Genomic DNA, 57671 nt, shown 5'->3' with positions numbered 1-57671 from the left:
ATTTGCCATCAGCCCATCTCACTGGCCACCAGTCGCACGCCGAGGCCGATCAGTACCGCACCCGTCAACCAGTCGAACCAATGTCCCATCCGGCCAAACCCTGCCCGCACGCGCTCACGGCTGAACAACCAGGCCAGCAGACAGAACCACGCGCCGGTGGCGAATGCCAGATAGAGCCCATACCCAGCCTGAACGGCGAGCGGGGTATGGGGGTCGATAACCACAGTGAACAAGGATAGAAAGAACAGCGTCGCCTTGGGATTCAGGCCATTGGTGACAAAACCGATGGTAAAGGCACGCCTGCGCGACAGCGGCTCGCCCGGCCCGGTCACCGAAATATCGCCGACCTTCGCCGGGCGCGTACGCAGCGCCTGAAACCCGAGGTAAAACAGATAGCCCGCCGCCAACCACTTGAAGAGGTTGAACAGCAGGATCGACTGCGAGACGATCAGGCCTATCCCGAGCAGCGAATAGCTTACGTGCAGCCCAATACCGCAGCCCACACCGAGGGCCGTCCAGCTGCCGCTACGCTGGCCACGGGTTACGCTTTCACGCACCACCACCGCAAAATCCGGCCCGGGGCTGGCCACGGCAAGCAAATGCACCAGGGCCACAGTGGGAAATTCCATCCAGTACATGCATTGACTCCATCATTCGAACATCAGCTGCTGATTAATTCAGGTACGACCCCATGAGCAACCGCCGCGCCGTATTCCTCGACCTCGCCCCGCTCGATCAGGGCGATCTTGATCTGAGCCCATTGCAATCGTCCGTCGATGAGCTGATCTGCCATACCCGGACCGACGAGACGCAGATCATCGAGCGTCTGCAGGGCGCACAGGTCGCCATCGTCAACAAACTCGCGCTGGGCGATGCCGTCTTCAGCGCCTGCCCGGAGCTGAAGCTGATCCTGGTGGCCGCCACCGGCCTCAACAATATCGACCTCGCCGCCGCCCGGCAGCATGGCATCGCCGTCTGCAACTGCCAGGCCTATGGTACCGCCACCGTCGCCCAGCACACTCTGATGCTGCTGCTGGCTCTGGCCACGCGCCTGCCGGACTACCAGGGCGCGGTAGCCCGTGGTCGCTGGCAGGAAAGTAGGCAATTCTGCCTGCTGGACTTCCCCATCGTCGAGCTGGCCGGCAAGACGCTCGGCATTCTCGGTCATGGCGAGCTGGGCAGCGCAGTGGCCAGGCTGGCCGAATCCTTCGGCATGCAGGTGCTGACCGGCAACCTGCCTGGCCGCCCGCCTCGCCCCGAACGCCTCGCGCTGGACGAACTGCTGCCGCAGGTCGATGCGCTGACCCTGCACTGCCCGCTGACCGAACAGACACAAAACCTGATCGGCGCCCGCGAGCTGCAGCTGATGAAACCTTCGGCATTCATCATCAACACCGCACGCGGCGGCCTGATCGACGAACAGGCGCTGGCCGACACCTTGCGCCAGGGCCATCTGGGCGGCGCGGCCACCGACGTGCTGACCAGCGAGCCACCGAGCTACGACAATCCATTGCTGGCCGCCGACGTGCCGCGCCTGATCGTCACCCCGCACAGCGCCTGGGGCAGCCGTGAAGCCCGGCAGCGTATCGTCGGCCAGATGAGCGAGAACGCCGGGGCGTTCTTTGCCGGTGCGCCCAAGCGTCTGGTCAACTGACGACGCTTCTACAGTCCACCACAAGGCTGCTAAGCTCACCGGCTTTTCCCGGAGTCTTCATGGATCCCCGAAGCGAAGTACTGCTGCGCCAGGCCGAACTCTTCACTGGCGACCTGCTGCTTGCCGGGCTGCCGGCGGACGATCTGCTCGGCCAGCTCTCCGGAGCCAGCGGCTGGAGCTGGCACGCCGGCGATCATCAGGCGCTGCAGGCCCGCTTCGCCGGGCGCTGCGCATTCGCCGTGCAGCCCCCGGCAGACAGCTTCGATACGGCGGTGCTGTTCCTGCCCAAGTCCCGCGAACTGACCGATTACCTTCTTAACGCGCTGGCCTCCAGGCTCGCCGGGCGCCTGCTGTATCTGGTCGGCGAGAAGCGCGCCGGCATCGAGCGCGCGGCAAAACAGCTGGCGCCGTTCGGCAAAGCACGCAAACTCGACAGCGCGCGGCATTGCCAGCTCTGGCAGGTTCGGGTGGAGCACAGCCCGCAACCCCCCGAACTCTCGACACTGGCCCAGCGTTTCAGCCTGGAACTGGCGGATGGCCCGCTGCAGGTCATCAGCCTGCCCGGCGTGTTCAGCCATGGCCGGCTCGACCGCGGCACGCAGCTGCTGCTGGAGCATCTCGACGGCTTGCCGAGCGGTCGCCTGCTGGATTTCGGCTGCGGCGCCGGCATCATCGGCGCATCACTGAAACGTCGTTACCCGGACAGCGAGGTACATCTGCTGGATGTCGATGCCTTCGCCGCCGAGAGCAGCCGCATGACCCTCGCCGCCAACGGACTGGAAGCTACCGTCATCAGCGGCGACGGCATCGATGCCGCCCCCCATGAATGCGCCGCGATCATCAGCAACCCGCCCTTCCATCAGGGTGTACACACCCATTACGCCGCCAGCGAAAACCTGCTGCAGCGCGCCGCCAGCCATCTGCGCCCCGGCGGCGAGCTGCGCTTGGTGGCCAACGCCTTCCTCAAGTACCCACCGCTGATCGAAGCGCACCTGGGCCGTTGCGAAACCCTGGCCAGCGCCGACGGCTTTCGCATCTATCGCGCACAACGCAGCGGCTGAGCGACTTGCACAACGCGCTGCGCTTGTGCAAACTCGCGTCCGTCCTGGGGGAGTAGTCTCCGGCGAGCGCCCTGCTCGCCTGGCATGCGTCAACATACTTGGTCCACAGACCATGGCGCATGCGACCTGCGCGGCCTGCCTCGGCAGCCGATGCCCGGTTTGACAAGACCCATGACACGTAACTCTGACCCTGGGCGGGCGGATGTTGCGTGTCATGGTGATTTCGTCGACCCGCCCTCAAGGAACCTGCTTGGAATCGTTCTACATCTCCACCCTGATCGTCGCGCTCGCCGAAATCGGTGACAAGACCCAGTTGCTCGCCCTGCTGCTGGCGGCACGCTATCGGCGTCCAGCGCCCATCATCTGGGGCATCCTCATCGCCACCCTGATCAACCATGCGCTGGCCGGCGCCGTGGGCAACTGGGTTTCCACGCTGGTTTCACCCGCCGTCCTCAGCTGGATTCTCGCCGCCTCCTTCGCCGCGGTCGCCCTGTGGACGCTGGTGCCGGACAAGCTGGAGGATGAGGAAGCCGCACGCGGTCGCTACTTCGGCCCCTTCATGGCCACGCTGGTCGCGTTTTTTCTGGCGGAGATGGGCGACAAGACCCAAGTGGCGACGGTGATGCTCGCCGCGCAGTACCCGGACTTCCTCATGGTCATCGTCGGCACCACGCTGGGCATGCTGATCGCCAACGTACCCGTGGTGCTGGCCGGCAACTTCGCCGCCGACCGCCTGCCACTGACGCTGATCCGCCGGATTGCGGCCATCGGCTTCGCCGCCCTGGCCCTGTATGCCACCTACCAGGCACTGAGTCTGAACGGCATGCTTCCAGTCTGATACGCAGCGCAACTTGCCAGCTTCCCAGTGCTGCTAGAGTGCCGGCGTACCGCGCTTCTGGCGGCCAAACGGGGGAGCAGGCTGCATGTCACCAGAGGAACGCAAACGTCGGGTTCGCCAGCACATCGACCTGAGCTGGGGCAAGGGTCGCCTGGCGCTGGCCGAGCAGCTGCAGAGCCGCTACTTCAGCTACAAGAGTTCGTTCATCGCGCAACCGGTCAACAGCGCAGGATTCGGCCTGATCGTGCGGGAAATCCGCCTGGCCATGGCGGATATTGAAGTGGTGGTGGACGAATGCCTCAGTGAAGGCAACCGAGTGGTCACCTCCAGCACACTGTTCGGCACCCTGACGAAGCCGGTGTTCGGCTATCCACCGAGCGGCAAGATACTCACTGTGGCGGTCATGTCGCTGTGGACCCTCAACCCCAACGGCGATATCGAGGAAATCAACAGCCTGTTCGATCTGGAAAGCGCCCGGCAACAACTAGGCAGCGACAACCCTCTGCCGATCATCCTGCCACCGATCTAAGCCAGTGGCAGCTCGCCTTCGACCGTAGTTAACGCTTGCGATTCTGCTCGTACAGCGGCATCACCTTGGGGATATTGCTCTGCAAGGCCTGCGTGCGACTGCTCGAAGACGGGTGCGTGCTGAGGAACTCCGGCGGCGCCGAACCACCGGCGGCGCCCATCTTCTGCCACAGGCTGACCGCCGCGTTGGGGTTGTAGCCAGCGCGTGCGGCCAGTTCCAGGCCGATCAGGTCGGCTTCGTTTTCGTTGCTGCGGCTGTTGGGCAGCGTCATCAGGTATTCAACGCCCATGTTGGCCAGTTGCAGGCTGCCATCGCCGACGCCAAAGGCCGAGCCCAGCTGCGTCGCCATCTGCACGCCATAGGCCTTGGACATCGCCTCGCGCCCATGCTCGCGCAGCGCATGGGCGATTTCATGGCCCATCACCGCGGCGATTTCATCATCGGTCAACTTCAACTGTTCGATCAGGCCGCTGTAAAAGATGATCTTGCCGCCCGGCCCGCAGTTGGCATTCAGCTCCGGACTATTGATCACGTTGACTTCCCAGTCCCACTGGGCGGCGTCCGGGCGGAACGCCGGCACCTCGGCGATCAGGCGCCGGGCGATGCCATCGACGCGCTTGCCGAGCGCGCTGTTCTTCGCCAGGACACCCTTCTGCGACGCTTCGCTCAGGGTTTGCTGGTAGGACTGCGCATACATCTGGTTGACCTGCTCGGTGGACAGCATGCTGAACATGTACTGCTTGCGCTCGACGCCGACGGCACCGCCACTGGTGGTGTTGACGGCCTGGCAACCGACGAGCAGGGAAGCGGCCAGGGCCAGGGTGAAAGAATGCGGCTTTGACATGTCGCGTCTCCGGTGAGTTCTGCGCCGTATGCTAGAGCGAGCCCTCTTGCCGAGCAACAGCGGCGCACGCAACGCTCATCGGGGCGCACTACAGTCCTGCCCCGCATGGCCGATATCAATGGACCAGAATAAAAATTCGGGAAGCTGCCATGTTCAAATCGATCCAGACCTCCTTTGCCGCCTTCGCCGGCGCCGGCATTCTTGCGGTAACGGCGGCCTTGCTGCTCTACGTCATGTGGAGTGGTACGCAGACCCAGCAGATGGTGGAATCGCGCACGCGCACGCTGATCGAGGGCATGGTGGAGCAGCGCGTCAGTGCGCTTGCCCAGCATCAGGTCAGCCGCATTCAGGCGCAGCTGCAACTGCCGCTGCTGATCGCAACGAACGTGGCGCGGGTCAATGCGCTGTCAGGCAAGACCGGCGAAGACGGCATGCCGATGGCCAACCTCACCCGTGAAGAGCTGATCAACCTGGGCCGGGAAACGCTGGAACAGAATCCGACGCTCAACAGCCTGTATATCGCCTGGGAGCCCAACGGCGTCGATGCCAACGACATCATGTACGGTGGCGATACGCCCGGCATGCTCAATGGCCGCTTCGCCAGCTGGCTGTACCGCGACGGCAGCGGCAGCCTGAAACTCGACACCCTTGGCGACATCGAAGACACCACGCTGCTACCGACCGGCGTGCGCGCCGGCGAGTACTACCTGTGCCCGCGCGAAACCCTCAAACCCTGCGTGGGCAACCCGGCGCCCTATGAAATGAACGGCAAGATGGCGCTGCTTTCCTCGTTCAGCGCACCGATCATCATCGACGGCAAATTCCAGGGTATCGTTGGCGCCGACCTCGAGATCGATTTCATCCAGCAGCTCCTGACCCAGGTGAACAGCCAGCTCTACAACGGAGCCGGCGAGATTGCCCTGATCACCACTAACGGTCGCCTGGCCGCCTATACCGGCGACGTTTCCCAGCTGGGCGCTTCGGCCAGCGCGGTTCTCGATGGGGACAGTTTCTCCCGCCTGCAGCAACTGCCTCTGGATACGCCTTCGCTGCAGATGAACAAGGCCCAGCAGCAGGTCGAAGTGTCCTTGCCGTTCACCTTTCCAGGCACCGACGCGCGCTGGACGATCAGGCTCGAGCTGCCGCTCGCCGTGGTGATGCAGGACCTCGACCAGCTGCTGGCCGAACTCGATGCCGAGCACCAGAGCGGCCTGCTGACCATGCTGGCGATCGGGCTTGGCATCGCCCTGCTCGGTATCCTCGCCATCTGGCTGGCCAGCGCCGGCATCACCCGCCCCCTGCGCCGCATGGTGTCGATGCTCGACGACATCGCCCAGGGCGAGGGCGACCTGACCCAGCGTTTGAATGTCGACAGCAAGAACGAGCTGGGCCAGATCGCACGCGGCTTCAATGCTTTCCTGGCGCGCCTGCAAGGCATGATCGGCGAGGTGGTCGGCTCCGTGCAGAAAGTCAGCGATGCCTCGGAAGAAACCGCCGATATCGCCAATCGCACCGATCAGGGCGTACAGCGCCAGCTCGCCGAGATCGAACTGGTAGCCACCGCCGTGCATGAGATGACCGCCACCGCCCAGGATGTCGCGCGCAATGCCACTCAGGCAGCCGAAGCCGCGAACAGCGCCGACCACGCCGCCAATCAGGGCAAGCGGATCGTCGCAGCCACCGGTGCGTCCATCGCCGAACTGGCCGACGAGATCGGTCGTGCGGTGAAGGTGGTGCAGACCCTGGCGCGGGACAGCGAAAATATCGATGCGATTCTGATCACCATTCGCAGCATCGCCGAGCAAACCAACCTGCTGGCCCTCAACGCCGCCATCGAAGCTGCACGAGCCGGCGAACAGGGCCGCGGCTTCGCCGTGGTCGCTGACGAGGTGCGCAACCTGGCGCAGAAGACCCAACAGGCCACCGGCGAAATCCAGAGCATGATCCAGCAACTGCAAAGCGGTACCCGAGACGCAGTAGACGTCATGGAAAGCAGCCAGAGCCGCACCCTGGACAGCGTCGCACAGGCTGACGAGGCGGCACAGGCGCTGGAAACCATCACCCAGGCGGTGTCGCAGATCAACGACATGAACAATCAGATCGCCAGCGCCGCCGAAGAGCAGAGCGCGGTAGCCGAAGACATCAATCGCAACGTGGTCAGTATCGGCCAGGTCGCCCACGAAGTCGCCGGTGGCGCCGAGGAAGCCAGCCAGGCCAGCGCCGGCCTGACCCGCCTGGCCGAGCAGCAGCGGCGGTTGATCAATCAGTTCAAGGTCTGACAGGCCGTTGAAAACCACCTGCCACCTCGCCTGGCCGAACAAGTTCGGCCCTACGCAAAGAGAGGCCCCGGCGCGGTAAGCACCGCCCTGCTCCGCCTGTAGGGTCGAATTTATTCGACCGCGAATCCGCAGCGAACGGCAAAGCCGAACAAGTTCGGCCCTACGAAGAGCAGGCTACGGCGCGGTAAAAAGGTATCAGGCAATGCAGGAGCACACGGCTAGTTCGCCGGCGTCAGGCACTCCGGCGCATCCAGCTTCGGGTCGTTGACGAAGGTCGCCAGTGGCCGTTCACGCAGTACCGGTTGCGGCGCGGCGAGCAAAGCCTGCAAGGCATCGAGGGGCGTCTCGGGATCGAGCCAGGCACGCATGCCCGCCTCGTCGAGCATCACGGGCCGGCGCTGATTCGCCGCCGGCAGGGTCACCACTGCCGCACTGAGGTAGGTGTGGCCCTGTACCGGATAGGCTTCCCAGACCGCCGCGAAATACACCAGCGAGGCTTCGCCCGTCATCCAGTAGGGGCGCTTGCGCGCCGTGCCGCGCCATTCATAGAAGCCATTGGCCGGCAATACACCACGGCGCAGGCGGAAGGCGTCACGGAACATCGGTTGCTCGGCCAGGGTTTCCGCTCGCGCCTGAGCCGGCGTGCGGGTGAAGTCGCTCAGCCAGGCGGGCGTCAGCCCCCAGCGCACACGATCGAGCTGCACATCCCCTCCCTCGCTCCGGCGCAACAACAGTACCGAAGCGCCAGGCGCCAGGCTCCAGTGCGGCGACTGATCGGCGGGAAAACCGGGTAGCGCGGCAAAGGCCGGACTCCAGCGAAACAGGGCATAACGGCCACACATGGACGGGGACTCACAGAACTGAAAAGCGAGGGCACCGCCCGCATCTGGCAGCGGTGGCTAACAGAGAAGCTCGCCCGGATAACTCTCAGGCTCATCAGCGGGCAGCAGCTCGGCGTCATTGTACTCGGCGATCAGCTGTCGCGCGCGCTCGGCCTGTTCATCGCCGACCATCAGGCCGAGCAGCCCGGCAGCCGGCAGCTCCCCAACCGCACCGATCAGATGACGCCCGGTCAGGAATGCCTCGACCCCCTCGCCGGCCAGCATGCCGATCAGCATTTCGGCCTCCAGCAGGTCCCGCGCTTCGTATATGCGTTGCATCGCAGCTTCCTTCTCGCAAACGACTGACAACTGTTCCCGTTCCGCACGGACCCAATCACGGCTGGAGCCTGCGGATTCATTACTAGCCACACGGTAATTGTGGCCCAGTTTCGCTTTCAGCGTCTCCCGCGTGACTTGTCGTTATAATCGCCGTCCAGTTACGACCCCGAAACAATTGGGGTTATTCAGTGGTTTCCCTTACAGAGAGCATGATGGACGAATTCGAAGCCATCCGACCCTATACCGACGCCGAAGTCCCTGCCGTGATGGCGCGGCTGTTCGCCGACCGGGAGTTCCTCGACATTCTGGCGCGTTTTCGCTTTCCGCGACTGGCCGGCCCTCTGGGCTGGCTGCTCAAACCGCTTATCGCGCAACGCCTGCGGAGCGAGTTTGCCACCATTCACTCGGTCGATACGCTGCAGGCCCGGATCGAAATGTACCTGGACCGCACCATCGAACGTGCCACCGACGGCATCACCTATTCCGGCCTGAACAGCCTGCAGCACGGCTGCGCCTATCTGTTCATGGCCAACCATCGCGATATCGTGATGGACCCCGCCTTCGTCAATTACGCGGTGTTCCAGGCGAAGCTGCGCACGCCGCGTATCGCCATTGGCGACAATCTCCTGCAGCGGCCTTTCGTCAGCGACCTGATGCGGCTGAACAAGAGTTTTATCGTGCGTCGCTCGATCACCGGTCGGCGCGAGAAACTCGCGGCCTATCAGCTGCTGTCGGCCTATATCAACCACTCGATTCGCACCGATGGCGAGTCGATCTGGATCGCCCAGGCCGAAGGCCGGGCCAAGGATGGCGACGACCGCACCGACACCGCAATCCTGAAAATGCTGCACATGAGCCGCAAGGACGAGCCCTTCGCCGAGGTCCTGTCCGCCCTGCGGCCCACGCCGGTGTCGATCAGCTATGAATACGACCCCTGCGACCTGGCCAAGGCCCGCGAGCTGTATATCCGCGACACCACCGGCAGCTACACCAAGGCGCCCGGCGAAGATGACGCCAGCATCGCCCTGGGCATCACCGGCTACAAGGGCCGCGTGCATATCGGCTTCGGCACGCCCATCAGCGAAGTCCCGGAAGACGCCAGGCAGCTGGCCGCCGAGATCGACCGGCAGATCCTCTGCGATTATCGCCTGTTCCCGGTGCATTACCTGGCCTACCGGATCTGGGACGACTGCGACCCCGAGCTGGCGATCCCCAGTCTCGCCGAGCTGTTCAGCAACGAGGAAATCGCCCGTGCCGAAGCCGAGTGGAAGCGCCGCCTGAGCGCCTGCCCGAGTGAGCATCAACCCTACCTGATCCAGCAGTACGCCACGCCCGTGCGCAACCAGTATCGCCTCAAGGCCGGCCTGCCGCTGTAGCAGCCCACGGCAAACCCTCTGCTGGCCATAGCCCCGTTTCGCCGCTACAGCGAAACGGGCGAATCCGCTCGCACGCCTGACTGAAAGCCGGCAATTGACCGGCTATTTGTGCCATTTATGCCGATAGTCCCTGGGCTATTCATTGACTTGCAATCCTTTTCGGCTTAACCCTCGTCTCGCTTCAAACGTCCGAAATAGAGCACGCGCCGGTATGGGCAACCAGGCGAACTGCCCGGCACGAGCGAAGCGATGAGCGTGCGGTAGCGCTCGAGGGATTCAGCCACTCAGGATCAACAGGACCAAACAATGAATAAGAATATTAGGAAAAAGGGGGCACTCTCACTCACCCTGCTGGCAAGCGCCATGCTGACCAGTGGGACCATGGCCGCGGTATCCGAAACGGAAGCGGCAAGGCTGGGCGACAGCCTGACACCCATCGGCGCGGAACAAGCCGGCAACGCCGCCGGCACCATCCCCGCCTGGACCGGCGGGCTGGCGACCGACGCCGCGCCGATCAGTACCGACGGTTTCGTCAGCGATCCCTATCCGAGCGACACAGCCAAATTCACCATCACCGCGCAGAATTACGTGCAGTATCAGGAGAACCTGAGCCCCGGCCAGATCGCCATGCTCACGCGCTATCCCGAGACCTATCGGCTGCCGGTCTTCGAAACCCGGCGCAGCGCCGCCATGCCGCAGCGCATCTACGACGCGGCACAGCGCAACGCCACCCGGACCGCGCTGGTACGCGGCGGTAACGGCCTGGAAAACCTCGATACGGCCATCGCCTTTCCCATCCCGCAGGATGGCCTGGAAACGATCTGGAACCATATCACCCGCTACCGTGGCGGCTCGGCCCGCCGCGTCGTGGCGCAGGCGACCCCCCAGGTCAACGGCAACTACAGCCTGGTGAAGTTCGTCGACGAGGTCGTCTATACCGAAAGTCTGAGCGATTACAGCCCGGACAAGCACGGCAACGTGCTGTTCTACTTCAAGCAGCAGGTCACCGAACCCTCCCGCCTGGCGGGCAACGTGCTGCTGGTGCATGAAACCTTGGACCAGGTGCAGGAACCGCGCATGGCCTGGATCTACAACGCCGGCCAGCGCCGTGTGCGGCGCGCCCCGCAGGTGGCCTATGACGGGCCAGGCACCGCCGCCGACGGCCTGCGCACCTCCGACAACCTGGATATGTTCAACGGCGCGCCGGATCGCTACGAGTGGAAACTGGTGGGCAAGAAGGAGTTGTACATTCCCTACAACGCCTACCGCCTGGACTCACCGCAGCTCAAGTATGGCGACATCATCAAGGCCGGCCATATCAACCAGGACCTGACCCGTTACGAACTGCACCGCGTATGGGAAGTCGAGGCCACGCTGAAAAGCGGCGAGCGGCATATCTATGCCAAGCGCAACTTCTTTATCGACGAGGACACCTGGCAGGCCTCGATCATCGACCACTACGATGGCCGCAATTCGCTATGGCGGGTAGCCGAGGCGCATAGCGCCTACTACTACAACGAGCAGGTGCCGCTGTATGCCATGGAAACCCTCTACGATCTGATCTCAGGCCGCTATCTGGTCATGGGCATGAAGAACGAAGAAAAGAACCCCTACCGCTACAACTACGAAACCAGCTCGCATCAGTACACACCGGCGGCATTGCGCAATTCCGGGGTGCGCTGAATCCCGATCGATATCCACCCGTTCACCAGAAAAAAGAAACCCGCATCAGATGCGGGTTTCTTTTTTACGGCCTGCCTGGGCTGCCAGCTACTGCGAAAGCACCTGACCGATATTCTGGTCCTTGAACACCCTGGTCAGGGCATCGCTCAATACGTCGCTGACCAGCTTGGTATTGGTCTGCTCGTTGGGCGCCATGCCGAAGCGCTGGTTGAGCGTCGCACCATAACGACCGGTATAGCGCCGCCCGGCGTTCTGCACCTCGATGCGGAAGGTAGCGCCGATGGTCGCCTCGGTCACGTAGAGCCCTTCCTTGGGTGACTGGTACTTCAGCTCGGCCAGGGTCAGGGTCAGCTGCGGTGCGTTGTAGGCGTTGGCCGACGGGGTGAATCCGAGCAGGCGAACGGCTGCCTCGGCCTCGGCCTGCAGCTTGGGCAGGATTTTTTCCTTCGGCACGCTGACGGCGCTGGTTTCGGGATACAGGCCACCGCGCGTGCCGAGGGTCGGCGAAGGACGGCCATCGACGATCCGCACCGCGACCGGCTGGCCCTGGCCGACGGGATTGATGGTGCCGGTGAGTTTCGGGGTCGGATCGAGCTGTTGCGGGCTGTGCGCACAACCGGCGAGCGCCAGCGCGGACACAGTGAAAAGGCTGAACAACAGACGTTGCAGCATGCCGTTTTCTCCAGATTGGGTGAGCGATGGCGTGCAGTATAACCAGCACTGCAAGCGCCCGACAGCAATGCGCGCAAGCCTCGCCGCGATAAGCTCCGCCGTTCATCAAGCGGTCATGAAAAGCTGCGATAAAAGCGGCAAACGCATTCGGAGCCCGCTTTATGCTCATGTCTCTCGCCGCGCTTCGCCGCCCCATGCGTCGCCACTATGCCTTCGTCGATGACGAGGATCGCTGCCGTATGCTGCTGACCGCCGCCAGCAGGCCGCATGGTGAGCGCTGGGTGGAGGTTCGCGAAATACGCCTCGACTGGATCGGCAAACCCATACCGTCCTCAGGTGTTGCGCATACTGAAGTACAGCCCAACACATGAAAAAGCCGCCCTGCTCATGCTGAACAGGGCGGCTTTGGACTTAGCGCGCAGGCGACCTTAGTCGGCCAGCCCCAGGCGCTTGTCGATCATCGCGACCACTTCACGGTAGGCGACGGCATCGCTTTCGAGCACATTTTCACGAGCCGGGAATATCTCACCGAGCTTCGTGGTCCACGCCTCGCTTCCGAGCTGCTCGGGGAAGCAGCGCTGGATCAGGTCGAGCATGATCGAAACGGTCACCGAGGCACCCGGCGACGCGCCCAGCAGCGCGGCGATGGAACCGTCCGCAGCCGATACCAGTTCGGTCCCGAACTGCAGAACGCCACCTTTTTTCGGGTCTTTCTTGATGATCTGCACACGCTGGCCCGCCACTTCCAGGCGCCAGTCCTCGGCCTTGAGCTGCGGATAGAAACCGCGCAAGGTGTCCAGACGATCTTCCATGGACTGCCGCACTTCCTTGATCAGGTAACGGGTCAGGTCCATGTTGTCACGCGCAACGGCCAGCATCGGCTTGAGGTTGCTCGGGCGGATCGACATCGGCAGGTCGAGCGGCGAGCCATATTTCAGGAACTTGGTGGTAAAGCCTGCATAAGGCCCGAACAGCAGCGACTTCTTGCCGTCCACCACGCGCGTATCCAGGTGCGGCACGGACATCGGCGGTGCGCCGACGGCAGCCAGGCTGTAGACCTTGGCCTGATGCTGGCTGACGATTTCCGGGTTGTCGCAACGCAGCCACTGACCACTGACCGGAAAGCCACCGTAACCCTTGCCTTCCTCGATGCCGGACATCTGCAGCAACGGCAGCGCCGCACCGCCCGCACCAAGGAAGACGAAACCGGCATCGATTTCACGGCTGCTGCCATCCTGGCTGTTCTTGATCTCTACACGCCAACCCTTGCCGTTGCGCGCAAGTCCGGTGACCTTCTGCAGATAGGACATCTTCACGCCCGGCTTGGTCGCCAGGTAGTCCAGCATCTGACGGGTCAGCTTGCCGAAATTGACATCGGTGCCGTTCATTGCGCGGGTCGCGGCGATGGGCTCGTCAGCCGGGCGACCGGGCATCATCAGCGGCATCCATTCCTGCATGGTGGCGCGGTCTTCACTGTAGACCATGTCCTCGAAAGCATGGTGCTGCTTCAGCGCCTCGAAACGACGCTTGAGGTAGTCGATGTTCTTTTCGCCACGCACGAAGCTCAGATGCGGCACTACATTGAGGAAGTCCCTGGGGCTGCCGAAACCTTCACGATCACTCAGGTAGGCCCAGAACTGCTTCGAGACCTCGAACTGGGTATTGATGGTGACGGCCTTCTTGATATCGATCGAGCCATCCTTGCTGTCCGGCGTGTAGTTCAGCTCACACAGTCCCGCATGGCCGGTGCCGGCGTTGTTCCAGGGGTTCGAGCTCTCGACGGCTCCGGACTCCTGCAGTTCGACAATCTCAAGACGTATGTTGGGATCGAGTTCCTTGAGCAGTACTGCCAGAGTGGCACTCATGATACCGGCGCCCACCAGTACCATATCTACCGCTTCGCTATCGTGTTGCGCCATTAACGCGTTCTCCAGAAACACAGCATTAAACTGTCACGACCGCAGTACGCAATCGCGTAAAACCACCAGCCAGACGGTCGAAAACGGAGGAAGTCTTCATACCGCTGTCCGGGCTTGTGCCCGAAAACAGTCCGCCACAAAAGGGAACTGTCCGCTTTCAGGAGAACGGCTTTTGGCCTACTCCCTCCCGCACCGCATTTTCCGGAGCAAGGCGACAGACCTGGGCTCTACGGGAAACGCGCGGCGGGAAAATCATGTGTGGCTGCCAGCCGCTCAGCCCTTGTCCTGTGCTGCCGCAAGCAATTGCGGCGGAATCTTGCCCGGCTCAGCCGCGAGCGGCCCGGATCACTTCGATATAAGGCGCTGCCTGACGCTGATCGCCAATCAGGGCGACGATATCCCGACCCTCGGCATCCTGCGCCTGCAGGTCATATCCCGCTTCGGTGAAAAAGCCGATGAAGCGCTCGAAATCATCGATGCGCAAACCGCGATAGGCCTTGATCAGCTTGTGCAGCGACGGCGGCGTATCGTCGGCCGGCTCGGGCTCGAGAAACAGCTTGATCGACTCGTCGGTAATCTCTTCACCCAACACCTTCTGCTTGTCTTTGCGCATCTTCACTCCAGTCGACGAGCCTCACGGGGGCGGCAGTTTACTCCTGGAGACCTGCTCACTCAACGCACCAGAGGCCGTTGCGACCAAGGTCGTACAGGGTCGCAAGCGGATTTGCAGGTGCGCTTTACTCTCGACATATACTCGACCTTTGCGCACATGGAGTGTCCTGGATGACTTTTCCGCCCCTGTTCGCCGCTTGGCGTCAAGCCTTGCGTTCGGGCTACAACGGTCGTGCCTTGCGTGGCGACATCAGTGCTGGCCTGACGGTCGGTATCATCGCCATACCGCTGGCGATGGCGCTGGCCATCGCAGTGGGCGCCCCGCCGCAACATGGCCTGTATACCGTACTGGTTGCGGCTCCGCTGATCGCCCTGACTGGCGGCTCACGCTTCAACGTGTCAGGCCCGACGGCGGCCTTCGTGGTCATCCTCCTGCCGATCACCCAGCAATTCGGCCTCGGCGGGCTGCTGCTGTGCACCATGCTCGCCGGTCTGATCCTGATCGCCATGGGCCTGCTGCGCGCCGGCAGGCTGATCGCCTTCGTGCCTTACCCGGTGATTCTCGGGTTCACTGCGGGCATCGGCATCGTCATCGCTACCCTGCAGCTCAAGGACGTGTTCGGCCTGAGCGTCACCGAACAACCGCAGCATTACCTCGAACAGATCGGCTTGCTGGTCAGCGCCCTGCCCAGCGCGCAGCCGGGCGACGCCCTGGTCGCGGCACTCTGCCTGGCGGTCCTGATCCTCTGGCCACGCTGGGTGCCCAAGGTGCCCGGACATCTGGCTGCGCTCACGGTCGGTGCCCTGGCCGGACTCGCCCTGGAAGCCTCGGGGCTGCCGGTGGCCACGCTGGGCGAGCGCTTCAGCTACAGCGTCGATGGCGTGAGCCACCCCGGCATTCCGCCGTTTCTTCCGGACTTCGCCTGGCCCTGGACACTGCCCGGCCCCGATGGACAGCCGCTGGTACTGAGCTTCGAGCTGTTCCATCAGTTGCTGGCACCGGCATTCGCCATCGCCATGCTCGGCGCCATCGAGTCGCTGCTGTGCGCGGTGGTCGCCGACGGCATGACCGGCAGCAGCCACGACCCCAATGCCGAGCTGCTCGGTCAGGGCCTGGGCAATCTGGTGGCGCCGCTGTTCGGTGGCATCACCGCCACGGCCGCCATCGCCCGCAGTGCCGCCAACGTGCGCGCCGGCGCTTTCTCGCCACTGGCGGCGATCATCCATGCCGGCGTGGTGCTGGTGGCTATTCTCTGGCTGGCGCCCCTGTTCAGCCACCTGCCGATGGCGGCTCTGGCGGCGCTGCTGCTGATGGTGGCCTGGAACATGAGTGAAGTCCCTCATGTGCTGAAGACGCTGCGTATCGCGCCACGCAGCGACGTCCTGGTGCTGCTCACCTGCCTGGTGCTGACGGTGCTGTTCGACATGGTCCTGGCCGTGGGCGTGGGTCTATTGCTGGCAGCGGGCCTGTTCATCAAGCGCATGAGCGACCTGACCGACACCACCAGCCTGCGCGATAGCCAGAAGCGCCTGTTCGCTGACCTGCCCGCGCATGTCGCCGCCTACACCATTCGCGGGCCGCTGTTCTTCGGCGCAGCCGAGAAGGCCCTGGGTGTGTTGCGCCGCTTCAACCCGGACGTGAAAGTGGTGATCGTCGACATCAGTGGCGTACCGATGCTGGACATGACGGCCCTGGCGGCCCTGGAAAACGTGCTACTGGATTACCGCAAGCAGGGAATCACGCTGATCCTGGCAGGCAGCAGCCCAAGCGTGCGCCTCAAACTGCGCCGCGCCGGCATTCATCGCCTGCCGGGGCGCCTGCATTACGTACCCGATCTGGCCCATGCCAAGCTGAAGGCTCAGCACCTGCTGCAGGAGAGCGAGCCGATTCATTGATCGACAAGGCAACCGGCGCAACCATGGATGTTGCGCCAGCCCTCAAGACGGCAATTTGCCCTCTATCAAAGAAAACCCTTCCCGCGAATAAAGGTTTTATCCCTGCAGAATGAGAAAATCCCTGCAGTCCACATGAAAAGTACGGACAAGTACCCGCCAGCGCAATGCAGGAATTCGTTCAGGCGTAACCCGAATATCCCGACATGCATTTTTGCCCGATAACCCTCCAGGGTTCGGTGTGCGGCGCCATAGACTCAGACCCTCAGGGCCTATTTCATGCGGCTCAACACACCTGTCACGCAACGCAACATTCCCGTAGACCCTGCCGCCAACATTCTTTCCACGACCAATGCCAAAGGTCATATCACCCATATCAATGACGAGTTCATTCGCATCAGTGGCTTCGCCAGCGAAGAACTGATCGGACAGCCGCACAACATCGTTCGCCATCCCGACATGCCGCGCGCGGCCTACGAACAGATGTGGCAACGGTTGAAATCCGGCAAGAGCTGGCTGGGTGCGGTCAAGAACCGCTGCAAGAACGGCGATCATTACTGGGTGCGCGCCTACGCCATCCCGATTATCGATGACAACGGCAACATCGTTGAGCTGCAGTCGATACGCTCGAACCTCGACCCCGGCGTGCAGAAGCGCACCGAAGAGATTTACGCAAACCTGAGCAAGACCCAGCCCGCCAAGGGAGCTGTCCCCCTGCCCCGCCCACGTCGCACTCCCGCATACCACACGTCAGTGGCACTGACGACAATCCTGCTGCTCGCACTCTGCAGCATCAGCCAGTCGTTCACGGCTTCCCTTCTGCAGGCCGCCGGCGTCTGGCTGCTGTTCAGCCTGCTCGCATACAGTGCCGTCTGGTACATGACAAAGCCCCTGAGAAAAACCGTCAAGCGCGCCAGAACGCTGGTTGACGACCCCCTGACCGAAAAGATCTTTACTGGCAGAACGGACGACATCGGCAGTATCGAACTTGCCATGATCTCCCAGCAGGCAGAGCTGGACGCAGTGCTCAAACGTTTTTCGGACCTGGTTGCAGCCTTGGACCAAGGCGTGAACATTGCCAGCGACAACAGCCACAAGGCGGCTGAAAGCGTAGGCCGGCAGTCCATGGCAACCGATACCATTGCCGCGGCAACCGAGGAAATGTCGGCCACCGCCAGTGAAGTCGCGAGCCAGGCCAATGCCATGCTGAGCCAGGTACAACAGGCGACTCAGCGGGTATTCGAGGGCCAGAGGCTGGCACACGACACCCGCGCCAGCATGGATCAACTGTCTTCCGAGCTGCACAAGGCAAGCACCGCCATTGCTCAACTGAGCGATGCCAGCAAGGGCGTTGCCAGCTCACTGGCCGTCATTGGAGAAATTACCGAGCAGACCAACCTGCTGGCGCTCAACGCCTCGATCGAGGCCGCCCGTGCCGGAGAAGCAGGTCGCGGATTCGCAGTGGTAGCCGATGAAGTGCGCAACCTGGCCAAGCGTACCCTGGCCTCGACCGAACAGATCGGCCAGACACTCAACGCCTTCAGCCAGACGGTCTCCGAGAGTTCCCAGGCCATGGCGCGCTGCGATGGCCTGGCCTTGACCGCCGTCAGCAACGCAAGCCTTTCGGATCAGACCCTGGCCGCAACGGTCGACTCCTTCGAGCAGATCACCCAGGCCTGCAGCCGGACCTCGGGCGTCGTCGAGCAGCAATATATGGCAGCCACGGAAATCTCGGAAAAGCTCAGCTGGATCAACCAGTCGGCCAATGAAACGAGTGCTCTCAGTAGCGCAGCCAAACATGCCGTCACTGATTTGAATACGCAAATACAGCAGGTGCGCGCCCTGATCGGCAGGCTGCAAAGAACGTGAAAACCACGCAAAACGACCGCATCGCAACGACTGAACAGAGGCAGACGACGCCCTTGCGACCCTAATCGCGGCCGCGGTCAGCCGTACTTGCGCAGGTTGGCCATCATCTCCTGCAACGCCTGCATGTTGTCGGCTGGATGCGTGGCATCGTCGAAGCTGCAGATATCCTCCCAGCGCGCGGCGACCTCTTCGGCATCGAAGCCCGCCGCCGGGTCGAAGCCCGCGCCGCGGCTGCGCTCCCAGCGCACCTTGGCCATCCAGCCGCCACCCACCTCGAACAGGCCGGCGGTTTCCTGGCAACGCTCGCTGGCCAGGTACACCACCAGCGGGCTGACCAGCTCGGGCTTGAGCTGCTCGAAGATCTGCGGCGGAATCAGCCCTTCGGTCATCCGCGTGGCGCCGGTGGGAGCAATGGCGTTGACCAGGATATTGTTCTTGCGGCCTTCCAGCGCAAGGGTACGGGTCAGGCCATAGAGGCCGAGCTTGGCCATGCCGTAGTTGGATTGACCGAAGTTGCCGTAGATGCCGGAGGTGGACGAGGTGAAGATCACCCGGCCATAGCCCTGTTCGCGCATGTATGGCCATGCGGCCCGCGTGACCTTGTAGGCACCCTCGACATGCACCCGGTAGACCGCGTCCCAGTCGGCGTCTTCCATCTTGTGGAAGGACTTGTCGCGGAGGATACCGGCATTGTTGACCACCATGTCGAGGCGCCCGAAGCTGTCCAGCGCCTGCTGCACGATCTTCCCGCCATCGGTGACCGAATCGTGACTGGCGACCGCGCTACCGCCGGCCTGGCGGATTTCCTCCACGACCTGGTCGGCTGCCGAGCGATTGGCGCCTTCGCCCTGAGCGCTGCCGCCCAGATCATTGACCACGACGCGCGCGCCATGGCGGGCGAACAGCAGCGCATGGGCACGCCCGAGGCCGCCCCCGGCGCCCGTGACTATGACCACCTTGTCGTCGAAGCGGATGCTCTCACTCATCTGGCTCTCCATTGGAATGTGGGATGTCTTTTGACGTCGGGCAGGCAGTGTCCGACGCGGCCCAGCGGCTGGCAATCACGCGCACGCCGGATGAATGCCCAGGCATTAGGCTGCGGGATGATGAACCACGCAAAACGCCTGAATATCAATGAATTACAACGCCGGGCGACGGTTGATCAATAAAGCACCAACAGCCGCTACGCCACGCCCGGCGGGCTTTGGGCAAGTCTGCAAAGAGCTTATCCACAAGGCCGTGCACAAGGATCGTGGATAACCTGCGTATACAAGGCTATCGAGGTCATTGACACAAGCGAAGAGCAGCTCATCGTCATTGCGCCTACGCTATTACCACAGCACTGAAGGAGATTCGTCATGCCCAGCTTCCGTTTTTTCGAAAACCTGTTTGCCGACTACGCCCTGGCTGCCTAGTGACGCCTGCACGCATGAAAGGTTGCTGATGCCGAACGCATGGGCATGACAGCAGATTAACAGCGGCTGCACAGGGTAAAAAACGTACACTTGCGCCCAGCCCAGTGGGCACGTGGGTTGCGGAGAGTTCACCCGTTGTTATCCACAAGCTGCTCCACAGCAATCGTGGATAAGTGCCAGAATTCTCTTCGCTCCTGTAAAATCCTTTGTAAATCAAGGATAAAAGACTTGCCATCACATCTCCTGCGTGCCCTGAAGCAGCTTGATCATCGTTTGGATAAAAACTGTACAACCCTCTGAAACGCTGGTCCTGAGTGGGCTCGAACGGTTAGCCCCAAGGTTATCCACAGAACGCCTCACAGATAAGCGGGATAACTTGCAGCTCAGCCGCGGTACGAACTTACCCACCCCTCACCCGCTCCAATTCCTATCCATGCAGGAGTCTTTCCCATGCCCGTACCGCGTCACTCCGGCAAAAATCCGCTTCGCTTGCCCTTTTCAAGCCAGCAGGCAGGTGTTCGATGATGGCTTTTCTGGGGTTGGTGCTGGTTGCCTTCATCTGCTTTGCGCTGGTGTTCTATATCAAGCAGCGGCAATACCGGCACCCGGCGCTGCGCATGCCTTATCAGCTCAGACGACCTGTCCTGCAGGCCGAGGAGCGCGAGCTGCTGGCACTGCTGCAACAGGCCGTGGCCAATGACTACCTGATTCTGTGCAAGATACGTGTCGCCGAGGTGGTCGAAGTGACGGCCATCCCCCGACGAGCGCCCTGGTATCAGGCGACCAACAGAATCTCGGCGGGCTGTTTCGATTTCCTCCTGTGCGACCGGCAGACGCTCGACCCCGTCTGCGCCATCGAGATGGAGCCGGCGAGCGAAGACAATGCCTTTCTCGATGAACTGTGCGAAACCATCGCGCTGCCGCTGGTGCGCCTGCCAGCGGAAAAGGCACGCGCCTACAGCGAGGTGCGCGCCGCCATCGAGCGGGCGACCGCCGCCTGAATTCGCGGGCGGTAACCGCTCCCATGGCCGCCGGGCGCCCTCTCAACCGGCAACACCTTCGAGGTCCGGCATGACGCTGAAACCCTGGCTCACCGCCCTCTTCAACCGGGTTTCGCGCCTGATCAGCCGCTACCCCGGCAGCATCGCGCTGTTCGGCTTCTGCTCGGGCATCGCCAGCTTCGTGCTGGTGGAGCGCCAGGCCGGACTGGCCAAGGTCATCGCCGCCGTGATGCTGTTCAGCTGGCTCTGGCTGATGCTGGAAAACACCCTGCGTCGCGGTCTGGAGCGCCGGTTCGGCTGGAAGGTGCCGCCGCCGCTGCTGCGCTATGTCACCCAGATGGTGCATCAGGAAAGCCTGTTCTTCATCATCCCGTTCTTCTTCGTCACCACCACCTGGAACAGCGGCCAGTCGGTGTTCACGGTGATCCTGGGAATGGCCGCGCTGGTCTCGCTGATCGACCCGCTGTACTACAAATGGCTGGCGCCGAAGCGCTGGCTCTACCTGGCATTCCATGCACTGACACTGTTCGCGGTGCTGCTCACGGCGCTGCCGATCATCTTCCATCTGTCGACCCCGCAGAGCTATCTCTGGGCACTGGGCATCGCCGTCCTGCTGGCCCTGCCGAGCCTGCGCGGGCTGTTTGCGCAGTGGAGCTGGAAAAACCTGATCGCGATTCCATTACTGGCCATCGTTGTTGCAATGGCCGGCTGGCTGGGGCGCACCTGGGTGCCGCCGGCAACCCTGTGGCTGACGGACGTCGCCGTGACCATGAGCATGGACAATGCCTCGCGCAAGCCCGGCAATCGCCTCAATCAAGTGAGCCTGGCCGAGCTGCACGCCGAGGGGCTGTTCGCCTTCACCGCGATCAATGCGCCACGCGGCCTGAAGGAGCGCATCTATCACGAATGGGTGCACAACGGTCGAAGGGTGGACCGCATCCCGCTCGACATCAGCGGCGGACGCAAGGCGGGGTATCGCGCCTGGACCCACAAGCGCAACTTCCCCACTGCCGCCGCAGGCAAGTGGCGCGTGCAGGTCATGACCGAAGCGGGGCAGATGATCGGCATGTTGCGCTTCGAGGTCATCGAGTGAACCGCGCACAGGCAGCAGACTCGAACAGCAGAACAGCAGAACAGCAGCCGTCGCACGGTCGAAAGGAGAAACGCATGGAATGGTGGGAAGTGGTGAGCCGCACCGTTGCATCGGAATTTTCCGACCTTCCCGATCTCGAACACGCCACCCGCGTCTCGGTACGGCTGCTGCTGGCTGCGGCGCTCGGCGGCGTGCTCGGCTACGAGCGCGAGCACAAGGGCAAGGCGGCAGGCCTGCGCACCCACATGCTGGTGGCGCTGGGCGCCGCGCTGTTCGTGCTGGTGCCAATGGAAGCCGGCATGCCGCTCAACGATGTATCGCGGGTCATGCAGGGCATCATTGCCGGTATTGGCTTTCTGGGCGCCGGGACCATACTCAAGGGCAACTCGGCTCAGGACGTGAAAGGCCTGACCACGGCGGCGGGTATCTGGCTGACGGCGGCCATCGGCGTTGCCTGCGGGCTGGGGCACGAGGCTACGGCGGTGCTGACCACCGGCTTTGCGCTGGCGATCTTCGTCCTGATGCCGCGCCTGGAGCAGCATGCGGCCAATACGGTCGAGGATTGCGACCAGCAGGGCCGCGACAGTGAACAGAATCCCTGAATCATCCCTATGCAGGAACACGCCATGCACAACCGTCCCGCCTTGCTGGCGACAGCAGCACTCATGCTCGGCCTTGCCGGCTGCGGCGAAACCGCAAAACTGCCTGTGGGTTCCGGTTACGGGCCGCACCCGATCTTGCCCGAGCCCAACAAGACGCTGATTCCCACCGTCAATATCGCCAAGGCGACCGGCTGGCCCGAGGGCACAAAGCCGCACGCGGCACCCGGCCTGCGCGTCGAGGCATTCGCCGGCGACCTCGACCATCCGCGTTGGCTCCATGTCCTGCCCAATGGCGACGTGCTGGTAGCCGAAAGCGACGCGCCGCCCAAGCCGGAAGGCAACCAGGGCCTGCGCGGCTGGGTCATGAAGAAGGCCATGGCACGTGCCGGTTCCGGCGGCGAAAGCGCCAATCGCATCACCCTGCTGCGCGACAGCGATGGCGACGGAGTAGCGGAACAGCGCACGGTATTGCTTGAAGGCCTGAACTCGCCCTTCGGCATGGCGCTGCTCGACGACTGGCTCTACGTCGCCAACACCGACGCCCTGCTGCGCTTCCCCTATGAGCAAGGCGCCACCCGGATCGACGCGCCGGGCGAGAAGGTGGTCGACCTGCCGGGCGGCCCCATCAATCACCACTGGACCAAGAACGTGATCGCCAGCCGCGACGGCGCGCGGCTGTACGTTACCAGCGGCTCCAACAGCAACGTCGGCGAAAACGGCATGGCCGCCGAGGAGAACCGCGCCGCCATCCTCGAAGTCGATCCGCAGAACAAGACCCTGCGCCTGTTCGCCTCGGGCCTGCGCAACCCCAACGGGCTGGCCTGGCAACCGGACAGTGGCCAGCTGTGGACCACCGTCAACGAGCGCGACGAAATCGGCAGCGATCTGGTGCCCGACTACATGACCTCGGTGCAGGACGGCGGCTTCTATGGCTGGCCCTACAGTTATTTCGGCCAGCACCTCGACAAGCGCGCCAAGCCGCCACGACCGGATCTGGTGGCCAAGGCCATCGTTCCCGATTATGCCCTGGGCGCGCATACCTCCTCGATGGGGCTGGCCTTCTATGAGGGCGAACTGCTGCCGGAGCGTTACCGCAACGGTGCATTCATCGGCCAGCATGGCTCCTGGAACCGCAAGCCGCGCAGTGGCTACAAGGTGGTTTTCGTGCCGTTCAGGGATGGCAGACCGGACGGCGCCCCCGAGGACATCCTCACCGGCTTCGTCAGCGCCGACGAGAAAGCCCTGGGCCGCCCCGTGGGCGTCGCCGTCGACAGCACCGGAGCCCTGCTGGTGGCCGACGACGTCGGCGACATCATCTGGCGTGTAACGCCGCACACTGACTGAAAGACCTCAGAGAATCACTGGCAACCTATGGGTCAGGCGGATTTCCTCGGGTGATATCTCCACGCCGTAGGCCAGCACCTCGACACCCGCCGCCACTGCATCACGCAAGGCGGCGGCATACAGCGGGTCGATCTCGCTGGCCGGGCGCACCGCCTCGATACCGCTCAGGTTCACGCAATACAACTGCACGGCACGCACGCCGTCACGCGCCAGCGCCGCCAGCTCGCGCAGATGGCGCGCGCCACGGCTGGTGACCGCATCGGGGAAGGCCGCCACCGCCGTATCGCCGAAGCCGAGAGTGACGCTCTTGACCTCGACGAAAGCCGGCCCCGCCGGGTAATCCAGGCGAAAGTCCACCCGGCTGTTTTCCGTGCCGTAGGCGACTTCCCGCCTGAGAGTGATAAAACCCGTCAGCTCCTCGATCACCCCGGCCAACAGTGCTTCCTCCACCAGACGATTGGCACGCGCGGTATTCACACAGGCCAGTCGTCCCTGCGGGGTTTCCACCAGTTCCCAAGTGCCCGGCAGCTTGCGCCTGGGGTCACTGCTGCGCTGGAACCAGACACGTGCGCCCTCGCCCATGCAATTGAGCATCGAGCCGGTGTTCGGACAGTGGATGCACAACGACTCACCGTCATCGCTGACGATATCGGCGAGAAAGCGCTTGTAGCGGCGTACCAGTCGTCCCGCTTCCAGCGGGCTGGAAAAGCGCATCAGCCTTGCCAGCTCTGCAGACCGCGAGCAATGCGCTCGACCGCCGCTTCGAGCTGCGGCAAATCCTGGGTATAGGCGAAGCGCACATGATGCGCGGCCTGATACCGACCGAAATCCAGCCCTGGGGTAATGGCGACGAACTGGGTTTCCAGCATGTGCTGGCAGAAGGCGAAGGCATCGCCGCCAAAGGCGCTGATATCGGCATATAGATAGAAGGCGCCTTCGGGCTCCACCACGATGCCGAAGCCCAGCTCGCGCAGGGCCGGGAGCAGGAAGTCGCGACGGCGGGCGAACTCGGCGCGGCGGGCTTCGAGAATCTCCAGCGTGGCCGGCTCGAAACAGGCCAGTGCCGCATGCTGAGCCATGGTCGGCGCGCTGATGTAGAGGTTCTGCGCCAGTTTTTCCAGCTCCGCTACCGCATCGGGCGGCGCAACCAGCCAGCCCAGACGCCAGCCGGTCATGCCGAAATACTTGGAGAAACTGTTGAGTACGAAAGCCTCGTCGTCCACCTCCAGCACGCTGGCGGCGTCCACGCCGTAGGTCAGGCCGTGATAGATCTCGTCCACCACCAGATGCCCACCACGCGCCCTCAGTGCGCTGGATAACCCGGCCAGTTCATCGCGGTTCAGCAGCGTTCCAGTGGGGTTGGCCGGCGATGCGACCAGGGCGCCGACGCTGTCCGCATCCCAGTGCCGGGCGACCAGTTCCGGCGTCAGCTGGTAACGCACTTCCGGCCCCACCGGCACCAGTTGCGCGGCGCCTTCGATCAGCCGCAGGAAGTGCCGGTTGCAGGGATAACCGGGGTCCGCCAGCAGCCAATGCTTGCCCGGATCGACCAGCAGACTGCTGGCGAGCAACAAAGCACCGGAACCGCCGGGAGTAATCAGTACCCGTTCGGGGTCAATAGACAGCTGATAACGCCGCGCATAGAACCCGGCGATGGCTTCACGCAGCTGCGGCAACCCTCGGGCAGCCGTATAGCGGGTGTGGCCGGCGGCCAGCGCAGCCTGGCCCGCCGCAACAATGGGCGCAGCGGTAGTGAAGTCCGGCTCACCGATTTCCAGGTGGATGACATCACGCCCCAGCGCCTGCAGTTCATTGGCACGCGCCAGCAGCGCCATGACATGAAAGGGTTCGATTGCGCGGCTGCGTGCACTGTAAGACGAGGTCATGTGACCTTCCTGATGAGAACAAAAAACCGATTCTACCCAAGGTCCCCCTGACGCCGCAGCCACCGTGATACTCGGGAGTAGCGCACCCCGATACGATCTGGTAAGTTCGCCCGCTTGTAGCCGCAGGGCCGGCACGGGCCGGCAGAGGGATCCATCATCCTGCGCAATGGACATAGCGAGAGGCGTTCATCCATGCCCATTACCAAAACGAAAAACAGCACCCAACTGATTCGCGCCTTCGAGCCATACAAGGAATCCAAAGGTGAGGAATACATGAGCGACAAGATGCGCGCTCATTTCACCGGCATCCTCAACAAGTGGAAACTGGAACTGATGGAGGAAGTCGATCGCACCGTGCATCACATGCAGGACGAGGCGGCCAACTTCCCTGATCCGGCCGACCGCGCCAGCCAGGAAGAAGAGTTCAGCCTGGAACTGCGCGCCCGCGACCGCGAGCGCAAGCTGATCAAGAAGATCGACGAAACCCTGCAGCTGATCGAGGACAACGAATACGGCTGGTGCGATTCCTGTGGCGTCGAGATCGGCATCCGCCGCCTGGAAGCCCGCCCCACCGCCACACTCTGCATCGACTGCAAGACGCTGGCGGAGATCAAGGAAAAGCAGATCGGTTCCTGATCCCGGAACGGGGCGCTACGGCGCCCCGCTTCATTTGTGCATCCTGCCACCTTCCGCCTCGCCGATCAGCACCCGAGCCGGCCCATGTCTTCATCCCCTTCCCTGACATCCGCCTACGTTGGACGCTTCGCGCCGACACCCAGCGGCTATCTGCATTTCGGCTCGCTGGTCGCGGCCCTTGCCTCCTATCTTGACGCCCGCGCCGTCGGTGGCCGCTGGCTGCTGCGCATGGAAGACCTCGACCCGCCACGGGAGATGCCCGGTGCGCAGGCCGCCATTGTCGAAAGCCTGCAGCGCTACGGCTTCGAGTGGGATGGCCAGATGCAGCGCCAGAGCGCGCGCCATGACGCCTACGAACAGGTCATCGAACGCCTGCTGCGCGAAGGCCTGGCCTACCCCTGCCAATGCTCGCGCAAACAGCTCGAAGCCTGGCCGGGCGCCTACCCCGGTTTCTGTCGCGACGCCAACCAGCCGCTGGAAAACGCCGCGATCCGCCTGCGTGTGCCAAATCTGGAATACCGCTTCAGCGACCGCGTCCAGGGCGAATTCGGCCAGCACCTGGGGCGCGACGTCGGTGATTTCGTGATCCGTCGCCGCGACGGCCTGTTCGCCTATCAGCTGGCCGTGGTGCTGGATGACGCCTGGCAGGGCGTGACCGACGTGGTGCGCGGCGCCGACCTGCTCGACTCGACCCCGCGCCAGCTCTATCTGCAGGAACTGCTCGGGCTGCCGCAGCCGCGTTACCTGCACGTGCCGCTGATCATCCAGCCGGACGGGCACAAACTGGGCAAGAGCTACCGCTCCCCGCCGCTGCGCCCGGACGAAGCCGTACCGCTGCTGCTGCGCGCCTTGCGCGCCCTCGGCCAACCCACCGCCCCCGAGCTGAAAGATGCCCTGCCCGGTGAACTCCTGGCCTGGGCCATCCCGCGCTGGGATGCCGAGCGCATCCCGCGCACACTGACGCTGGCCGAGGCGCAGTTGCGCTGAAGCTGCTGGAAGCGAATCCTGTCCGCTTGTCGGGTCGATGAAGCATGACCCGACCTACAGCTGGAAGCGAATCCAGTGTGGGTCTTGGCCAAGCGTTATCCAGGCGCGGGCGGCAACATTCATCCAGCAGTCAACGAGAGGCTGGACGTGTGCTTCATGGACCTCAGCGACTCAGCGCCCGCAGCACATCCGCAAGCTTCTTGACGGCGATTTCCAGCTCCGCCGGCGCATGGGCGGCAAACCCCATGAGAAAACCGCCCCTGTGCTCGTGCGAGGCATGCAGCGCCGTCAGCCCGAGCAGGTCGATGCCGGCACGGCGCGCGCTATCCACGGCTTCACGCTCGGCAATGTCACGGATGAAGACGCAGGGCATCTGCATCCCGCCTGCCGGAACCCGTGCTTCCACGAAATCGGCAAGGTGTGTGCGCACCAGATGTGCCAGCACATCGCGTCGCTCGGCGTAAACGGCGCGCATGCTGCGCACATGCGCACCGAAATGCCCGCCCTCGATGAAGCGTGCCAGCGTCAGTTGCGGAATCGGCGCGCTGTGCCCGTCCAGCAGGGTGCGCGCCACGGTCATCGGCGCCACGAGCGGTGAGGGCAAGATCATGTAGCCAATGCGCAGGCCGGGAAACAGCGACTTGGTGAAAGTGCCGATGTAGATCGTCCGCTCGTGCGGGTCCAGCCCCTGCACGCATGCCGTGGGCTTGCCGGCGTAGTGGAACTCGCTGTCGTAGTCGTCCTCGATGATCCAGGCCTGGTGCTGCCGCGCCCATTCGATGACGGCCAGACGCCTGTCCAGCGCCAGCGTTGCCCCGGTCGGGAACTGGTGCGAAGGGGTGAGAAATACCGCCTTGGCCGGTTGTATGGCATCACGCAGATGTTCCACGCGCATGCCGTCGGCATCCAGCGGCACGGGCACACACGCCAGGCCAGCCGCATCGAACGCCTTGCGCGCACCGTGGTAGACGGGGTCTTCGATGAATATCCGCTCACCGGCATCGAGCAGCACGGTGGCGCACAGGGTCAGGGCCTGCTGGGAACTGGTCAGCACCAGTACGCGCTCGGGCGTGGCGTGCGCGCCGCGTTCGAGATTGACGTAGTCCGAGATGGCCCGGCGCAGCGGCTCCATGCCCTGCGGCGGGCTGTGCAACAGCGCCAGGGTGCCGTATTCCTTCAATACCTGCCGCTCCAGCCGCTCCCAGGTCTGCAGGGGAAAACCGCGCGTTTCCGGTACGCCAGGAACAAAGGGGCGCGGCGTCAGGAAGTCGCGCACGCCACCGCCCTGGAATATCGCGCTGCCGCGTTGGCTGAGACGCAAGGCCTCCCTGGAAACCCTCGCGCGCGCTGCCACCCCGCGCCCAGGCAGGCGTTGCACCCGTTGCGACACGAAGCTGCCGCTGCCTACGCGCCGCTCGATGAAGCCTTCCAGGTGCAACTGGCCATACGCCGACTCGACGGTGTCGCGCGAAACACCCAGCGATTTCGCCAGCGTGCGCGTGGCGGGCAACGGCTTACCGACATCGAGCGCGCCGTCGAGAATCAGTTGCCGGATGGCCCGCTGGATACGCGCATGCAGGGGCAAGGCGGCATGGGCGGGGTCACCGAGCCAGGCTTTGACGGATTCAAGTTGGGCGTATCTGAACAATTGGTCTGTATCCCTTGAAAAAAGTGGCGGGGAATATCCGGCCATTTTAGCGCTATAAAACAGCTGCTCAAGCCGGTCAATCACAGCGTCTTCAGGAGTCGTATTCGAGCCATGCCAACTGCCAAGCCAACCTCGTCCGTTCGTTTGAACGATCTTCCCCACCCCGTCGTGGCCGGTCTGGTTTCGGTCATCGTCAACTACGGCGGCACCTTCATCCTGGTGTTCCAAGCGGCCCAGGTGGCCGGCCTCAGTCCGGAGCTGACGGCTTCGTGGGTGTGGTCGATTTCGATCGGCGTGGGAGTGACGGGAATCCTCCTCAGTTGGTTTTCACGCGAACCGATCATTACGGCCTGGTCCACACCGGCCGCCGCGTTCCTCGTCACCGCGCTGGCCACTACCTCCTATGCCGAAGCGGTCGGTGCCTACCTGATTTGCGCCGCCGCCTTCGTCGTACTCGGTCTGTCGGGCTGGTTCGAGAGACTGATCAGGCTGATTCCACCTGGCGTAGCGGCCGGGCTGCTGGCAGGCATCCTGCTGCAATTCGGGATCAGGGCCTTTGGCGGCATGAGCATCGACCCGCTGCTGGCCGGGTTGCTGATCGTCACCTATGTGGTGCTCAAGCGCTTTACGGCGCGCTATGCCGTGGTGGGCATCCTGGTGCTGGGGCTGGCTTTCCTGCTCATGCAGGAGCGTGTCGATCTGACCGGGCTGGAGTTGAAGCTGGCGGCCCCCGTCTTCACCCTGCCGGTGTTCTCGCTCAACGCCTTGCTGAGCGTGGCGCTGCCGCTGTTCCTGATCACGCTGACCGGCCAGTACATGCCCGGCATGCTGGTGCTGCGGGGAGATGGTTTCAGGACCAGCGCCAACCCCATCGTCACCGTCACGGGCCTCGGTTCGCTGCTGATGGCGCCTTTCGGCTCGCACGCCTTCAACATCGCCGCAATCACGGCTGCCATCTGTACAGGCCGGGAGGCGCACGAAAACCCGGACAAGCGCTGGATCGCCGGTATCGCCGCAGGCGTCTTCTACATCCTCGTCGGCATATTCGGCGTGACGCTGGCCGCCGTATTCATGGCCTTCCCGGCCACCTTCATCACCACGCTGGCGGGCCTGGCCCTGCTCGGCACCATTGGCGGCAGCCTCGCCAGCGCCATGGCCGACGCCAGGACGCGCGAAGCCTCGCTGATCACCTTTCTGGCCGCTGCCGCCAACATCACGATGTTCGGCATCGGAGGCGCGTTCTGGGGGCTGCTGATCGGCCTGCTGGCCCATGCCGTACTCAACGGGCGTCTGCCACGGCGGGCGCGGGCACCGCTGCAGACCATTCAGCCGGGCACCGAGGCGGCAGCGGGTAAGGGACCCCCCAACTGATGCCCCTCGTAGCGAGACGAAACGCCTGCCTGCTCCATCCATCTGACTCGAGGACCGATCCATGCAACACGCCACTTCCCACCTGATGCGGGCCTATGCCCGCCAGCCCGTTTCCTTCGTGCGTGGCAGCGGCGCACGCCTCTGGGACGAGCAAGGCGTGGAGTACCTGGATGCCATTGCCGGCGTCGCAGTCACCAGCCTGGGACACGCCCATCCGGAAATCGCCGCGGTCATCGCCGAACAGGCCGGGCTGCTGCTGCATACTTCCAACGTCTTTCGCATCGACTGGCAGGAGCGACTGGGCGAACGCCTGTGCGCACTGACAGACATGCAGAAGGCCTTTTTCTGCAACTCGGGCGCGGAGGCCAACGAAACCGCCCTCAAGCTGGCAAGGCTGCACGGCCATCGCAAAAAGCTGACCCAGCCGCAAATCCTGGTGATGGAGAACGGCTTTCATGGCCGCAGCTTTGCGACACTCGCGGCCACCGGCAACCCCGCGAATCAGCGCGGGTTCGAGCCATTGATGCCAGGCTTCCTGCGTGTGCCCTACAACGACATCGACGCGGTGCGCAGAATGGCCGAGCAGTCGCCCAACATCGTTGCCGTTCTGATCGAACCTGTGCAAGGAGAAGGCGGTATTCGTGTCGCCAGCGCCGACTACCTGCGGGAACTGCGCGCCCTGTGCGACCAGCACGACTGGCTGTTGATGCTCGACGAGATCCAGGCCGGAATGGGCCGTACCGGCGCCTGGTTCGGCTATCAGCACGCGGGCATCGCGCCCGATGTCCTGACGCTGGCCAAGGCCTTGGGCAACGGCTTTCCCATCGGCGCCTGCCTGGCGCGCGGCCAGGCCGCCAACCTGTTCTCGCCCGGCCAGCACGGCTCGACTTTCGGCGGCAATCCGCTGGCCTGCCGGGTGGCCTGTTCAGTGCTCGACATCATGGCGCGCGACAACCTGCCGGCACGAGCCGCCGTACTCGGAGACCGCCTGCTTGCCGGCTTGCAGAAGACGCTTAGCGATCACCCGGATGTCATCGCCATCCGTGGCCAGGGCCTGATGGCGGGAATCGAGCTGAACAGGCCTTGCCAGGAGCTGGTCGTTCGCGCCCTGGCAGAACAGCGCCTGCTCATCACGGTAACCCGCGACACCATCATCCGCTTGCTGCCGCCGCTGATCTGCGACGAAGCGCAGATCGACGAGATCGTGACGCGCCTCTCTCGCCTCCTGACCTTTACAGCTACAGCGGAGAGATCGCCCAGCGCCAATTGCGATCACGTCCAGAAAACCTGCGAAGTACCGGCCTGATCTTTTTGAACTTAAGGAAAGTCTTCATATGTCTATCAGGGTCAGCGCACGGCTGGAGCCAGAGCCTCGCGACTACCCAAAACGCGCGTAAGCTCGTCTACCGTTGTGAGCCCTTCACGCAAGAGGCGTGCACCCGTTTCCCAGAGGGGTACATGGTTGCTCGCCGTGAGCAGCCCGAGCAACTGAGCGCGACGCCCGCCATCCTCGACCCAGCGTGCCAACGGTGCGTCCACGATCAGCATTTCGTAGACAGGTAACCGGCCATAAAAGCCAGTCTGACGACAGTGCTCGCAACCCTCGCCTCGAAAGTGCTGAACGCCCCTCAGCAGAGCTTCGAGGCCTGAAGGCATATTTTCAGGCGCAGCTATTGGCACCTTGCAGTGCGAACAAAGGCAACGCGCCAAGCGCTGATTGATGCAGCCGATCAGTGTTTCGGCCAACGCCTGGGGCGCGATCCCCAGCGCCATAAGACGACCGACCACGCCCGACACGCTGTTGACGTGCAACGTCGACAGCACAAGGTGGCCGGTTTCCGCAGCGCGGATCGCAGCTTCTGCCGTTTCTCCGTCGCGTATCTCGCCCACCAGCATGATGTCCGGGTCGTGCCGCAGAAAATGGCGAATGGCGGTTTCGAAGGTGTAGTTGGCCTTGCGGTTTACCTGGGTTTGAGCAGCGACCGGCAGCTCGTACTCGATGGGGTCCTCGACGGTCAGAATACTCTTGCCGGTCATGCCCAGCGGGCGCAATCCTGCATGCAGGGTGGTGGTCTTGCCGGAGCCGGTGGGCCCGGTCATCAGAAAGATACCGTGCGGTTGCTGGAACAGTGCCTGTAAACGCTGCAGATGCTCGGGCGCAAACCCCAGCTCTTCCAACCCTGCCACCGAGACTCCTTTGGGTAGCAGGCGCATAACGACGCTCTCCCCTTGTGGCGTGATGCTGGTGGAAACACGGACGTCGTAGGCCTGGTTTTCGATGGTGACGGAGAAGCGACCATCCTGTGGCCTCAGGTTATCGGAAATGTCCATGGCCGAGATAACCTTGATCGCCGATACCAGACGCATCATTCCCCGCCCTAGCGCCATGATAGGTACCAGCACGCCGTCAATGCGAAAGGCCATATGCACCGACTGGGACTCGGGCTGCAGATGGATATCGGTTGCACGCTCGCTGACAGCCAAGGCCAGCATCTGGTTGATCAGCTCATCGACGGGGAAGGAGCCCTGAACGTCCAGGGACAGCTGGCGATACTCCTGCTCGAAGACAGACAGCACCGACCCTCGTCGTGGCGAATAGACCTCCTCGATCCGGCGCGCTACAGCAATGAAGTCGCCTTGCCAAAGCCGCGCCGCCAGCCCGGTCCTGCGCTGAATCAGGCTGGCGGCGCGCTGCGGATCGGCATTGCCGAGTACCGCCTCAAGACTTCCGGCGTGTACGCGAAGCGGCAACAGCCTGTGTGCCAGACACGCCTCCCGGCTGAACAGCTGCAGAACGTCCGCAGCGGGTTCGGGCCATTCGGTCTGGCTGAAGTACGGCAACCCGTGATGCTCGGCCAATACACGCGCCAGATCACTGGCAGCAACCAGTCCGAGGCGAACCAGTATCTGGCTTAGCGACTCACCAGTTACCGCTTGCTTTTGTTGTGCGTAGGCCAACTGAATCGGCTCGACGATGCCCAGGCGAATCAGCGTGCTGCCCAACTCAGGCGCGTCAGCCAGAACCAGGCCAGGTTCGACTCTTTTCATTACCGGTCCATCAGGTAGTAAGCGGTCAGGGTGACCACCTGGGATTCGTCGAGGTTGGTGGCACTGGTTTCGCCGTACGCTACGCTGCTGTCCAGGCTCCACTCGATGCTGGCGGCGGAGGTAAGCGCTGCCTGTCCTGCTTCACGGAAGCTGCCAAACCGCGCGTCGGCATTGCCATCGACCAGGTTGTCGAGCATGCGTGCCAGATCGGGCGTCAGTCCGCGCAGGATCAGCACATTCTTGCGCTGCACCACGTACACCCCGGCGCTGCTGCCCGGTACGCTCCAGGCGACGTTTGCAAAGCAGGCGCTGACGTCTTGCGGGTTGCCGTTGCTGTCGAGGTAGCCGTAGTGAGTCTCGAAGCCTTCTGCGCGCCCCTGGGGCATGGTTACCCCGGCTGTGTACATGGCGTTGCGCAGGGCAATACCGCACAGCTCGCTATCGTCAGCCGCATTGACCTTGCCAGTCGGTGTCGTCTGGCTATCGCCGGGCGCCACGCCCACACGATCCGCATGGCTGAGATACGACAGTTGCCATCCCCTGACGAAACTGGACGCCAGATGCTGGTAGACGGTGTTGCGCTGCAAGTCGCTGCCCAGCGTCAATGCACTGACAATCAGCGCGACGATGATCAGGACAACGGACATTTCCAATAATGTGAAACCGCGTTGGCGCGAACAAGTATGGCTAGTCATGGGAATCTCTGTAATTACTGGGCCGAAAGCGCGTCGTTATCGGCGCGGACAACATTGATGCGGACGCCGTCATGTAACTCGTCCAGTTCTTTGATCAGAAGATCGAGCTCCTTCAACTGATCACGAACCTTATTCAGGTTCTTGATGGCCGTTACCTGGGCGGCCGTTGCCGTAGCCACCAGCGCAGCGTTGCCTGTAATTGCGCCAAACGAGGCGCCAACGGCAGCAGCTGTGGCTCCCATAGTGTTGATGGCCGAAGCCGTCGCAGTCGGCGCGGAGGCAGCAGCAGCCGCGACCGACGCTGTAGCCGAGGCAATGGATGCGCCCGTCTGGAAGTTGTCGGCAAACGCCATCTCTTCGACCAGTTCAAGCTGCGTTTTATAGTCGCGAATGGTCTGGCGGAACATCGCCAGCGTGGACAGCACATTAGGGTGCGCATGACCGGCGGTTGCGAGCAGTGCCGAACAGCCCAGCTGTTCCCATAACTGGTTGAAGCGCACGGCACTGACACGGTCGTCATACTCCCGGCTGCTGTTACGCACCGGGTGCTCGAAGCCCAGCCCGGCAGCATTCAGCCCGTCGAACAGCGAGCCATTACCGTCACGATCTGCCTGCCCAGGGTCAGCCAGCACATAGGCCACTGCTTCACGTGCGCCTGAATGCTCCAGGTACAGATACTGGTTATCGGCAGCGCTGGTTTGTGCCACGCCGAGCGCACGACAAAGATCCAGCGGTGTGCTGCTGTCAAACGCCTCCAGTGCTAAGGCCGGTGGCAAACCAGACACCAAGGTGGGCTGCCAGCGGTCGATCGCGCTGGCAAGATTGGCATCGTTCATCGGCGCGCCGTCGCTGCGCACATAGACGGCATACCGATAGTCATACCCATAGGCATTTCGCAGCGGCTCACCGAGCCCCACCGTCAGGTAGGGGAAACCGCCGGCTACCGCCGGGCAATCCTCTTTACCGTCCTGATCGATATCGGCACAGGGCAGCCGACCGGTCGCCAGCGCGAAGCCGGTTATCGCATTCTGTGTGCCAGTGACGTCATCAATGGCTGATTCCACACTGGCCAGGCGGGTCAACGAGGGCAGCAGCGACAGCAGCACCGCCGTCATCAGCCCCAGCACGACCAGCACCACGGAAAGCTCGATCAGGGTCATACCCCGTTGCCTGCATCGCGCGCTCATTGGAACCACCCCCTCGCATCGCGATTCAGCGCCGTGGCGATCGCCTGTTGCTGGTAGGCCAAGGCGTCGGAATGAGCGACCTTCGCAGCCTCATGCTGTTGCTTGGCGGTTGCTAGCTGATCCTTTTTCTCGGAGACGTCTTCTGCGGTGCTGCTGAGCTCGTCCTGTATGGCGTAAATTGCCGCTGCCGCATTGATTGCCGCCACCCCAACGGCGATAGCGCCTGAGGCACTGCTGAGCCCAGTGGCGAGATCATTGAGCCCCATCGCTATGCTCGCCGCCGAGTTGAACAAAGCGATGGTTCGCTTGAGCTCCGCGATATCCAAATTGGTTTCGCGGACCTCCACACCAAATTTGCGAAAGTCCAGATAGAACTTGAAAGCGCGCTGGGCATCGTAGGCCGCATTGGCATCACGGGTAGCCGCGCTGACGCGCGCCAAGATGCTCGGGCAACCGAGCCGGGTGGCCAGCTCGGCGAAACTCATCGCCATTACCTGATCGTCGTAGTCATCACTCTGGCTGCGCCCGCCCGATTCGAACACCAATCCTTTGGCGTTTATACCGTCGAAGGGCCTGCCGTCGCGGTCGGCGTCAAGCGGGCCAGGGTCCACGAGCAGAAAGGCCGGATTCACCCCCGCACTCCCAATATGCGCCTGCACGCTGGCTTCACCCTGCTGCTGCCCACCGGACACACCCAACCTGAGGCCTTGGCAGAAATCCAATGCGTTTCTCTGCAACGAAGGCCCGCCATTGAGCAGCGACGGCTGGTAGCTGCTCTGCAGCGTAACCAGGTTGGCGTTGGCATGCTGGTAAACCGCGTACTGGAAAGGGAACCCGCGGTCGTTGACCAGCGGCTGGCCGAGGCCTGCCGTGCGCCAGGGAAAACGCCCGCTGCGGGCGCCATTGCAGTCCTCGTTACCGTCGCCATTGGCATCCGGACACGGCAGGCGGTCATGCTGGACGATAAAGCCAACCGCCGAGTTGACTGCAAGTTTCTTCCGATCGAGTGCGGGAGAAGCACTTTGTGCGCCGCCCAGCACGCTCAGGATCATCGGTACCATCGCGAACAGAAATCCCAGCACCGCAAGGGTCAGGGCCATTTCCAGCAGGCTGAAACCGGATTGCTGCGACCTGTTCATTGCACGGTTCCCTTGCTGTCCAGCGTTCGCACCAGATCATCCATGCCACTGAAGATCGTCAGCGGGTCGGGATTCGTCGAGTCAGGGTTGGCTTTCACCGCGGCACAGGACACTGCATCGTATGCCTCGCTGGAAGGATCACAGAGGGCTTTGATACCGTCATTCAGGGCGCCGCTCCCCGGCGCGCCTGCCTTGCAGCTACTGGTGCTGGCGTCATAATCCATATTGAAGTTGTAGGCACAATTAAGCGCGCCGTAAGCGTCCCTGTCCCCTTTGGCCTTCTTGGCGGCTGCCTCAGCCGCAACGCGCAGCTTATCGACCTCGTTCCAGGCCTCTTGCGCTTTGGTGTAGGCGTCGACATGCGCATCGTACGCGGTGGCCAATGGGCAAGGCGTGGAGCCGTCACAGCCAGCACTGACCAGGCTCTGGCGAACCTCAGCGATACGTTGCTCAGCCGTTTCCTTGGCCGCACCCGCACTGGCACCGAGATCGACGGGATTACCGTCTTCGTCCTTGATGGGTTTACCGTCGGCGTCGACCAGTTCGAAGTCATCTGCCTCGGCGATCTGTTTCGCCACGGCTTCGCTCTTGAGCCAGGCATCAATGGACGGCTCAACACCCAGAATGACGCTGGATTCGTCCGGCGGGTTCTCTGGATCTAGGTCCTCCGGTCGAGGGAAGCCGTAAAGGTCATCGAGCGCCTTGCTTTCTTGGTCGCCGGACAACTTGCCGATCTCGGTTTCCAGGGCGTCGCGGCTGTTTTGCGCCTCGACCTGCGGGCCAGCAAGATACGCCGCTAACGCCGCCATATAGGCATCTTGTGCAGTCTGGGCGCTAAGCTGTGATTGCTCAGAAGCGATGAATGCACTATCGACCCTCTCCGGCGTAATGCCCGAGCCGCCACTGGCGGTTTCCGGCACTCCGGCCTTTTTTGCAATATCCGAATAAAACACCGTGGACGTGATCTGCAGCGCCAGTGCCGTCCCCGACAACCCGACGGCTAAGCCGGACAGGGTTACGCCAGTGCCAGCGGCGGCTACGGCTGCGGTATAAACCGGAACCAGTGCGCAACCGGCAAAGGGCGGTATCGCACAGGTGGCGGTGGCCGTGGCAAGCAGCCCGGCCGAGATGCTTTGCACTTCCATCGCGCCGCTCAGCTCGGCTGCCGCCTGCGCCATGGACCAGGCAGTCAGGGCGCTGCCCACGGCATTCATCATCACACCTTCATCGGCGCTGTCCTTGTTGGATTCGGCGAAGGCGATGTTCTCCTCCTCCAGCGCGATGGCATTGGTCGCCAGGTTCAACGAGCGCTGGCTCACCTGGCAATGCAGCAGTTCATGCAGCTCGGTCAGGCCGCGCCCCCGGGTGGTGTCGTCGTAGGTCGTGGACACTGGCGTTTGTGGAGCATTGAATCCTGTTGCGCTCGTGCTATTGAGGCCGTCGTAGCGATCGCCATCGCTGTCTGCGTCGGCCACTCCGGGGCTGGCCAGCATGTACGCCATCCCCGCGCGGGCACCATCGGTGTAGGCGATATGCAGGTAGGCATCGTTCTGCGCATGTCCCGAGGCGCTGGCCAGAGCAGTACAAAGGTCCAGGCTGTTGCTATTGCCGAGGTCGTAGGCCGTTGCGTCGGCATTGGTCGGTTTGAAGCGTTCGTCCTTGACCGCCAGGTCGGCTTCCGCCGCCGCGTTGCGATAGACCCCGTAGCGCAGCGCACGCCCCCCCTGCTCACCCACTTCATAGCCGATGGCCGCCAGCTTCAGGGTGCGATACGGCAGGTCGCCCTTCTGCGTACTGCCATTACAGTTCTCAAGGCCATCACCATCGGTATCCGGACAGGGCAGGCGCCCGTTCCAGGCGGCGAACTGACGCAATTGCTCATCGGCTGCCTTCAGTGCCGAATCCGTACTTTGCAGTGCCGTCTGAATGCTGACGTCAGAAGTCTTGTATAACAATGCAAAGACCAACCCCGACAGCAACGCCAGCACGGCGGCCAGCTCCAGCAGGGAAAAACCTCGGCAGTGACGTGTTTGAGCAAAAGTGCTGTTCGGCATGACGAGTCCTGTTCAGCGAAGCTGAGTGCTTTGCGCAATGAGTTCGTATACCGGCAGCAGAAACACCACCACGACGAAAATGAACAACGCGCCAGCCAGCAGCAGCACGGCGGGCTTGATGACCTCGGCCAGGGTTGCCACCAGATGGTTGAGCCGCCGGCGATACTCATCGGCCAGGGTGCGCAGCTGACCGTCCAGATTGCCGCTCTGCTCGCCGACGTTGATCAGGCGGATCATCAGCGGCGAAAACACCCCGCTGCGCTCCAGCTCACGTGACAGCGTGTTGCCTCGCTGTACACCTTCTCTCGCCTGGCGGATCGCATTGCGATACACCTCATTGCGGATCGCTGCCTCCAGAATGGCCAGGCCATCCAGTAGATTGATGCCCGCCGCTACGAGCAGCGCCAGGTACTCGCTGATGAACGCCATGGCGGAGGTGCGTACCAGCGTGCGGCTGATCGGCAGGCGGTACGCCAGCCAGTAGAACCCCGCCCGCACCCGCTGGCTGCGGCTCAGTATCACCGGCACCAGCAACACGGCAGCCGATATCCAGTAGCCGTAGGCAGCAAGCAGCTCGCGCATCCAGTACACGCCGCTCATCACGCTCTGGGTCAGAGGGGGCAGATGGGCACCCATCTGGCGGAACATGTCGGCCAGATCAGGCAGTACGTAATACACCCAGAACAACGCGGCAACGACGATGGTTGCCACGACGAAAAACGGATAGATCAGCGCACGGGAAACGTCCTGGCGCAGCGCCGTGATGCGCCCTAGGTGCTCGGAGGCATCCATCAGAACGCGGTCCAGATTGCCGGAACGCTCGCCGATATCGACGAGGTGACGCACTGTCGCCGGAACCTGGTGAGGATAGAACGACAGCCGTGACGAAAGGCTGTTGCCAGCCCTTACGCCGTTGAGCAAGTCCGCAGTCAAGGCCTTGAGTGCCGGATGTGTGGCATCTTCGCGCAGGTCCTTCAGCGCCATGTCCACCGGCAGCCCGCTGCGCAACATCAGGCCCAGGCTGTGCAGGAATTCCGCCAGCAGCGTCAGGGGAATGCTGCGGCGCAGGAACAGCGCCAGGCCGTCGAACAACGGCACAAGCAGCATCGGCAAAACATAAAGCCTCAGCACCACTGCCTGCTCGCGCCGCTCTACCAGCGGGTGGGCATTGCTGTAGTCGGTGACCGGCAGCTTCGACAAGCCAATACGCACGCGGCCCTGCTCGGTGAGCACGCGATAGAACACGTAGCGCAAGGACACTTCGCTCATACGCCACCTCCGCCGAGGCAGCCCAGCAGATACGCTGTATCCGCATCCGGCTGTCCGCTCGCCAGCAGGCCACTCTGCCTTTGAAACTGGGCCAGGGCAGCTGCCGTGCGCGGTCCCATCACGCCATCGACCGCCTCGGGGGTCAGGAATCCTTGCGCGACAAGCACCTGCTGCAGCGCAACGAGCATTTCGCCCCGGTCCCCAAAGGGCTGGGGTGCGACCGGAAGCGCTGAGCGAAACAGTGCCAACTGACCGTCATCGAGGCGATAAAGGGGTCGGTCATCACAACCCCGCTGCCACTCTCGGGGCAGCAGCACCGGCACCCAGGACTGGACGTCGCTGCGCGCTGGCAGCCATTCGATGACTTCGTCCCAGCGCGTGGGGGATGCCCCGTCTACCGGCAACGGCGCGTGCGCTGCGGTGAACGCCTGCCAAGTAGCATCAAGTGCCGGAACAGACGCTTGAGGAGTCGCAGCAGCCAAGGGCGGCGGTGTCTCTGCAGCCGGCACAGGTAGCGTCACGGCGGGCCCCGGTCTGAACGTCACAGCAGCCGCAATAACGCCTGCGCCAGCCAGCGCACCGACAAGCACAGAGCCGTAAGCAATTCGTCGCGATGGCGGTGTCAGACTCAACTCACGCGCCGCGGTATCAACCAACGATGCGTTAACCCGGCTGGAACCGTTTATCGCCAAACCATAAAGGCAGCGGTCGAGCAGAATGTGTACGCGGCGGATGTAGCCGAGGCTGTAACGATGCAAACGCCGCAAGGCACGGCGATCAAGGGTCAGCGCAGCCGGACAGCCCGCCCATTGAAGCCGGTGATGCAGGTATACATCCAACTCGCTCAGCGTGAGGGGAAACAGTTCGAGGCGCAGCGCAATACGGCTGGCTAACTGGCGCATGTCGTGGCGATCCAGTGTGCGGCGAATTTCCGGCTGGGCCACCATGACGATTTGCAGCAACTTGGCCTGGCTGGCTTCCAGATTGCTCAATTGGCGAACCAGTTCAAGACTGGACACATCCAGACCCTGTGCGTCGTCCAGTATCAATACGCAGTTGCGACCCTGCTCATGCTGTCGCAACAACCAGGTATTGAGGGCCTGCAGCAAGGCCTCGAGACTGTCACCTTCGGCCACGATGCCGAAGTCACGGTTGATTGCCCGTAACAGATCCGGGCCCTGAAGAAAGGTATTGAAGATCAATGCGGTACACGCGCCCTGCTCTGCCAGGCGAGTGAGCAGCGCACGTGAAAGCGTACTCTTGCCAACACCTACGTCACCGGTAACCAGCATGAATCCCTTGCGCTGCTCAATAAAGTGCAGCAACTCGGTAAACTGCTCTGCCAGTCTTGAAGAAAAGAAGATGCCATGCTCATCCGGTGTAACCGGAAATGGATTGCGCACGAACCCAAGGTTCTGCAGGTAAGCCGACAGTGGGAAGCCTGCGCTCATCGGCTCGCCCCCATCAGCCGCTGCAATGCCCGCAGGGCTTCATCTCCAGGATGCTGAGCCAACAACGTACGGACCCGTTTGCGCGCCTCGGTGTGCTGGCCACCCTGCCAATCCAGAACGGCAAGATTGTAGCCTGCCTCATGGTCGCGCGGCAGACGGGAGAGGATCGCTCTGTATGCCTGACGAGCTCGCTCGGGGCAGTCGGCACGCATGCAGTAATAGCCCTGCATGCGAGAGACCATCAGATGAGAATCGCCGAGCGTCCGCCGAGCACGCTCGATGACCGCTTCGGCCTGCGGCAGCCGTTCAGCGGCCAGTTCCGCGTGGAACGCTGCGAAGAGAACCGCTGGATCGACAGCTGGAGGTGATACCTCGACCATAACCGGCGGTGGCGCAGGCTCTGGCAGGACCGTTTCGGCCTGTCCGACAGGCATCCGAGCCACAGCTGCGGGCGCCGCTACCACCACCGGAGCACTACGCGCAGGCAATGTCGCTGGCGGCTTGACCCTGACGGCGGTCGAGGCCTGCGCCGACTCGGCGAGCCGAGCCAGGGCATCGCCGGGCAACCGGGAAACGTGCAAGGGTACAGGTGAGAGGGTAACGAGGTCCGCTTGCTCCGCCTCCACCTCCGGCACTGCGACCTCGGCAGGCGGTGCAAGCGGTACCACGCGCTTGTCGTCAAGCCCCAGGTAAACCGCCAGCAGGAGGACCGCCAGACATAGCAATACCCAGGCGATTCCCCACTGCAAGCGCCAGCCGCCAGGGGTAATTACGCTGCCGAGCGCAGTAGGCTCCTGCGTCGTCTGCGTACCCTGTTGACGCAAGGCGTCGAAGACCATGCTCATGATAAGTGGACTTAAAGGATCTTGACGCGAAGTACGAGCACCAGCTCGCGGGCGTTGGTCGACTCCGCCAGGCCACCCAGCATCTCGCCGAACAGCGGTATATCGGTGATACCTGGAATGCCATTCTTGGAGCGGCTACCGTTCTCGCCGATCAGACCACCGATGATGACCATGTCACCGTCGTTGAGCGACAGCGAGGTGGTCATTCCTTTGAAATCCACGCGCGGCAGAGAGATCTTCAGCGGGTTCTGTGTGCTACCGACATCAACCAGCGCCATGGAGGCTTCCTGCACGGACGTCTGCATCGGGTTGATGGTGAGGTGAATCGAGCCGTCTTCCGACACGAACGGAATCACCCCCAGCATGACCCCGTCAAAAACGTTGGAGGTAATCACACTGGCGGTTGTTGCCAGCAGGCCACCACCGCCGCTCTGCGTATTGGAGCTGGACTGAGCGATGTAGCGCATGTTGCTGCCGACACTGACCACCGCTGGCTGCGTGTTCCGTACCCGGATCGACGGGTTGGACAGAATGTGGATGGTGCCGAACGTCTTCATCAGGTCGAGCCCGATGTTGTGGTTGCTGCCCGACTGAGCGAGGCCCAGCGATGGCGTACCCGCATTGCCCAGCACAGTGGCTGGTATCAGCACGCTACGTCCGGCATTTGCCGCATCAGGAACAACCGAGTTGATAGCGCCCAGGGTCATGGGATTGGCGGAGTATGACAAGGCCACCTGGTTGCGTAGAAAGTTCCAGTCAACGCCGTAGCTGAACCGGTCGTTGAGTTCGACATCAAGGATTTGCGCCTCGATCAGCACCTGCCGGTTCAACACCGATTTGTAGTGTTCAACGAGACGCCCGACCGCAGCCAGCTGAGACGGTCGTGCACGTACGAACAGCGTACCGGTGGAGCGGTTGAGCATATAGGTTGGCATCTGGCTGTCGGATTCCTGCCCGAAAACGCTGTCCTTGCTGCGCTGCCCACCAATCAGGGATACCAGCATGCGATCGATCTGCTCGTACGGATTCACATCATTGGTGTTCCGTCCGGATACGGAAAAGCTGCTGCGCAGGCCGCTGCTACCGGAACCGGCGTTGGCAACTGACATGCCATCGCCCCCGGTGCTGCTCGCACCGAATACGTCCCCACCCGCATTAAAGTCGGCTGTACTCATGGTGAGCAGAAAGTCCAGGTCGAAGACTCGCTCTTCAAACGCACGAACCACCAGCATGTTGTCGCGAACCTCGCCGGAGAGGTCCAGCGCCTTGGTAATTTCCTCGAAGGCCTGGCTGGCTGGCACCGATTTGAGCGATAGCGACAGAGTACGCGGCTGGCTAGACAACGACGCCGGCAATACCAGGTTCAGGCCTGCCTGATCGGCAATGGCCTGGAGCAGGTTCCGCACATCAACATCGTTAGCCTGTAGCGTAACGTTCACGGCATCGAGCGGGTTGAAGCGAGGCGCCACCGGCTCCAGCACGATTGCCCGCTTCTGCTCCAGCTTCCGGCTTAGCTCGTCCTGCAGGGTGCGCAGTTTTTCCGACTCGTCTACCAGACGGTCCTGCAACAACTGCTGCGAGCGATCGTCGACCGCCTGAACCTTCTTGGCATCCACCTTGGACGGACCAACTGTGCAGCCAGCTAACGATGTCGCTAGCAAAGCGCCTAGCCAGAGGCCCTGCTTGGAGCGAAGAACAATGCGTGAGTCGAGTTTCATGAAGGCTGCTCCTGGTGCGCCTGATTTCATTTTCAATGTGTTGGTTTTTTTCGAATTACTGAGTCAGGTAGCCGAGCAGCTCGGCAAAGCCCACCGCGATGGTGGCATCGTCATACTGCTTGCCTTGCCCAGTTAGCGGGCCGGAGACGCAAAGCCCACCGCCCGATGGCCAGTTGAAATTTTTGTTAACGCCATCGAATGAATTTCCATCGCCATCGGCGTCACGCGCTCCGGCGTAGGCAACGAAGAACGCCAGGTTGGCTACAGGGTTGGCTCCGCAATCAGCTGCTCCCGCCTGCTGCTCATCACCGGTGACATGGATGCGAGCGGCATCGAATGCCCGGGTGCCCAGGCTGCGTAAGGCAAAACGCAGATCATCGAGGCTGAGATAGCCGCTTGTGCCAGGCGCATCGCCGGTTCGCTCGGCCAGCGTGGCCAGATCCGTATCAGGCGTGGTATCGCGAAAGACGCCGTAGATGTAACGCTGCCGGACCGCCTCACTGAAGCCTTGCGCCTCGTTCATGCCGAGCGTCAGAAAGGGCACTCCGCCGACCATGTGAGTAATCATCCCAGGCGTGCAAATACCGTCGCTGCCGCCCTCAAGCCCGTTACCACTGGTATCGGCACACGGCAGCCGGTAGTGACGCTCGGCATAGCGATAGAGCGCAGCGGCAATCTGATCGTGGTAGCCCTTGGCAATTGCATCGTCCTGGCTCAGCGTCTGGGCACGGTAATGCATGGCGACCAGTAGCACGCCGCCCATGACCACTATCACCAGCGCCAGCTCCAGCAGGCTGAAGCCCTGCTGCCGGTGGGGAAATGCACGGTCGGTCATGGCGATTCGGCCCCATCACCGGAGCGCCCGGAGAAACTGCCGGTAATGTCCTTTTGTAGCTGGCTCAACTCGCGACTGAGCGCTTGCAGACGCTGAGGATTGGCTTTCGCACCCTTCAGCGCCTCGTCCAGCAGGGCCTGGTTTACCTCGGCCAGCTTCTGACTCGCGAGCAGCTGCTGGCGAATACCCTTGAGATCGATCTGCTCCTCAATGCCGTTTTCCTTCAAGCGCCGGTTGAAGCTCTGAAGCACATCGACAAGCCCATTGACGTCACCTGGCTTCAGCTTCTGTATCTGCTTCAGCGCATCATCACGTGCGGCAAGCATCGCCTCGCGGCGCTGCTTGATACGTTCGCGCGCCACCTGGCGCTCGCGCATAGACTCGGATACCGCCGGTTCCGTCGAATTATTCGGAGCTGACTGACTGTCGATGTCGCCCGCATAGGGCGAAGAAGGCGCCTGGCTCAACGCCTCGTAGCGTTTCCACAGACCGTCTATGTCCGTCGTGCGTGCCGCCGTTGCAGATGAGGAGACCTCTGGCCTCACGCCCGCCGGGACGTGGGAAGCCGGGCTGACCGGTGCCGGACTTTGCCCGGCCCACCAGAACCCCGCCGCCAACACGACAAACGCCGAAAGGCCCCAGGCCAGCGGTCGCTGCAGTTTCACTTTGCCGCTCCGATGGCCAGCCGCGCGGTTTCGCCGGCGCGCGCCAGAGTGACCTGGCCTGGTGCAATTCGCTGCACAACCACCCCCGGAGCCAGTGCATCGCCAACGCGTACATAACGGCCATTGATCACGGCAGAGCGAGAGCCGTCCGAAGCCACCACCATGCTCAGCTTGTAGCGACTCCACCAGGGTACCGGCCTGGACGGACGAGCAAGTTTTTTGGCATTTTCGGTCCTGATCGGCTTCGGCGCAGCCTCAAGGCCTGTCAGCAAGGGCATGTCCCGCTGCCCATCGCGCGTTAACTGCCCAGTCTCCAGCTGTCTGCTCAGCAGTTCGTTCAACTCGAGAAACTCCCGCACCTTCTCACCCAGCCGGGCATCAAGGCCTTGCAGTTGCATATCCTGACTGGGGCGCCATTGCTGCACCTGTCGCTCCTGGGCGCTGGCGAGTTGGTAAGCGAGTGCGCAGGAGACCGCAGCGCCCACGAGCAGACCCGCTGCGAGGTATTTCCTTTTCATGTTTCACTCCAGGTCAGCGCCAGACGGAACAGGCTATTGCCGAGGCCACTGGTAATTTCACGCCGAACCACCTCGTAACCGAGGCCATTCAGTGCCTTGACGAACCGCTCTTCGGCGGCGAAGGGCGCGGCAACGCTAGCACTGCGTCCCGCAACAATGATCAGCACACCCGCCTCGTCCGAAACGATGCCCACCTCAGTCAGCTCGATACCGGCTGGAATGGTTTGTCGCAGATGACGGATGAGGTTGGCCGGGTCAGGTGTGGTGCGAACTCGTTCGGCAAGGTGTACGAAATCGGCACGTTCCCGCTGGGGCAGGGCCAGGCTCTCGACGCCGCGCAAGGCACCTTCCATTTCCGCGACGGTTGCATGGACGCGTTGTACCTGCACGTCGCTCAGGGAGGCCCGCAGCGTATGCGCCTCCGGTTTCCAGTACAGGCCGCCAACAACACTGGACAGGCACAGGGCGAGCATTCCAGCCGCTACCCATGGCAACGCCCGGTTAGCGAGATACAACGTCCGGCTGGCGCCGTCGAGGTCTGAATGCTTGACGCGCAGATGCTCGAACAGACGGGCCGCCGACACCACAGCTCTGACGTTATCGAGGCCACTGGACGCCAGAGCCTCGATGAGTGATTGTCCTTCGCCAGCACTACGCTCTAGCAGCAGGCAATCCATTTTCCCTTCGCGATCGGCAAACAGGCTCTGCTGAGCGGCGATAAAAGCCGCTATGCGTGTCTGATCGCCGCTGTCACTGCCATACAGGCGCTGCCGACTTGCATGCAGAGCCAAGCCATCCTGTAGCACCAGCACATCGACGCTGTCGTCACTGACGAACGCCAGCACGCCGTTATCAAGTTCCAGCCGTCGCGCCAGGATGAGCAGCGCTTCGAGAAGCGAAACGAACAGCAGATGGTCATCGTACTGACCGACCCAGCGCCGATAGCGCATGGAAACGGCTAACGGGACAGCCGTGTAACATACCCGCGCCAGATCACCCTGCCGCTCACGCGCATGGATGATGACTCGCGCCAGGCCGTCAATATCACCCTCATCGCGCAGTCGCTTGTCCAGTAGGGGCGCAAGGTTGTGGTGATGGGCAGGAAGGGACTCCACACCAAACGGGGCGCCATGATAGTCGCTGATGACAATGGCTGGTCCGCGCAGCGCGTCCAGGCTTTCCACCTCCCCGGTTGTTTCGGGATTTGCCAGCCATACCTTGCCTTTAAGATCCAGCAGCCACTGCATCTGGCTCATTGCGCTCTCCGCGAGTAATAGTCACCCGAGAGCGATAGCTGAATTACACCCGCCTGATCCTCGACCGGCGAAGCAATGAACAGCGAGCCGTAATTGCTCATCAGCTTCATCGAGAACGCCTTCGCCAGCATGAAGCCGTCGCGGTTGGATTCCAGGCTGCTGATAAGCGTATCTGCCTCGCGTCGCGAAAATCGTTTGCTGTCCACGTCTATCGAGCGCACGTTCCACAGACTCGTACGCCAGCCGAGTGCATCAGCGTGCCCGGCCAAGGCATCCCATTGGCTACGCACATCCTGCCAACGTACCAACTGCCGCTGCGCGCTTTCCTGCTGTCCAAGCTGTAACCGATTATCCGCCAGCTGCCGCTCGGCCACTCCCGCCGCCGCCTTGTAACTGAATGCGGTTTTGGCCAGATAGGGCAGTGCAAGAGTGCAGAGCAAAATCAGCACCATGCCTGCACGCCCCCCAGCAAATTGGCTCCAGGCGTCCATCACTGATCCATGACCCAATGCGCCGTGACCAGCACCACACGATCCTGTTCGCTCGAAGTGCCCCGCCCGTAGGCGCTGGGATGTGAGTCACCGCTGCTGTAGGTGTTATTGGCGTCCCACTCATACCCAGGAATCTGGCGACTAGGCTGAAGCACGTTGGCGTTGGCGTTCTGCTGCCGGAAGCGGCCCTCATGAGCATCGGCCTTGCCATCGACCATCTGGTCGAGCTTGCGCGCCAGGTCTGGAGTCAGCCCGCGGATGACCATGACGTTACCGGCACCACTGATGGTGCCTTCAGGATTCCACTGAAAGCAGATCTGCAGCTCGACCGGATTGCCGTTATTGTCCTTGTAGGCATAGCGATCCTCCGCTCCCTCTGCGCGCCCCGCAGGCATGCGGATACCAACGCGATCAAACAGCTCGTGCAAATCGAGGTTTGACAGCGGAGGATCACCGGCCCCTACTGAATTGGCCGGGTAACCAGCGCCATGGCATAGCCTACGACCGGTGTTACGGTAATTGGCCGGAACACCGGCAACCCCACCGCTGATGTGATCGAATACGGTTTCATAGCCATTGACCATCAGGGTTGGTGCCACCTGACTGTCTCCTATGGCCACACCGGTGCGCTGATAGTAAAGATCGTAGTTTTGCTTCCAGGGCAGTAGAAACTTGCTCTGGATACGGTTGTATTCAGCCTCGCGAAGGACTTCGCGACCAATACTCAGACCGCCCATGATCAGGCCGATTACGGCCATAACCAGGACAATCTCCATCAAGGTGTAGCCACCCTGTCGAGCGCTCATCGACCTTAACTCTGCCGGCCTCATCGCCATCTCCCGACTCACTGATTCATCTTGTAGGTGGCGACGACCGTGATGACTTGGTCTTCATCCAGATTCTGGTCGGTATCGAGCGCAGACCCCGTGGTGATCCCATAGGCCTGCGTATTGTTCGCAGCCCACTCCACGCCGGGTTCGCCGTCAGAGTCGTTGGCGATGTCATATTTGCGGAAAAGGCCCTCGCGGGAATCCGCCTTGCCATCGATCATTTGATCGAGTGCACGTGCCAGGTCAGGTGTCAGTCCGGAAATCACCATGACGTTGCCGGAGCTGGCGGGGTTCCCTGGGTTGTTCCACTGAAAGCACACCTGCAGCTCCTGGGGGTTGCCGTTGGTGTCCAGGTAGGCGTAACGGTCCTCAAAGCCTTCGGCACGGCCCGGCGGCATGCGAATCCCGTGACGATCCATCTCGCGATGCAGGATCAGCTCCGCTTCGCGACTCATACCCGGTGCCTTGCCACCCTGGCAAATCGCATCTGGCGGCGTCACGCTGGTCATGTCCTGTCCGGAAACCAGGTCAGCGACAACGGCATAGGTATTGCCATTGACCATCAGTCGCGGCTGGATCTGGCTGTCGCCGACCACAGCGCCGGTCCGCAGATAGAGGCCGTTGTAGGCACTGGCCCACTGGTCGACAAACTTCTGCTTGATCTTGGTGTACTCAGCATTTCGCTGGATGTCCTTGCCGATCGAGACCGCACCAAGGATCAGCCCGATCACAACCAGGACGAGCGAGATCTCCACCAGGGTGAAGCCCTGCTGGCGGCGGGGCGAAACATGTTTGAATGAACGCATGTTTTTTTCCATCGATGAGTGATATGGGTGTCGGACCGGCAAACTTGAAATCACTGGAGCGGAACTAATCGCCGCAGGACTTGTCCGAGCCACGTTTGCACTTTGACATGGCGTTTGTGAGCCATGTCAGTCTCGAATCTCTCATACCTCTCAGCGGCAGGCGCACGGCGGCATGCCCGGAATAGAGCATCCCTTGGAAAGTTGACAGGCAGGCGCCCTCCCACCGGCATGCGCTGATGATCGGGTTGGAAAAGCAGGCTAGGAGGATGACGGTCGGTCGCCGCCGCCCCATGCAGAGGATTGTCGCTAGCGCGACGCGGGTGTGTCAGAGGACTTTTGTACGGCCCCGGTGAACACGATGCCCTTGCCGAATATCGAACGAATTGGAAGGCTCATACCTTGAGCCCTTGCCTTGCTGCGCAGACGACTGAGGATGACATCGACCCGGTGAAGCTCCGTCGCGTCGGCGTACTCGAACAATAGATCATGCAGGGCTTCCTTGCTGAAGACCTGGTTAGCCGAGTGCACCAGGATTTTGAGCAGTTCGAACTCCTGAGGCGACAGCGCGAGACGTTTATCCGAGGGACCCATCAGGCAGACGCCCTCGACGTCAAGCTGCCATTGCCCGCGCGGATCATCGAGCCTGATCCGGTCTGATTGCTGTCCGCCCTCCCCGCCGTGCAGACGCAGCCCCAATGTGTGTAGCGCAGTACCGAGCCGCGCGAGGTTGACCGGTTTGACCAGAAACAGATCAGCACCCAGGTTAAGCCCCCGCAGCCGCTCCTGTTCACCGCCACGCGCGGTAAGGATAATCACTCCGTAGCCGCCCATGCTGTGCAGGTATTGCACAACACTGAAGCCATCCTCGCCGGGCAATCCCAGATCGACCAGAACGATATCCACGGGGTTGCGGTGCAGCTCTTTCCAGAACGCCTCGGCACTGGCGACCCCCCAGGCGCTATATCCCCGATGACGCAGGAAGAACAGCAGTTCATCACGTAGATCTTCGTTATCCTCGATAAGGGCGAGTCGCAGGCGGGGCAGCTTCATCAGGCGGAACAGTCCTCACGATGGTCAGGGAAAGTGAAAGCGAAACGGCAGCCCGAGGTCGTATTCCTGGCAAGGCGCAGATCGCCGCTGTGCGCCCGGAGGATCTGCCTGCTGACATACAGGCCGAGCCCTACGCCCTGTTCAGGCTGATCCAAGTCATTGGCCTGCCGGTAACGCTCAAAGATGATACCCATCAGCGACTCATCGACCCCTTTCCCGGAGTCGGTTACGGCAATCGACCAACCGTCGTCGGCACGCGCAAGCTCAATAAGGATGGTGCCTCCTGAAGAGTATTTCACCGCGTTGTCGATGACGTTCGACAGCGCGATACGCATCAGGGCTGGATCCACATTCGCCATTGCGTTGATAGCCGGCACATCCGACACGACCTCACCCTCCATCATCAATTTCCAGCAATGGTGATCGGAGAGCCGAACCAGCGATGCCGCCGAGGCGAGCAGCTCAACCAGGCAGGTCATCTTACGGACGATGAGCAGCTCGCCGGCATCCAGGCGAGCGTCCGCCAGGCAATTGTCGGTCAGTTGCACAAGCCGTTCGCTGGCTCGCCCGATCCGGTTGTAGCGTCGGGCCTGGTCGCACGAGGCAGGCAGTAATCGCAGGTTTTCCAGGCTGGCGGAAATTACCGCCAGCGGGGTCCGGAACTCATGGGCGACCATGCCCATGAACTGACGCTGGTGAAACCGCGCTTCGCGCTCCACCCGGAGCTCGCGGGCCAATTGAGTCTTCTCCACCTCCTGCAGGCGTCTATCGCGAACCTGGAAGACGGCAATCGCGGTAATGAGCAGCATGTTTATCACCAAGGCGATCTGCCAGATCACATAGATCTCTTCGCGGAATGGCAACCATCCGAATACCGAGAACAGGCCGAACAGGCTGACGGCAATGCAGAACAACGGGCTGGCACCGAGTAGCAGAACGGCAAACGAAGGCCGGTCACTCATCCATAGGTAGAGCCCCGTACCGATACACAGAGAGCCCGCCGGCAGGTACAACACAGCCAGAACACCGACGGCCTCACCGTATAAGCCCAGCGGAATACTCAACAGCAACAGCACGATCAGGCCGCTGCTCCCCAGCACCAGCCGATACATCCAAGGCAGACGCCTACGCAACCCCAGCGCCTCGACCGCCATCCACAACACGGCGGCATAAGAAAGCAGCGTCAGGCTACCAGTAAGGTAATGCTGCAACAGCCGGCCAATACCCGGCACTATCCACGCTACGTACCCTTGAATGCAGGCCACCAACCCATAGGACACAGACATCGCCGTGACCGACCAGAGCAGCCGCTTCTTGAGCACAATGGCCAGAGCCAGCGCCATCAGGCTGGACAGGGCTGCCAAACCGAAATAGGCGCTCCAGAGACCGGTTGCCCGCATCGCCTGCGGGATGAACTCGGTGGGGGCCCAAACCACCAGCTGCAGCAGCATCGCGCTACTGCTAACGACCCTCAGCACCACCTCGTAACCCACCTCGCTCTCCGGTATGACGAATAACGCAAAGCGATCGTCCACGTCGCCTATTACCCCGCGCTGGGTATCGCCGGCACGGCGCTCTTGCCAGGTGCCGTTAGCTGCGAGCGGACGATAGAAAATTCGAACGTCGTCGAGGAAGTTCGGACGCACCTGCATCCAGCGCTCACCCGCAGCGGATGCGGTCGCTGGCAACTCGAAGCGAAGCCAGTAGGCAGAGCGCGTATAGCCTCTGGAAAAAGCGCCCAGTCGGTCCACCTCCGAGCCAGCCTGTAAAATCGGCAGGATCTCGTCTCGCGTCAGCTCGCCGGAGACATCTTCGTGAACGGTATACGGAAGGTCGCTACCGAGTTTCAGTGGTGCTGCCTGAGTTGGCAAAGTGCACAGCAACCAGAGGGCTGCGAACAGAAACGGAATCACAATGGCCTTCACTACACAAATCCTCAAGCTCATTGCAAATTCAGGGCAGCGGCCCTCCGAGATAAGTCGCAAAGTTTCGCACATTACGGACGCACCGCGAGAAGGCGGCTCGGTACGGAGCCCAGCTAGCAACACACTCGCAGGCGGAGCGTGTCAGCTGCTTTTTATGGCCTGCCGCTTCCCGCTGCTCTACCATCGCCCTACTTCCGACACGAGACCCGGCATGTACATCTACCGACTGGTGCTGCTCCTGGTGGTGGGGATCTATCTGTTCTCTCCTGCGATCATGGACTGGTGGATCGACCCCAACGGCGCCTGGTACCGGCCTTACCTGTTGTGGCTGATCCTGATCGTGGTGACCTTCATTCTCCAGAGCCAGCGCGATGCAGACGAGCTTTAGCCTCAGCCACCTGATCCTGATCAGCGTCGCCTACCTGCTGCTGCTGTTCGGGGTGGCCTGGGTCAGCGAGCGCGGGCTGATTCCGCGCTGGATCATTCGCCATCCGCTGACCTACACCCTGTCGCTCGGCGTCTATGCCAGCGCCTGGGCCTTCTACGGCACCGTCGGCCTGGCCTATCAATACGGTTACGGCTTTCTCGCGACCTATCTGGGCGTCTGCGGCGCCTTCCTGTTGGCGCCGGTGCTGCTCTATCCGATCCTGCGCGTCACCCGCACGTATCAGCTGGCGTCCCTGGCGGACCTGTTCGCCTTTCGCTTTCGCAGCACCTGGGCCGGCGCACTGACGACCATCGTCATGCTGGTCGGCATGCTGCCGTTGCTGGCACTGCAGATCCAGGCGGTCGCCGACGCCATCGGCATTCTGACCCTTGAGCCGTTGCAGGAGCGGGTGGCGCTGGGCTATTGCGTGATGATCATGCTCTTCACCATTCTCTTCGGCGCTCGGCATATCGCCACCCGCGAGAAACATGAGGGACTGGTCTTCGCGATTGCCTTCGAATCGCTGGTCAAGCTGCTGACCTTCGGCGCCATCGGCCTGTATGCACTCTATGTGGTGTTCGGCGGCCCGCACCAGCTGGAAATCTGGCTGCTGCAGAACCAGTCCGCCCTCCAGGCGCTGCACACGCCATTGCAGGAAGGCCCCTGGCGTACGCTGTTGCTGGTGTTCTTCGCCTCGGCCATCGTCATGCCGCACATGTACCACATGACCTTCACCGAGAACCTCAACCCGCGCGCGCTGGTCAGCGCCAGCTGGGGATTGCCGCTGTACCTGCTGCTGATGAGCCTGGCGGTGCCGCTGATTCTCTGGGCCGGGCTCAAGCTGGGCGTGAGCACCAACCCCGAATACTTCACCCTGGGCCTGGGCATCACGGCGCAAAGCGAAGTCCTGACATTGCTGGCGTTCGTCGGCGGCCTGTCGGCTTCCAGCGGGCTGATCATCGTCTGCACCCTGGCGCTGTCGGGCATGGCCCTCAACCATCTGGTGCTGCCGCTCTACCAGCCGCCCACCGAAGGCAACATCTATCGCTGGCTGAAATGGACCCGCCGCAGCCTGATCCTGACCATCATCATGGCCGGCTATGGTTTCTACCTGCTGCTGGGTGCCGAGCAGGACCTGTCCAACCTCGGCATCGTCGCCTTCGTCGCCACCCTGCAATTCCTGCCGGGCGTGCTGTCGGTCCTCTACTGGCCCACCGCCAATCGGCGTGGCTACATCGTCGGCCTGCTGGCGGGGATCAGCGTCTGGGTGGTCACCATGCTGCTGCCGCTGGTGGGCAACCTGAACGGCTTCTATATACCGTTGCTCAACCTCGTCTATGTGCTCGACGACACCAGCTGGCACCTGGCGGCAATCGCCTCGCTGGCGGTCAACGTGCTGGCCTTCTCGCTGTTCTCGCTGTTCACCGAGACCAGCCCGGAGGAGCAGAGCGCCGCCGAGGCCTGCGCCGTGGAGAACATCCGCCGCCCGCAGCGCCGCGAACTGTCGGCCACTTCGCCGCAGGAGTTCGCCGTGCAACTGGCCAAGCCGCTGGGCGGAAAAACCGCGCAGCGCGAGGTGGAACAGGCGCTGCGCGACCTGCAACTGCCCTTCGACGAGCACCGCCCCTACGCCCTGCGCCGCCTGCGCGACCGCATCGAGGCGAACCTGTCCGGCCTGATGGGGCCGAGCGTGGCACAGGATATCGTCGAGAACTTCCTGCCCTACAAGGACGGTGCCGAGGGCTATGTCACCGAAGATATCCACTTCATCGAGAATCGCCTGGAGGAATACCACTCGCGCCTGACCGGTCTGGCGGCAGAGCTCGATGCCCTGCGCCGCTACCACAGGCAGACCCTGCAGGACCTGCCCATGGGCGTCTGCTCGCTGGCCAAGGATCAGGAAGTGCTGATGTGGAACCGCGCCCTGGAAGAGCTGACCGGGATTCCCGCGCTGCAGGTGGTCGGCTCGCGCCTGACCACCATCAGCGAGCCCTGGCGCAGCCTGCTGGTGGACTTCATCCGGCAGCCCGACGAGCACCTGCACAAGCAGCGCCTCTCGCTGGACGGCGACACCCGCTGGCTGAACCTGCACAAGGCCGCCATCGACGAACCCCTGGCGCCGGGCAACAGCGGGCTGGTCCTGTTGATCGAGGACCTCACCGAGACTCAGGTGCTGGAAGATCGATTGGTGCATTCCGAGCGCCTGGCCAGCATTGGTCGCCTCGCCGCCGGCGTCGCCCATGAGATCGGCAATCCCATCACCGGCATCGCCTGTCTGGCGCAGAACCTGCGCGAAGAACGTGAGAACGATGGCGAAATCACCGAAGTCAGCAACCAGATCATCGAACAGACCAAGCGGGTTTCGCGCATCGTCCAGTCGCTGATGAGCTTCGCCCATGCCGGCGGGCGCCAGCACAGCCTGTATCCGGTGTCCCTCGCCGAGATCACCCAGGACGCCATCGGTCTGCTGTCGCTCAACCGCAACACCACCGAAGTGCAGTATTTCAACCTCTGCGACCCGCAGCATCTGGCCGAAGGCGATCCCCAGCGCCTGGCCCAGGTGCTGATCAACCTGCTTGCCAACGCACGCGATGCCTCGCAACCGGGCGGCGTCATCCGCATCCATAGCGAAGTCTCCGAGCAGACCGTGTATCTGCTCGTCGAGGACGAAGGCAGCGGCATTCCCAAGTCGGTTCAGGACCGGTTGTTCGAACCGTTCTACACCACCAAGGACCCTGGCGAGGGGACTGGCCTGGGCCTTGCGCTGGTCTATTCGATCGTGGAAGAGCATTATGGCCAGATCAATATCGACAGCCCGACTGACCCTGTAACCCAACGTGGTACCCGTTTCCGGATTACGTTACCCAGGTTTAGCGAAGCAACAAACGCTGCAAGTTGAAGAGGCGATCACAGAAATCTGCCCATAGCAGGCCGTCACGCAGCGACGAGCCATAGCAGGCCGCCGCATAACGACGGGCCGTAGCAGGCTTTTGAAAAACGTAGGCGAGGCAGGCAAGACGAGGCGCAACGACCAACGGGAGTAACAGCCGTAGGCTGACCCGAAGGGCGAGCGCAGCGAGTCAAACAGCCGAAGAAGCGGAGTTTACGTGTTGTAAATGAGCATTCTGAGGCTGTTTTTAACGACGTATTGCCAACGCAGGTAGTTTTTCAAAAGCCTGCGAGCCGCCTCCAGACCGTCGAGAGAGTACTGATGTCACACATTCTGATCGTCGAAGACGAAACCATCATCCGCTCCGCCTTGCGCCGATTGCTCGAACGCAACCAGTACGAGGTGAGCGAAGCGGGCTCGGTACAGGAAGCCCAGGAGCGCTTTGACATTCGGGGCTTCGACCTCATCATCAGCGACCTGCGCCTGCCCGGCGCGCCCGGCACCGAACTGATCAGGCTCGCCGAAGGCGTACCCGTGCTGATCATGACCAGCTACGCCAGCCTGCGCTCAGCCGTCGACTCGATGAAGATGGGCGCCGTGGATTACATCGCCAAGCCCTTCGACCACGATGAAATGCTGCAAACCGCCGCGCGTATTCTTGGCGATCGCGAGCGGGCGCGCAGCGCCCCGGCCCAGAGCGGCGGCGGACAGCCTGCGGCTGCTGCGCAGGACGCGGCCAACGGGGAAATCGGCATCATTGGCCACTGCGCGCCCATGCAGGATCTTTTCGGCAAGATCCGCAAGGTGGCGCCGACTGATTCAAACGTGCTGATCCAGGGTGAATCCGGAACCGGCAAGGAACTGGTCGCGCGCGCCCTGCACAACCTTTCGCAGCGCGCCAAGGCGCCGATGATTTCGGTCAACTGCGCGGCGATTCCGGAGACACTGATCGAGTCCGAGCTCTTCGGTCACGAAAAAGGCGCCTTTACCGGCGCCAGCGCCGGTCGCGCCGGGCTGGTGGAAGCAGCCGATGGCGGCACGCTGTTTCTCGACGAAATCGGCGAACTGCCGCTGGAAGCCCAGGCCCGGCTGCTGCGGGTCTTGCAGGAAGGCGAGATCCGCCGCGTCGGCTCGACCCAGTCGCAGAAAGTCAACGTGCGCCTGGTGGCTGCGACGCACCGCGACCTGAAAAACCTGGCCAAACTCGGCGAGTTCCGCGAAGACCTCTATTACCGCCTGCACGTCATCGCGCTCAAGCTGCCACCGCTGCGTGAACGCGGCAGCGATATCCTGGAAATTGCCGTGGCCTTTCTCGCCCGTCAGGGCGCGCGCATGGGCGGCGATGAGATGCATTTTTCACACGAAGCCGAGCAGGCCATCCGTCACTATCCCTGGCCCGGCAATGTGCGCGAGCTGGAAAACGCCATCGAGCGGGCGGCCATCCTCAGCGAGAGTCCGGAGATCAGCGCCGAGCTGCTGGGTATCGACATCGAACTCGACGGCCTCGATGACGACTACGACGCCCCCTGCTCCTCAATCGGTGGCGGCAACACCGGCGCCACCAGTAACGAGCCGACCGAGGATCTGTCACTGGAAGACTACTTCCAGCATTTCGTGCTCGAACACCAGGATCACATGACCGAAACCGAGCTGGCGCGCAAACTGGGCATCAGCCGCAAATGTCTGTGGGAACGCCGCCAGCGCCTGGGCATCCCACGGCGCAAATCCAGCACTGCGGCAGAGTAGCGTTTGTTACCCACTGCCCCCGAGGCGTAACAGCGAACCGGGTTCATCGGTAACGAAACCCGGTTTTTTATGCCTTCACGCCGGCAGCACTAAACACCAAGCGCTTGATTTACAAAGACTTTTCAAAACTGGCACGACAACTGCTTTATATCTGGCACAACAACAATAACAAGCAGACCCACAATAAGAACAAGACGTACCGGCTCCAGCAAAACAATGACAAGAAGGCGGAGGCGTAGCTAACTGATTCTTTTGGAGAGGACTTGCCACATGGGGTTCAGCCCCACGACCAGGCCGAGAACAACAAAAACTGCATAAAGCAGTGCCTGAACTCCTGAATTCAACACATAAGTGCAACGCTCACCCCTGTATGCACTTCGTACGGCGTCTTCCAGCCCAAGCGCTTGCGCGGGCGTAGATTGATCCTCGCTACTGTCCGATTGACGGCTTCGAC

50 protein-coding genes, 1 pseudogene and 1 riboswitch are annotated in these 57671 nt (G+C 62.4%); of the genes and pseudogenes, 21 read left to right on the top strand and 30 right to left on the bottom strand.

The window, feature by feature from the left end; translation table 11 throughout:
• Window positions 1–8: 8 nt before the first annotated feature.
• Window positions 9–638 (bottom strand): LysE family transporter, encoded by a 630-nt coding sequence (locus tag G7020_RS15760; protein ID WP_181086147.1) that lies wholly within the window; start codon window positions 636–638, stop codon window positions 9–11.
• A gap of 53 nt (window positions 639–691) precedes the next feature.
• Between G7020_RS15760 and G7020_RS15755 the strand changes: the two genes are divergently transcribed.
• The 4 genes from G7020_RS15755 (at window position 692) to G7020_RS15740 (ending at window position 4082) form a co-directional block, all read left to right on the top strand.
• Complete coding sequence (locus G7020_RS15755) at window positions 692–1654, top strand: 2-hydroxyacid dehydrogenase (protein ID WP_181086145.1); 963 nt, start codon at window positions 692–694, stop codon at window positions 1652–1654.
• A gap of 59 nt (window positions 1655–1713) precedes the next feature.
• Window positions 1714–2715 carry a class I SAM-dependent methyltransferase gene (locus tag G7020_RS15750; protein WP_181086143.1) on the top strand — a complete coding sequence of 334 codons (1002 nt, stop codon included), beginning with the start codon at window positions 1714–1716 and terminating at the stop codon, window positions 2713–2715.
• A 28-nt stretch (window positions 2716–2743) separates the two neighbouring features.
• A riboswitch (yybP-ykoY riboswitch) is annotated at window positions 2744–2876 on the top strand.
• 89 nt (window positions 2877–2965) lie between these two features.
• Window positions 2966–3553, top strand: coding sequence for a TMEM165/GDT1 family protein (locus G7020_RS15745; protein WP_181086142.1), 588 nt, complete (start codon window positions 2966–2968; stop codon window positions 3551–3553).
• A gap of 85 nt (window positions 3554–3638) precedes the next feature.
• On the top strand, window positions 3639–4082 hold the full coding sequence (locus G7020_RS15740; protein WP_181086140.1) for an ester cyclase: 444 nt from the start codon (window positions 3639–3641) through the stop codon (window positions 4080–4082).
• Window positions 4083–4110: 28 nt separating this feature from the next.
• On the opposite strand, the gene G7020_RS15735 is transcribed toward G7020_RS15740, so the two are convergent.
• Window positions 4111–4926 carry a M48 family metallopeptidase gene (locus tag G7020_RS15735; RefSeq protein ID WP_181086138.1) on the bottom strand — a complete coding sequence of 272 codons (816 nt, stop codon included), beginning with the start codon at window positions 4924–4926 and terminating at the stop codon, window positions 4111–4113.
• Between the two features lie 149 nt (window positions 4927–5075).
• Between G7020_RS15735 and G7020_RS15730 the strand changes: the two genes are divergently transcribed.
• Window positions 5076–7205, top strand: a complete 2130-nt coding sequence (locus tag G7020_RS15730; protein ID WP_181086136.1) for a methyl-accepting chemotaxis protein — start codon at window positions 5076–5078, stop codon at window positions 7203–7205.
• Between the two features lie 218 nt (window positions 7206–7423).
• On the opposite strand, the gene G7020_RS15725 is transcribed toward G7020_RS15730, so the two are convergent.
• Both G7020_RS15725 and G7020_RS15720 read right to left on the bottom strand, forming a co-directional pair.
• Entirely contained in the window at window positions 7424–8047 is a 624-nt protein-coding gene (locus G7020_RS15725; RefSeq protein WP_181086134.1) for an SOS response-associated peptidase, read from the bottom strand.
• A 57-nt stretch (window positions 8048–8104) separates the two neighbouring features.
• The gene (locus G7020_RS15720; protein WP_181086132.1) at window positions 8105–8365 is read right to left on the bottom strand and encodes a DUF2007 domain-containing protein; all 261 of its coding nucleotides are present in this window, start codon (window positions 8363–8365) and stop codon (window positions 8105–8107) included.
• 212 nt (window positions 8366–8577) lie between these two features.
• Between G7020_RS15720 and G7020_RS15715 the strand changes: the two genes are divergently transcribed.
• Both G7020_RS15715 and G7020_RS15710 read left to right on the top strand, forming a co-directional pair.
• On the top strand, window positions 8578–9741 hold the full coding sequence (locus tag G7020_RS15715; RefSeq protein WP_181086130.1) for a 1-acyl-sn-glycerol-3-phosphate acyltransferase: 1164 nt from the start codon (window positions 8578–8580) through the stop codon (window positions 9739–9741).
• Between the two features lie 306 nt (window positions 9742–10047).
• Window positions 10048–11424, top strand: coding sequence for a DUF1329 domain-containing protein (locus tag G7020_RS15710; protein ID WP_181086128.1), 1377 nt, complete (start codon window positions 10048–10050; stop codon window positions 11422–11424).
• Between the two features lie 87 nt (window positions 11425–11511).
• Here G7020_RS15710 and G7020_RS15705 read toward each other — a convergent pair whose 3' ends face one another.
• Window positions 11512–12096 carry a YajG family lipoprotein gene (locus G7020_RS15705; RefSeq protein ID WP_181086126.1) on the bottom strand — a complete coding sequence of 195 codons (585 nt, stop codon included), beginning with the start codon at window positions 12094–12096 and terminating at the stop codon, window positions 11512–11514.
• A gap of 161 nt (window positions 12097–12257) precedes the next feature.
• Here G7020_RS15705 and G7020_RS15700 point away from each other — a divergent pair, with 161 nt between their 5' ends.
• Entirely contained in the window at window positions 12258–12467 is a 210-nt protein-coding gene (locus G7020_RS15700) for a hypothetical protein (RefSeq protein ID WP_181086124.1), read from the top strand.
• A gap of 57 nt (window positions 12468–12524) precedes the next feature.
• Here G7020_RS15700 and mqo read toward each other — a convergent pair whose 3' ends face one another.
• Both mqo and G7020_RS15690 read right to left on the bottom strand, forming a co-directional pair.
• Window positions 12525–14036 carry a malate dehydrogenase (quinone) gene (mqo, locus tag G7020_RS15695; protein ID WP_181086122.1) on the bottom strand — a complete coding sequence of 504 codons (1512 nt, stop codon included), beginning with the start codon at window positions 14034–14036 and terminating at the stop codon, window positions 12525–12527.
• A 304-nt stretch (window positions 14037–14340) separates the two neighbouring features.
• A complete protein-coding gene (locus tag G7020_RS15690; protein WP_181086120.1) occupies window positions 14341–14628 on the bottom strand; it encodes a PA4642 family protein in 288 nt (95 codons plus the stop codon).
• A 170-nt stretch (window positions 14629–14798) separates the two neighbouring features.
• On the opposite strand from G7020_RS15690, the gene dauA reads away from it, so the two are divergent.
• Together dauA and G7020_RS15680 are read left to right on the top strand one after the other, a co-directional pair.
• A complete protein-coding gene (gene dauA / locus G7020_RS15685) occupies window positions 14799–16523 on the top strand; it encodes a C4-dicarboxylic acid transporter DauA (protein WP_181086118.1) in 1725 nt (574 codons plus the stop codon).
• Between the two features lie 276 nt (window positions 16524–16799).
• Window positions 16800–18389 (top strand): methyl-accepting chemotaxis protein, encoded by a 1590-nt coding sequence (locus G7020_RS15680; RefSeq protein WP_181086110.1) that lies wholly within the window; start codon window positions 16800–16802, stop codon window positions 18387–18389.
• 77 nt (window positions 18390–18466) lie between these two features.
• Here the strand turns inward: G7020_RS15680 and G7020_RS15675 are convergent, their stop codons facing one another.
• Window positions 18467–19375 (bottom strand): SDR family oxidoreductase, encoded by a 909-nt coding sequence (locus tag G7020_RS15675; protein WP_181086108.1) that lies wholly within the window; start codon window positions 19373–19375, stop codon window positions 18467–18469.
• 950 nt (window positions 19376–20325) lie between these two features.
• Between G7020_RS15675 and G7020_RS15670 the strand changes: the two genes are divergently transcribed.
• From G7020_RS15670 to G7020_RS15655, 4 genes are all read left to right on the top strand, one after another.
• Window positions 20326–20805 (top strand): DUF2726 domain-containing protein, encoded by a 480-nt coding sequence (locus tag G7020_RS15670; protein ID WP_336509726.1) that lies wholly within the window; start codon window positions 20326–20328, stop codon window positions 20803–20805.
• A gap of 70 nt (window positions 20806–20875) precedes the next feature.
• Window positions 20876–21898, top strand: coding sequence for a DUF5924 family protein (locus G7020_RS15665; RefSeq protein WP_181086106.1), 1023 nt, complete (start codon window positions 20876–20878; stop codon window positions 21896–21898).
• Window positions 21899–21972: 74 nt separating this feature from the next.
• Window positions 21973–22500, top strand: a complete 528-nt coding sequence (locus tag G7020_RS15660; protein ID WP_181086104.1) for an MgtC/SapB family protein — start codon at window positions 21973–21975, stop codon at window positions 22498–22500.
• A 24-nt stretch (window positions 22501–22524) separates the two neighbouring features.
• The gene (locus tag G7020_RS15655; protein WP_181086102.1) at window positions 22525–23844 is read left to right on the top strand and encodes a PQQ-dependent sugar dehydrogenase; all 1320 of its coding nucleotides are present in this window, start codon (window positions 22525–22527) and stop codon (window positions 23842–23844) included.
• A 6-nt stretch (window positions 23845–23850) separates the two neighbouring features.
• On the opposite strand, the gene sfsA is transcribed toward G7020_RS15655, so the two are convergent.
• Both sfsA and G7020_RS15645 read right to left on the bottom strand, forming a co-directional pair.
• Window positions 23851–24558 carry a DNA/RNA nuclease SfsA gene (sfsA, locus tag G7020_RS15650; protein ID WP_181086100.1) on the bottom strand — a complete coding sequence of 236 codons (708 nt, stop codon included), beginning with the start codon at window positions 24556–24558 and terminating at the stop codon, window positions 23851–23853.
• Window positions 24558–25730 (bottom strand): pyridoxal phosphate-dependent aminotransferase, encoded by a 1173-nt coding sequence (locus G7020_RS15645; RefSeq protein ID WP_181086098.1) that lies wholly within the window; start codon window positions 25728–25730, stop codon window positions 24558–24560. The genes sfsA and G7020_RS15645 overlap by 1 nt, the downstream gene beginning before the upstream one ends.
• Window positions 25731–25922: 192 nt before the next feature.
• Between G7020_RS15645 and dksA the strand changes: the two genes are divergently transcribed.
• Complete coding sequence (gene dksA / locus G7020_RS15640; RefSeq protein ID WP_181086096.1) at window positions 25923–26366, top strand: RNA polymerase-binding protein DksA; 444 nt, start codon at window positions 25923–25925, stop codon at window positions 26364–26366.
• 84 nt (window positions 26367–26450) lie between these two features.
• Window positions 26451–27353: a tRNA glutamyl-Q(34) synthetase GluQRS gene (gene gluQRS, locus G7020_RS15635; RefSeq protein WP_258189369.1), complete on the top strand. Its 903-nt coding sequence runs from the start codon at window positions 26451–26453 to the stop codon at window positions 27351–27353.
• A gap of 163 nt (window positions 27354–27516) precedes the next feature.
• Here gluQRS and G7020_RS15630 read toward each other — a convergent pair whose 3' ends face one another.
• Complete coding sequence (locus tag G7020_RS15630; RefSeq protein ID WP_181086089.1) at window positions 27517–29001, bottom strand: PLP-dependent aminotransferase family protein; 1485 nt, start codon at window positions 28999–29001, stop codon at window positions 27517–27519.
• A 111-nt stretch (window positions 29002–29112) separates the two neighbouring features.
• Here G7020_RS15630 and G7020_RS15625 point away from each other — a divergent pair, with 111 nt between their 5' ends.
• Together G7020_RS15625 and G7020_RS15620 are read left to right on the top strand one after the other, a co-directional pair.
• Window positions 29113–30372, top strand: coding sequence for a benzoate/H(+) symporter BenE family transporter (locus G7020_RS15625; protein ID WP_181086087.1), 1260 nt, complete (start codon window positions 29113–29115; stop codon window positions 30370–30372).
• A 61-nt stretch (window positions 30373–30433) separates the two neighbouring features.
• Window positions 30434–31678, top strand: a complete 1245-nt coding sequence (locus tag G7020_RS15620) for an aspartate aminotransferase family protein (RefSeq protein WP_181086085.1) — start codon at window positions 30434–30436, stop codon at window positions 31676–31678.
• A gap of 41 nt (window positions 31679–31719) precedes the next feature.
• On the opposite strand, the gene G7020_RS15615 is transcribed toward G7020_RS15620, so the two are convergent.
• The 18 genes from G7020_RS15615 to G7020_RS15530 form a co-directional block, all read right to left on the bottom strand.
• Window positions 31720–33420, bottom strand: a complete 1701-nt coding sequence (locus G7020_RS15615; RefSeq protein ID WP_181086083.1) for a GspE/PulE family protein — start codon at window positions 33418–33420, stop codon at window positions 31720–31722.
• On the bottom strand, window positions 33420–34115 hold the full coding sequence (locus G7020_RS15610; RefSeq protein ID WP_181086081.1) for a type II secretion system protein: 696 nt from the start codon (window positions 34113–34115) through the stop codon (window positions 33420–33422). Before G7020_RS15610 ends, G7020_RS15615 begins: the two co-directional genes overlap by 1 nt.
• A 14-nt stretch (window positions 34116–34129) precedes the next feature.
• Window positions 34130–35302, bottom strand: a complete 1173-nt coding sequence (locus tag G7020_RS15605) for a prepilin-type N-terminal cleavage/methylation domain-containing protein (RefSeq protein ID WP_258189368.1) — start codon at window positions 35300–35302, stop codon at window positions 34130–34132.
• Window positions 35299–36441, bottom strand: a complete 1143-nt coding sequence (locus tag G7020_RS15600; protein WP_181086078.1) for a type II secretion system protein — start codon at window positions 36439–36441, stop codon at window positions 35299–35301. The genes G7020_RS15605 and G7020_RS15600 overlap by 4 nt, the downstream gene beginning before the upstream one ends.
• Entirely contained in the window at window positions 36438–38495 is a 2058-nt protein-coding gene (locus G7020_RS15595) for a prepilin-type N-terminal cleavage/methylation domain-containing protein (protein ID WP_181086076.1), read from the bottom strand. The genes G7020_RS15600 and G7020_RS15595 overlap by 4 nt, the downstream gene beginning before the upstream one ends.
• Before the next feature lie 12 nt (window positions 38496–38507).
• Window positions 38508–39764: a type II secretion system F family protein gene (locus tag G7020_RS15590; RefSeq protein WP_181086074.1), complete on the bottom strand. Its 1257-nt coding sequence runs from the start codon at window positions 39762–39764 to the stop codon at window positions 38508–38510.
• Complete coding sequence (locus tag G7020_RS15585) at window positions 39761–41215, bottom strand: ExeA family protein (protein ID WP_181086072.1); 1455 nt, start codon at window positions 41213–41215, stop codon at window positions 39761–39763. The genes G7020_RS15590 and G7020_RS15585 overlap by 4 nt, the downstream gene beginning before the upstream one ends.
• Window positions 41212–42060: a tetratricopeptide repeat protein gene (locus tag G7020_RS15580; protein WP_181086070.1), complete on the bottom strand. Its 849-nt coding sequence runs from the start codon at window positions 42058–42060 to the stop codon at window positions 41212–41214. Before G7020_RS15580 ends, G7020_RS15585 begins: the two co-directional genes overlap by 4 nt.
• Window positions 42061–42071: 11 nt before the next feature.
• Window positions 42072–43778, bottom strand: coding sequence for a hypothetical protein (locus tag G7020_RS15575; RefSeq protein ID WP_181086068.1), 1707 nt, complete (start codon window positions 43776–43778; stop codon window positions 42072–42074).
• A 55-nt stretch (window positions 43779–43833) separates the two neighbouring features.
• On the bottom strand, window positions 43834–44613 hold the full coding sequence (locus tag G7020_RS15570; protein ID WP_181086066.1) for a type II secretion system protein: 780 nt from the start codon (window positions 44611–44613) through the stop codon (window positions 43834–43836).
• A complete protein-coding gene (locus G7020_RS15565) occupies window positions 44610–45278 on the bottom strand; it encodes a hypothetical protein (RefSeq protein ID WP_181086064.1) in 669 nt (222 codons plus the stop codon). Before G7020_RS15565 ends, G7020_RS15570 begins: the two co-directional genes overlap by 4 nt.
• Window positions 45275–45796, bottom strand: a complete 522-nt coding sequence (locus G7020_RS15560) for a general secretion pathway protein GspB (protein ID WP_181086061.1) — start codon at window positions 45794–45796, stop codon at window positions 45275–45277. The genes G7020_RS15565 and G7020_RS15560 overlap by 4 nt, the downstream gene beginning before the upstream one ends.
• Window positions 45793–47052, bottom strand: a complete 1260-nt coding sequence (locus G7020_RS15555; protein ID WP_181086059.1) for a hypothetical protein — start codon at window positions 47050–47052, stop codon at window positions 45793–45795. The genes G7020_RS15560 and G7020_RS15555 overlap by 4 nt, the downstream gene beginning before the upstream one ends.
• Window positions 47049–47543, bottom strand: coding sequence for a hypothetical protein (locus G7020_RS15550; protein WP_181086057.1), 495 nt, complete (start codon window positions 47541–47543; stop codon window positions 47049–47051). Before G7020_RS15550 ends, G7020_RS15555 begins: the two co-directional genes overlap by 4 nt.
• Window positions 47543–48349, bottom strand: coding sequence for a prepilin-type N-terminal cleavage/methylation domain-containing protein (locus G7020_RS15545; protein ID WP_219852724.1), 807 nt, complete (start codon window positions 48347–48349; stop codon window positions 47543–47545). Before G7020_RS15545 ends, G7020_RS15550 begins: the two co-directional genes overlap by 1 nt.
• Window positions 48350–48387: 38 nt before the next feature.
• Window positions 48388–49179 (bottom strand): type II secretion system protein, encoded by a 792-nt coding sequence (locus G7020_RS15540; protein WP_181086052.1) that lies wholly within the window; start codon window positions 49177–49179, stop codon window positions 48388–48390.
• Between the two features lie 306 nt (window positions 49180–49485).
• Window positions 49486–50229, bottom strand: coding sequence for a response regulator transcription factor (locus tag G7020_RS15535; RefSeq protein ID WP_181086050.1), 744 nt, complete (start codon window positions 50227–50229; stop codon window positions 49486–49488).
• Window positions 50229–52154, bottom strand: coding sequence for an ATP-binding protein (locus G7020_RS15530; RefSeq protein WP_181086048.1), 1926 nt, complete (start codon window positions 52152–52154; stop codon window positions 50229–50231). Before G7020_RS15530 ends, G7020_RS15535 begins: the two co-directional genes overlap by 1 nt.
• Window positions 52155–52365: 211 nt before the next feature.
• On the opposite strand from G7020_RS15530, the gene G7020_RS15525 reads away from it, so the two are divergent.
• The 3 genes from G7020_RS15525 to G7020_RS15515 all read left to right on the top strand — a co-directional run bounded on the left by G7020_RS15525 (window position 52366) and on the right by G7020_RS15515 (window position 57217).
• Complete coding sequence (locus G7020_RS15525) at window positions 52366–52542, top strand: hypothetical protein (protein WP_003095129.1); 177 nt, start codon at window positions 52366–52368, stop codon at window positions 52540–52542.
• The gene (locus G7020_RS15520) at window positions 52526–55480 is read left to right on the top strand and encodes a sensor histidine kinase (RefSeq protein WP_181086046.1); all 2955 of its coding nucleotides are present in this window, start codon (window positions 52526–52528) and stop codon (window positions 55478–55480) included. Before G7020_RS15525 ends, G7020_RS15520 begins: the two co-directional genes overlap by 17 nt.
• 312 nt (window positions 55481–55792) lie before the next feature.
• Window positions 55793–57217, top strand: a complete 1425-nt coding sequence (locus G7020_RS15515) for a sigma-54-dependent transcriptional regulator (protein WP_181086044.1) — start codon at window positions 55793–55795, stop codon at window positions 57215–57217.
• A gap of 340 nt (window positions 57218–57557) precedes the next feature.
• Here G7020_RS15515 and G7020_RS15510 read toward each other — a convergent pair.
• Window positions 57558–57671, bottom strand: a pseudogene (locus G7020_RS15510) (IS30 family transposase); the annotation flags it as partial.

It is taken from the genome of Stutzerimonas stutzeri, from assembly GCF_013522825.1.
Lineage (GTDB): Bacteria > Pseudomonadota > Gammaproteobacteria > Pseudomonadales > Pseudomonadaceae > Stutzerimonas > Stutzerimonas stutzeri_AK.
This window is presented reverse-complemented; position numbering and strand designations above follow the sequence as displayed.

Excerpts from the sequence above, each read along its gene's own strand:
- G7020_RS15575 (WP_181086068.1), bottom strand. The coding sequence starts at position 43,778 with ATGAAACTCGACTCACGCATTGTTCTTCGCTCCAAGCAGGGCCTCTGG.
- G7020_RS15730 (WP_181086136.1), top strand. The coding sequence starts at position 5,076 with ATGTTCAAATCGATCCAGACCTCCTTTGCCGCCTTCGCCGGCGCCGGC.
- G7020_RS15525 (WP_003095129.1), top strand. The coding sequence starts at position 52,366 with ATGTACATCTACCGACTGGTGCTGCTCCTGGTGGTGGGGATCTATCTG.
- G7020_RS15660 (WP_181086104.1), top strand. The coding sequence starts at position 21,973 with ATGGAATGGTGGGAAGTGGTGAGCCGCACCGTTGCATCGGAATTTTCC.
- G7020_RS15760 (WP_181086147.1), bottom strand. The coding sequence starts at position 638 with ATGTACTGGATGGAATTTCCCACTGTGGCCCTGGTGCATTTGCTTGCC.
- G7020_RS15665 (WP_181086106.1), top strand. The coding sequence starts at position 20,876 with ATGACGCTGAAACCCTGGCTCACCGCCCTCTTCAACCGGGTTTCGCGC.
- G7020_RS15675 (WP_181086108.1), bottom strand. The coding sequence starts at position 19,375 with ATGAGTGAGAGCATCCGCTTCGACGACAAGGTGGTCATAGTCACGGGC.
- G7020_RS15605 (WP_258189368.1), bottom strand. The coding sequence starts at position 35,302 with ATGAGCGCGCGATGCAGGCAACGGGGTATGACCCTGATCGAGCTTTCC.
- G7020_RS15720 (WP_181086132.1), bottom strand. The coding sequence starts at position 8,365 with ATGCAACGCATATACGAAGCGCGGGACCTGCTGGAGGCCGAAATGCTG.
- G7020_RS15735 (WP_181086138.1), bottom strand. The coding sequence starts at position 4,926 with ATGTCAAAGCCGCATTCTTTCACCCTGGCCCTGGCCGCTTCCCTGCTC.
- G7020_RS15570 (WP_181086066.1), bottom strand. The coding sequence starts at position 44,613 with ATGACCGACCGTGCATTTCCCCACCGGCAGCAGGGCTTCAGCCTGCTG.
- G7020_RS15750 (WP_181086143.1), top strand. The coding sequence starts at position 1,714 with ATGGATCCCCGAAGCGAAGTACTGCTGCGCCAGGCCGAACTCTTCACT.
- sfsA (WP_181086100.1), bottom strand. The coding sequence starts at position 24,558 with ATGCGCTTTTCCAGCCCGCTGGAAGCGGGACGACTGGTACGCCGCTAC.
- G7020_RS15670 (WP_336509726.1), top strand. The coding sequence starts at position 20,326 with ATGATGGCTTTTCTGGGGTTGGTGCTGGTTGCCTTCATCTGCTTTGCG.
- G7020_RS15560 (WP_181086061.1), bottom strand. The coding sequence starts at position 45,796 with ATGAAAAGGAAATACCTCGCAGCGGGTCTGCTCGTGGGCGCTGCGGTC.
- G7020_RS15725 (WP_181086134.1), bottom strand. The coding sequence starts at position 8,047 with ATGTGTGGCCGTTATGCCCTGTTTCGCTGGAGTCCGGCCTTTGCCGCG.
- G7020_RS15645 (WP_181086098.1), bottom strand. The coding sequence starts at position 25,730 with ATGACCTCGTCTTACAGTGCACGCAGCCGCGCAATCGAACCCTTTCAT.
- G7020_RS15545 (WP_219852724.1), bottom strand. The coding sequence starts at position 48,349 with ATGAGCGCTCGACAGGGTGGCTACACCTTGATGGAGATTGTCCTGGTT.
- dauA (WP_181086118.1), top strand. The coding sequence starts at position 14,799 with ATGACTTTTCCGCCCCTGTTCGCCGCTTGGCGTCAAGCCTTGCGTTCG.
- G7020_RS15535 (WP_181086050.1), bottom strand. The coding sequence starts at position 50,229 with ATGAAGCTGCCCCGCCTGCGACTCGCCCTTATCGAGGATAACGAAGAT.
- G7020_RS15710 (WP_181086128.1), top strand. The coding sequence starts at position 10,048 with ATGAATAAGAATATTAGGAAAAAGGGGGCACTCTCACTCACCCTGCTG.
- G7020_RS15655 (WP_181086102.1), top strand. The coding sequence starts at position 22,525 with ATGCACAACCGTCCCGCCTTGCTGGCGACAGCAGCACTCATGCTCGGC.
- G7020_RS15620 (WP_181086085.1), top strand. The coding sequence starts at position 30,434 with ATGCAACACGCCACTTCCCACCTGATGCGGGCCTATGCCCGCCAGCCC.
- G7020_RS15680 (WP_181086110.1), top strand. The coding sequence starts at position 16,800 with ATGCGGCTCAACACACCTGTCACGCAACGCAACATTCCCGTAGACCCT.
- dksA (WP_181086096.1), top strand. The coding sequence starts at position 25,923 with ATGCCCATTACCAAAACGAAAAACAGCACCCAACTGATTCGCGCCTTC.
- G7020_RS15515 (WP_181086044.1), top strand. The coding sequence starts at position 55,793 with ATGTCACACATTCTGATCGTCGAAGACGAAACCATCATCCGCTCCGCC.
- G7020_RS15615 (WP_181086083.1), bottom strand. The coding sequence starts at position 33,420 with ATGAAAAGAGTCGAACCTGGCCTGGTTCTGGCTGACGCGCCTGAGTTG.
- G7020_RS15540 (WP_181086052.1), bottom strand. The coding sequence starts at position 49,179 with ATGCGTTCATTCAAACATGTTTCGCCCCGCCGCCAGCAGGGCTTCACC.
- G7020_RS15690 (WP_181086120.1), bottom strand. The coding sequence starts at position 14,628 with ATGCGCAAAGACAAGCAGAAGGTGTTGGGTGAAGAGATTACCGACGAG.
- G7020_RS15550 (WP_181086057.1), bottom strand. The coding sequence starts at position 47,543 with ATGGACGCCTGGAGCCAATTTGCTGGGGGGCGTGCAGGCATGGTGCTG.
- G7020_RS15590 (WP_181086074.1), bottom strand. The coding sequence starts at position 39,764 with ATGAGCGAAGTGTCCTTGCGCTACGTGTTCTATCGCGTGCTCACCGAG.
- gluQRS (WP_258189369.1), top strand. The coding sequence starts at position 26,451 with ATGTCTTCATCCCCTTCCCTGACATCCGCCTACGTTGGACGCTTCGCG.
- G7020_RS15595 (WP_181086076.1), bottom strand. The coding sequence starts at position 38,495 with ATGCCGAACAGCACTTTTGCTCAAACACGTCACTGCCGAGGTTTTTCC.
- G7020_RS15585 (WP_181086072.1), bottom strand. The coding sequence starts at position 41,215 with ATGAGCGCAGGCTTCCCACTGTCGGCTTACCTGCAGAACCTTGGGTTC.
- G7020_RS15580 (WP_181086070.1), bottom strand. The coding sequence starts at position 42,060 with ATGAGCATGGTCTTCGACGCCTTGCGTCAACAGGGTACGCAGACGACG.
- G7020_RS15740 (WP_181086140.1), top strand. The coding sequence starts at position 3,639 with ATGTCACCAGAGGAACGCAAACGTCGGGTTCGCCAGCACATCGACCTG.
- G7020_RS15715 (WP_181086130.1), top strand. The coding sequence starts at position 8,578 with ATGGACGAATTCGAAGCCATCCGACCCTATACCGACGCCGAAGTCCCT.
- G7020_RS15705 (WP_181086126.1), bottom strand. The coding sequence starts at position 12,096 with ATGCTGCAACGTCTGTTGTTCAGCCTTTTCACTGTGTCCGCGCTGGCG.
- G7020_RS15625 (WP_181086087.1), top strand. The coding sequence starts at position 29,113 with ATGCCAACTGCCAAGCCAACCTCGTCCGTTCGTTTGAACGATCTTCCC.
- G7020_RS15610 (WP_181086081.1), bottom strand. The coding sequence starts at position 34,115 with ATGACTAGCCATACTTGTTCGCGCCAACGCGGTTTCACATTATTGGAA.
- G7020_RS15700 (WP_181086124.1), top strand. The coding sequence starts at position 12,258 with ATGCTCATGTCTCTCGCCGCGCTTCGCCGCCCCATGCGTCGCCACTAT.
- G7020_RS15755 (WP_181086145.1), top strand. The coding sequence starts at position 692 with ATGAGCAACCGCCGCGCCGTATTCCTCGACCTCGCCCCGCTCGATCAG.
- G7020_RS15555 (WP_181086059.1), bottom strand. The coding sequence starts at position 47,052 with ATGAGCCAGATGCAGTGGCTGCTGGATCTTAAAGGCAAGGTATGGCTG.
- G7020_RS15600 (WP_181086078.1), bottom strand. The coding sequence starts at position 36,441 with ATGAACAGGTCGCAGCAATCCGGTTTCAGCCTGCTGGAAATGGCCCTG.
- G7020_RS15520 (WP_181086046.1), top strand. The coding sequence starts at position 52,526 with ATGCAGACGAGCTTTAGCCTCAGCCACCTGATCCTGATCAGCGTCGCC.